Source organism: Antarctobacter sp. (assembly GCF_965277915.1).
Classification (GTDB): Bacteria; Pseudomonadota; Alphaproteobacteria; order Rhodobacterales; family Rhodobacteraceae; genus Antarctobacter.
In genome coordinates this window covers 902,700-960,245 of the sequence record NZ_OZ255849.1, presented here as the reverse complement: position 1 = coordinate 960,245, position 57,546 = coordinate 902,700, and the positions used below count along the sequence as shown (strand labels likewise).

Here is a 57,546-nt window from a genome sequence, read left to right as displayed (position 1 = left end):
TTTCGCCCATAACGATAGTCGTTCTGGACATCATACAGCTTTCAATTGCATCTGCGGCACGTCTACGGCAAGCGCCATTTGAGGCAGCCGACACGGAATAGAAACGGAAAAGGGAAACCGCAAGCAAGGCGAAGCATCTTCTTGATGTCGTGAACTTGGACTTCAACTCGGCCTGACCATCCATGCGGGACACGCTCACGCCCTGCAGCGTTAGGCAAGTGTTAATGTCGGCTTAGTAAACAAACATCACGAATTCCGGCGATCTCTGACCAGATCACCGGATCAGTGACGTTGCGTATCACAAGTTTTCGCCCCCCCCCCGCGGAAAGAGGCAAACACCGATGGAAACCACTCAGACGACCCACATGATGGAACACATGCAGCAGGCGAACGCCTTGCTCGATCCCAGCGACGCCACTCACGTCGCAGTCAAGAACGGAGCCTGGAGCGATCCTGCGACCTGGGCCGACGGAAACATTCCCGATCAGGACGCCAATGTACACATCCCTGACGGAATTTCAATACTTTATGACGTCCGGACCTCCCCAAATCTCGGGACCATCCGCGTCGATGGCGCGCTGACCTTCAGCCGCGCGCACAGCACCGAGCTGCGGGTCGAGACCATCGTCACAACGATGGGGTCGCATTTCGACGCGGGGTCCATGGCCGACCCGATCCCCGCCGATGTCGAAATCGACATCATCTTTCGCGACACGCCGATCGATCGCAACGTCGATCCCGACATGCTTGGCCACGGGCTGGTTGCCTTCGGCGAAGTCGACATCCAGGGCGCCGCGAAGGAAAGCCATCTCGTCATCAAGGACGACGTCCCCGCCGGCGCGACCTCCATGGCCGTCGAGGGCGATCTGACCAACTGGCAGCCCGGAGACACGATCCTCGTCGTCGGCACCAAGTACCTCGGCGAGGACGAGTACGGCGTCCTGATGACCCAGGACGAGACCCGGACCATCGTCCGGGTCGAGGGCGACACGATCCATTTCGACGAACCGCTGGATTACGCGCATGAAAGGCCGACCAGCATGGAGGCCGACATCTATGTCGGCAACCTGTCGCGGAACGTGACCTTCCGCTCGGAAAACCCCGAGGGCACGCGCGGCCACGTGATGCTGCACAACGGCACGCCCAACCCCGAGGACGGGTCGGTCAACGACGTGCGCTACGCCGCCTTCGAGGACCTCGGGCGCACCGACAAGACCATCGACATCAGCACCACAAACCCCGAAGGCCGCTATCCGCTCCACCTGCACATGATCGGCAGCGGCGTCGACGCGCCGACGAACATGCTGGTCGGCAACGCGGTGACCGGCAGCCCGGGCTGGGGCATCGTCCAGCACCAGAGCCGCGCGATGATCAACGACAACATCGTCTACGACATCACCGGCGGCGGGATCGTCTCGGAATGGGGTGACGAGACCGGCGCCTGGATGCGCAACCTCGTCAGCAGCGTGACCAGCTACGACGCCGAGAACAAGAACGGCGACGGCGACCAGGGCGCGGCCTACGAGAACCAGTCGCGGGTCATCGTGCAGCAGTACAACATCGCCGCGAACTCGAAGATCGGCTGGAACTTCTCCGGCCAGGAGCATTTCCCCGAGGACGATCCGGACAAGGCGCCGAACGACGGCTACCACCGCAAGATGTTCGAGCGGGAACAGCTGAAGTTCGACCCCGATCCCTTCGATGTGGCCATCGACCACGAAGAGCCGGCAATCGTCGACTTCGTCGGCAACACGGTCATGACCTCCTCCGAGGCCTTCCGGGTGTACCACCGTCAGTTCGCCGCGCACAGCGACACGCTCAGCGTCATCCGGGAATTCGACATCTGGGGGGGCAGCGACGGCATCAACCTGATGAACTACTCCTACAACTACGAGTTCATCGATTCCGACTGGAGCGGCAGCGGCGTGGCCTTCCGGCTGGCGGGCAAGAACTCGTCGTTCGTCCTGAACGACATCCGTGCCCATGATTTCGGACTGTTCTGGAAACAGCTCGGCGTCGGCCACGAGTCGGTTCTCTACGATGTCGAGACCACGAACGTCGACCGGATGTTCGAAATCAACTACAACAGCGACAACGGCGACACGGCCTACTGGGTCGACTACTTTGCGCAGTTCGGGATCGACTATCTGAACCCGACCCCGAAAGTCCTCTCCGCCGAGGACGCCGACCCGACGGCCGGCCTGACCTTCAAGATGGCCGGCGACGCCGACGTGACGCTCACGCCCGGCGACTGGGAGGCTCATGTCACGGGAACCGTCACCGACGGCCTGGGGGATCGCGTCTTCTACGAGAAGGTCGCGGGCAGCACCAAGGCGCAGTTCTCCACCTTCTGGGGGGCGAGCCTGAACCTCGTGAAGAATGCCAGCGGCTGGCACAGGAACTTCACGCGGGACGAGTTCCTGACCGAGCACGGCACATGGCAACACGCCAACGGCGCATGGGTCGTCCCCGTCGTGTTCTGGGTCACCGAGCGCCTCAGCGGGGAACAGCACCCGGTCATCGTCGAGCTCAAGCTGGAGGGCTTCGACGACAGCTACCTGGCGCAGTTCGAACTTGACGCCTATCCCACGCCGAAGCCCGGAAACCCGGATTTCGACTACGGCTTCGACATCGGGACCGGCGAACCCACCGACCCCGTCGAACCCACAGATCCCGTCGAGCCGGATCCCGAACCGGTCGATCCGGTTGATCCGGATCCCGAGCCGGTCGACCCGGATCCCGAACCGGTCGAACCCACCGATCCGGTCGATCCGACTGATCCTGTCGAACCGGATCCCGTCGAGCCTACTGATCCGATCGATCCGGTCAACGGCAACTTCTGGGAGGGGGCCGAGAACGTGGTCCTGGGAACCGAAGGGACCGACACGCTCAAGGGCTCCGAGGGCGCGGACATCCTCGTCGGCGCTGGCGGCGGCGACAAGATGTTCGGTTACGGCGGCGCGGATGTCTTCGTTCTGACCGCAACCGATGCCACCGCAGGCGCGGACAGCGACATCAAGGATTTTGACCTCTCGCAAGGGGACTCTCTGGCAATCATCGACGTGCCGGAGGCTCTGGTCGGGACCGACCCGAATACCTGGATACGTTTCGTCGATTCGGGGACGTTGGGTGAACTGCAGGTGAACCTCGATGGGACCGGCTTCAAACCGCTTGCCATTTTCCGCGGCGGGCGCGGACTGACAATCGATGACCTGATCAGCGCAGGCAGCCTGGATATCTACTCAGATACAGGCGAAACAGATGGGGGTGGCGGGATTGTCACCGACCCGGAGCCCATTCTCGATACAAGTGCGGACGAGGACGGGGACTTCGCCCTGACGATGCCGGACCTGGAAATCACGAACGACGAGGCCGATGCCGTACAGGTGCAGGTCTCAGGTCTCGATGCGGATGCCGCGGCCGTGGTCACAATCAGCAGCGGCACGTTCACCCTGAGCCAGGAAATCAACTCTGACGGCACGATCGAATTCGACCTCACCGCTTTCGAGCCGGGTTCGCTCAGCATCAAAGCGTTGATATCGGATGACGCGGGCAACTCCGAAGTTCACATCGGAGAGAGCTTGACCCTGGTCGCGCCACCCACAGAAGATCCGACGGATCCTGATGACCCCGATCCGCTCGCTTCGTTTGATCCGACCCATGCCGGAAGCGAAGGCAGTGACAACCTCAAGGGCGGTGACGGGGACGATCGTCTTGCGGGCGGAGGTGGCCTCGATCGGCTCTACGGCAAAGGTGGCGATGACATCCTCGTGGGCGGTGCCGGGTCCGACAAGCTCTATGGCGGTGCCGGGGCGGACACGTTCCTGTTCGGTCCGTCGTCGCTCGGGGCCGGTGTCGATGACATCAAGGACTTCGTCCTGTCAGAAGGAGACGTCATCGCGCTGAGCGGCATCGTACCGGAGGATGCCACCGACCCGTCGCTTTGGGTGCGCTTCGTGGATTCCGGCACGGTCAGCTACCTGCAGGTCGATCCGACCGGGACCGGCGCCAATTTCGAGGATCTCGCGCTCATCCGGGACGGACGCGGCCTCGAACTCGACCAACTCATCGCGACCGACGCGATCGAGTTCTACTGACCCGCAGTTCCCGCCCGCGCGGGAACGTGCCATGACTCCAGGAACGCCGCGGCAGGAATGTCGCGGCGTTCGCGTATTGCCGGGCCTTCGGCCCTTGCCGGGAGGCCGGTCGAGATCAGGCCGGCCCCCAGACGCAGAATGCCACCTGCCTCGCCAAAGCGGCGTTCTCTGACCGCAGCCCGGGCACGCCAGACAAGACCGCGTGCCAGCGCCCGGGCGACCGAGGCCCTTGCCACGCCGCCAGGGTACAACGGCTGCATTGATTGATAGCGGCACCTATACGAGCACATTTGGGCATGCATCGCAGGATACCCGCACCGGGTCAGCGTTAGGCCTTTACGCAGATTTGGTGCAGTCCAATTCGCTGAGTCCAGATCGATTGGACGACCTGTTCAAGCCGCTATCCAGTTCGACCTTACCAACCCGCATGCATTTGATGCGGCTTGAGAAACGGGCATTTTTCTCGCTGTGGACTGCAAGGTTTCGTCGACTAGCATTCGAAACTTTGCACTTTGGGTTCCAACCATGAAGCGCTGCGGTCTCGCCCCAGAACAGGATGACCTTCTCCGACCGCGCCAGGTCCAGATGATCGACATGCGGCATGAAGTGGTGAAGTTAGCGGGCCTGATGTATCTCCAGCATGTCCGCCATCAGCGCTCTTGGGACATCTGAGTTGACTTCGTAACGGAGGCTTTCAGGCTTCATCGAAGCCACCAAGGAGTGGAGATGAGACAGAAACCCAGAAATCGAAGCCTACAGCTGAGGCGATGCTAAAGGACATTCGCCGGCGCACACGGAAGCACCATTCGTCCGAGGAGAAGATCGCATCGTGCTTGAAGGGTTGCGTGGCGAAGACAGCATCGCCGAGCGCTGTCGGCGCGAAGGGATCGGGACGAACTGAATCGCCCCGCGAACTTGCGGTCAGGTTCACCGATACCCGGCGCTACTTCGTGTCGGAGGCCCGCGTTTACAGGGTTCTGAAGACACAAGACCTGATCACCAGCCCCGCCTTCGTCGTGATCAAGGCGGCAAACGAATTCCATGAGAAGACGACCCGCCCGAACCAGCTCTGGCAGACCGACTTCACCCATTTGAAGGTTATCGGCTGGCGCTGGTTCTGCCTCTCGACGATCCTCGACGACTACAGCCGTTACGTCGTCGCGTGGCGGCTCTGCCCGACGATGAAGGCATCAGACGTGACAGCTACGCTGGAAGATGCCCTAGTCGCCTCGGGCTGCGACCGAGCCACCGTCGTCCAACAGCCCAGGCCGCTCTGCGACAACGGCAGCAGCTACATTTCCGGCGAATTGGCCAATTGGCTTGCCGACTAGGGCATGGATCACGTCCGCGGCGCGCCCCGGCACCCACAGACCCAAGGCAAAATCGCGCGCTGGCATCAGACCCTGAAGAACCGAATTCTCCTTGAGAACGACTACTAGCCCGGGGCTCTCGAAGAGGCTGTCGCGGCCTTCATCGACCACTACAATCATGACCGCGACCACGAGAGCCTCGGCAACCTCACGCCTGCCGATGTCTATCTCGGCCGTGAAGCACGCAATCCTGAATCGGCGAAAGGAGGTCAAAGCCAAGACCGTCGAGAAGCGCCGATTGCTGCATCGCCAGACCGCAGCATAAACCAAAACCCGACCGAGCCAGACCCTCCGTTCCCAGTCAGGCCTTCGTGCTCCAAATCATCTGACGACGAGCACAATGATTTATTAGCGTTTCAGCACTATCAAGTGCTATCCAGATCAGCATCAGAGAAAACTATGTCGAACATAAAAGGTTCCTCTGGCGATGACCAAATCGATGGGACGTTGGAGGCGGACTCCATCCAAGGGTACTCTGGCAGCGACACAATTAATGGAGGTCAGGGCAATGACACGCTTGACGGTGGAGAAGGGGACGATTTTTTTAAAGTTTACGGGTCCTACGCCGGCACTGACCAGATCGACGGCGGCGCGGGGTACGATGTCGTCCAGGGCACGAGCGCAAGCGATGTGTTCCGCGTGGAGAGCCACCTCGGCAACCTGACCGACATCGAGGAGATCGACGGCGGCCCGGGCGGGCATGATGTCGTGCTGGGCACCGGCGCCGCCGACCTGATGGACATGTCGTCGGGCCCGAAGCTGACCGGTATCGACGAAATCGACGGCGGCGATGGCGACGACACGATCATCGGCACCGCCGCGGATGACTTTATCGAGGGCAACCACGGCGACGACAGCCTGGCGGGCGGCGACGGCAACGACACCTTCTCGATCTACGGGTCCTACGCCGGCACCGACCAGATCGACGGCGGCGCGGGGTACGATGTCGTCCAGGGCACGAGCGCAAGCGATGTGTTCCGCGTGGAGAGCCACCTCGGCAACCTGACCGACATCGAGGAGATCGACGGCGGCCCGGGCGGGCATGATGTCGTGCTGGGCACCGGCGCCGCCGACCTGATGGACATGTCGTCGGGCCCGAAGCTGACCGGTATCGACGAAATCGACGGCGGCGATGGCGACGACACGATCATCGGCACCGCCGCGGATGACTTTATCGAGGGCAACCACGGCGACGACAGCCTGGCGGGCGGCGACGGCAACGACACCTTCTCGATCTACGGGTCCTACGCCGGCACCGACCAGATCGACGGCGGCGCGGGGTACGATGTCGTCCAGGGCACGAGCGCAAGCGACGTGTTCCGCGTGGAGAGTCACCTTGCCAACCTGACCGACATCGAGGAGATCGACGGCGGCACGGGCGGGCATGATGTCGTGCTGGGCACCGGTGCCGCCGACCTGATGGACATGTCGTCGGGCCCGAAGCTGACCGGTATCGACGAAATCGACGGCGGCGATGGCGACGACACGATCATCGGCACCGGCGCGGATGATTTTATCGAGGGCAACCACGGCGACGACAGCCTGGCGGGCGGCGACGGCAACGACACCTTCTCGATCTACGGGTCCTACGCCGGCACCGACCAGATCGACGGCGGCGCGGGGTACGATGTCGTCCAGGGCACGAGCGCAAGCGATGTGTTCCGCGTGGAGAGCCACCTCGGCAACCTGACCGACATCGAGGAGATCGACGGCGGCCCGGGCGGGCATGATGTCGTGCTGGGCACCGGCGCCGCCGACCTGATGGACATGTCGTCGGGCCCGAAGCTGACCGGTATCGACGAAATCGACGGCGGCGATGGCGACGACACGATCATCGGCACCGCCGCGGATGACTTTATCGAGGGCAACCACGGCGACGACAGCCTGGCGGGCGGCGACGGCAACGACACCTTCTCGATCTACGGGTCCTACGCCGGCACCGACCAGATCGACGGCGGCGCGGGGTACGATGTCGTCCAGGGCACGAGCGCAAGCGACGTGTTCCGCGTGGAGAGTCACCTTGCCAACCTGACCGACATCGAGGAGATCGACGGCGGCACGGGCGGGCATGATGTCGTGCTGGGCACCGGCGCCGCCGACCTGATGGACATGTCGTCGGGCCCGAAGCTGACCGGTATCGACGAAATCGACGGCGGCGATGGCGACGACACGATCATCGGCACCGGCGCGGATGACTTTATCGAGGGCAACCACGGCGACGACAGCCTGGCGGGCGGCGACGGCAACGACACCTTCTCGATCTACGGGTCCTACGCCGGCACTGACCAGATCGACGGCGGCGCGGGGTACGATGTCGTCCAGGGCACAAGCGCAAGCGACGTGTTCCGCGTGGAGAGCCACCTCGGCAACCTGACCGACATCGAGGAGATCGACGGCGGCCCGGGCGGGCATGACGTCGTGCTGGGCACCGGCGCCGCCGACCTGATGGACATGTCGTCGGGCCCGAAGCTGACCGGTATCGACGAAATCGACGGCGGCGATGGCGACGACACGATCATCGGCACCGGCGCGGATGACTTTATCGAGGGCAACCACGGCGACGACAGCCTGGCGGGCGGCGACGGCAACGACACCTTCTCGATCTACGGGTCCTACGCCGGCACCGACCAGATCGACGGCGGCGCGGGGTACGATGTCGTCCAGGGCACGAGCGCAAGCGACGTGTTCCGCGTGGAGAGTCACCTTGCCAACCTGACCGACATCGAGGAGATCGACGGCGGCCCGGGCGGGCATGATGTCGTGCTGGGCACCGGTGCCGCCGACCTGATGGACATGTCGTCGGGCCCGAAGCTGACCGGTATCGACGAAATCGACGGCGGCGATGGCGACGACACGATCATCGGCACCGGCGCGGATGATTTTATCGAGGGCAACCACGGCGACGACAGCCTGGCGGGCGGCGACGGCAACGACACCTTCTCGATCTACGGATCCTACGCCGGCACCGACCAGATCGACGGCGGCGCGGGGTACGATGTCGTCCAGGGCACAAGCGCAAGCGACGTGTTCCGCGTGGAGAGCCACCTCGGCAACCTGACCGACATCGAGGAGATCGACGGCGGCCCGGGCGGGCATGATGTCGTGCTGGGCACCGGTGCCGCCGACCTGATGGACATGTCGTCGGGCCCGAAGCTGACCGGTATCGACGAAATCGACGGCGGCGATGGCGACGACACGATCATCGGCACCGCCGCGGATGACTTTATCGAGGGCAACCACGGCGACGACAGCCTGGCGGGCGGCGACGGCAACGACACCTTCTCGATCTACGGATCCTACGCCGGCACCGACCAGATCGACGGCGGCGCGGGGTACGATGTCGTCCAGGGCACAAGCGCAAGCGACGTGTTCCGCGTGGAGAGCCACCTCGGCAACCTGACCGACATCGAGGAGATCGACGGCGGCCCGGGCGGGCATGATGTCGTGCTGGGCACCGGCGCCGCCGACCTGATGGACATGTCGTCGGGCCCGAAGCTGACCGGTATCGACGAAATCGACGGCGGCGATGGCGACGACACGATCATCGGCACCGGCGCGGATGACTTTATCGAGGGCAACCACGGCGACGACAGCCTGGCGGGCGGCGACGGCAACGACACCTTGGCTGGTGGACAAGGAAACGATGTCTTCGTCATAACCGTAAGTGCCGGAAACGATACCGTAACGGACTTCGATATTGGGGATTCCGATGGGGACGGTGCGTCGAACGACCGTTTCGATGTATCGGAGCTCACCACGGCTGAGGGGGCACCGGTAACGGCAAACGATGTGAGCGTATCGGACGATGGATATGGAAACGCGGTACTCACTTTTCCTTTGGGCGAAACTGTCACACTGCAGGGTGTCAGCCCTTACGAGATGACACCCGGTCAGTTGTATGCGTCGGGCATTCCCTGCTTCACATCCGGTACCATGATCATGACACCAGATGGCGAAAAACTGGTGGAACAACTTGGCGTTGGCGATCTGGTGGAGACCGTTCACGATGGGCCGCAACCCGTCTTGTGGCATACGACGCGAAATCTTGATCAGGACGATCTATTGGAAAATCCTGATCTCAAACCTGTCTGGCTCGATGGCGATTGGACTGGAGACCCCAGAGGTTTGCTGGTGTCCGCTCAGCACGGAATTGCCGTCACACCAAAATCCGGAGGGGCCCTTCGTCTCGTACGGGCAAGTCAACTTGCCAAGATAGCTGGCGGAAAAGCAAGGGTCGCTAGAGGCAAATCCAAAGTCAAATACGTTCACTTGCTTTTTCGCAAGCATCAGATCGTGTTTGCAAATGGGATCCAGGCGGAAAGCTTTTATCCCGGGGCACAGGCCATTTCGTCTTTGGGATTGGCCGAGAGACTGCTGTTCTTGGCGAAATTTCCACAGTTCCAAGCAAGCTGCGTTTCAGATGTCTATGGGCCACCTCGCGCGCCGTATTGCAAAACGAAAGACCTCCCTGAAAGGCTTGATGGCCTCCGTCCTGTAAGAGCGATAAAACGCGGCAAGGTTCCGCTCCAGGCGATGTTGACAAAAGAGACTCACAGTCTCTGTTAAGCGTGATTCAAGCTGGTATTGAACCGCACCGGGTTTGCCGGAGGCTGATTTCAGTTAGTTACGCGGCAATGTCCTCAGTTTCCAGTGCGGCGTAGGCTCTGGACTCATTGAGTTTCACAGCCATTAGATGACGAGTGCGGCGAGAGCGATGGCCGAGAAGAATGCCTTGGGGCATCTGTCGTATCTGGTTGCCACACGCCTCCAGTCCTTGAGCCTGCCGAACATGATATCGCATCGCTGCCCGGCAGTGCATTGCGTAGCAATGTCACGATAGGGGCGGTTACGGCGTTTGTAGCGGCGCTTGTCGTATTTGACGGGGGCCTTGCGTTGCTTTCGTCCGGGGATGCAAGCGCGTATCCCTTTGTCTTGCAGGGCTTCTCGGAACCAGTCAGCATCGTAGCCCTGAGCCACCCCCCGAAATTCGGACACTGACATAAGCTACGATTTGCAGTCTGCTGATCTTCGACGAGAAGGAGATCATAGATGTCGAAACGGAAGCAGCACGCGCCTGAGTTCAAGGCTAAGGTCGCGCTGGAAGCCCTGAAAGGCGAGGGTTGGAGGGACCGTCGCGCCAGTGGCGCGGCGTAAGCCCGAACAACGCGGCCGAGCTGGCCAGCCGGTTCGGGGTGCATCTAGGACCGGCAGGTGTTTGCATGCAAACACAGAGAGGCGACGATGATCCATCAATGGAAGCGGGCCCTGCTCGAAGGCGCGTCCGGCGTGTTCGAGCGCGGAGGCCGCAAGAGGCCCGAGATTGACGAGGAGCAGGTGAAGGAGCTGCACGCCAAGATCGGGTGAATTGGCGGGTGAACGCCACCGGTCCGAGAGAACCCGACAATGCGGTGGCCAACTCTTTTTTGGAACGAAAGCTGAAGCCTTGGGGCGGGAAGTGAGGCGCGGCATGATCGAGCCGGACCACCCGGATCTGTCGATCGGTCAGCAGTGCAAGCTACTGTCGATCGCCGGCTCATCCCATTACTACGAGCCGAAGGGTGAGACCGAGCAGAACCTCGGCCTGATGCGGCAGATCGACGAGCGTCCTTCGGACCTGGAGCCCCCGTTCTTCGGCGTTCGGCAGCCTCTCGGGACATTCCTGCGGAATGCCCTGCCGGCCAGTGGATGACCTGGCATCTGCGTAACGACGGACACCTTGTGAACGAGAAGCGAATACGGCGGCTGATGCGCCTTATGGGTTTGATGCCGATTTACCAGAAGCCCAACACGAGCAGGCCAACGAAGGGGCACAAGACCTATCCCTACCTGCTGAGAAGCCTGCGAGTAGAACGCCCAAACCAGGTCTGGTGCTCGGACATCACCTATCTGCCCATGCGGCGAGGGTTCCTCTACCTCGTGGCGATCATGGACTGGCACACCCGCAAGGTTCTGTCCTGGCGGATATCGAACACCCTGGAGGCCGACTTCTGCGTCGAAGCGCTGAACGAGGCCATCCACAAGTTCGGCCCGCCTGAGATAATGAATACGGATCAGGGATCCCAGTTCACTTCTTTCGCTTGGACGGACCGGGTCCGCCGCTCGGGCGTGCGGATCTCGATGGATGGGAAAGGCCGTTTCCTCGACAATATCTTCATTGAGAGGTTGTGGCGCACCCTGAAATACGAGTGCGTCTACCTTCATGCCTGGGAGACGGGATCGGAGACGAAGGCGGCGATCCGGAAATGGATGACCTTCTACAATCACCAGCGCCCTCACTCAGCCCTCGGCGGCAAGCCACCGGCGCTGGTCTATTGCCAGAGAAATGATATCAACCAACCCGATCAGCAGGTGCAACGAGTAGCTTAAATTACGCCAGTTCCTGTCCAAAAGATGGGGAGTAGCTCAGTCCAAGGGTTAGAGGAAAATTCGAGTCTCAGATAAATATTCTTGACACATTCAGTTTTTGTTTCTGTCAATGACATGGGGCAAAGACACCAAAAAACGCATCTGTTCTCTTGTTGGTCGGTGGGTCTGCCAATTGGGGGGGGGGGGGGGAGGGGTATTCAGATCCCAAGATCTCTAGCGTGACCGACCGGCGTGGGCCAATCGTTTGCGCCTCAAAGGCTTGGAAACTACTGGATTCAACGGATTAGTGAAAAAGGCCGGCGCTGAATCAATAGCCGCTTTACAGTTCCTTTTTGTCCTCTCGCCGGGGTAAAGAAAAATACTTGGGCCGGGGTCCGAATTTCTCAGCGGGAACATCCGCTCAAAGCTTTTCTCAAAAGTCTGCTGAGAGACAAGCAAATCGTTTGGTGCAATATCGGCGCGTAAATGTGTCCGCGCGCGCTTCTCCCAATGATGTTTCCGAATGTCATGCCGGTGCCGGTATGCGCTTGTCGATCGAATCTAACCAATGAGGAGGAAATCCGATGCCACTCAATTCATCAAACAGTCCAGCCACTGAGGTCGAGGTGCTCGGCACTCCTGGGGAAGATTTCCGGCGGGGATTGCCGGGGCTCGACACGCTGATCAGAGGTTTGGGCAACAATGACACACTCGTCGGTCGGGACGGTGACGACGTGCTGATCGGCGGCGCTGGGAACGACGTGGTCCGTGGCGCCGAGGGGGCTGACACATTCGTCCTTACCCAAGTCGACGGCAGTCTTGACGACCTGAAGGATTTCAACTTTGCCGAGGGCGACAAACTAGAATTTCGCGGTGTCTTCCAAGGCTATAACGGCGGAGATCTGAGCGGTTACCTGCGTTTCGTCAAGGCAGGTACGACGTCAAGGATCGAAGTCGACCCGACGGGCGGTGGCACGGATTTTCAAGAAATCGCCATCGTCCGCAATGGGCGGTCTCTGACGCTCGAAGATCTGGTGAACGGCGGCGCAATCCTCGTAACCGACGTGGCGCCACTGGCCACGTCCCAAACAGAGATCTTGGGCACCCCGGGAGACGACATTCTGGGCGGACTGCCGGGTATCGACACGCTGATCCGGGGCCTGGGCAGCGAAGACAAGCTCCTCGGTCAAGACGGCGACGACGTGCTGATTCCTGGCCCAGGCGGTGGCCCGGTTCGCGGCGGCGAAGGCGCGGATACCTATGTGTTCACGGAAGCCCGCCCAACGTCGATGCTCGACCTGAAGGACTTCAACCTAGCCGAGGGAGACAAGCTGGAGTTCCGCGGGATCTTTCAAGGGTTTGAATATGAGGGCGAAAAAAATCTGGCCGGACACGTGAGCGACTATTTTGGCTACCTTCGCCTTGTAAAGGACGGAACCTTGTCGCGGATCGAGATCGATCCTACCGGCAGCGGCACCGATTTCCAGGCAATCGCCATAATCCGGAACGGGCGCTCTCTGACGCTCGAAGACCTGTTCGACGCCGGCGCGATCAGAGTGACGCAAACCTTCCCGAATGTGATCGGCGAAGGCAACGACGTCCCGATCTTTTACCCGAATTCGAGAAGCGGTGCCGATCCGGAGGCGCTGACCGTGGATGGGACCGGCGATCTCTTCATCAACTTCGTGTCGAGCGAAACCAGCCTCGACAATGTGCTTGGGGTCTACCGCATTGAGGATGGCGAAATCGGCGAGACCCGAATCTTCGAGGATTTCGAACACAGCGGCCCGCAAAGTTTGGACGCGCTTTTTGGCGGAGTTGATCCGGGTGATCAGTTCGGCCTATTTCTTGTCAGTGACGGACAGTCGGATGACGCCCTCAACAGCTTTGCCATCGGCGCGCCTTGGGATATCTATTTCGGGTTTGACCCCGGAACAGGGTACCAGCACGACACATTGACCTGGGCGCCTCCATGTGGCCCGTTGGGCGGTCCAGAAGGACCAGTCTGCCCCCCCGGTGGAACCGTGATGTCTGAGATTCACCACGCGTTCGACGCCCCGCTGAACACTGATGTGTGGGAAGTAACGGTCGCTGCCATCGGCGGCTATCGCGGCGAGCAGTACCTGATTGGCTTCGAGGACTATGTTGGGCCCGAAAGCGACTTTGACTTCAACGATTACGTGATCTCGGTGGAGCGCTCTTCGTCGGTGCCGGTCGATTTGTCAGGCGAAACCGCTGGGGTCATCATCGACCTTGAGGAACAGGGGTACAATTATGCGGCAAAAGTTCTGCCGATCGGCGACTCGTTGACGGTTGGCGTCGGGGGGAGTGCTTCCGGTTTCCGCAAACCGCTGTTTGATGCGCTTCTGGAGAAGGGCGTTTTTATCGATTTTGTGGGTGAGAAACCACAGACTGTCAAAGGGGTAGACCTAGAGCATACCGGATACACCGGACGTCGGCTCGGTCTAAATCCAGATAATCCAGATCGTTCATTCATCCTCCAGACGGGACTCGAATCTGGCCTGGATGAGCAACTTAAAAAATTCGCTCCTGACGTCACGCTCTTATACGCTGGAATCAACGATATCCGTTTCAACATGCAGCATGACGCGGAGGCGCTGGAAAACATTCGTTTCACCGATATCAGCGGCAACATGGCGCTCTCTACCAATATCGAAAATGCAATCAACCAGTTCTCGGCAGTAACTGGTGAGAGCCAGCATCTTGTTGTTTCAACTCTGGCCCCGATCGTTGCAAATACTACAGATTCTACCGTTATTCCGGAAGAATGGATCAAGTACTACAACGAAGGTGCCTACGCCTTGACGCCTGGGGAGATTGCCGCCCAAAGCTATGCCGCGGGACAGGCTGATCCCCAAGCCAACGCGCGTCTACAGACCGAAGGCATCGTGACAGTTGTCAACCGCATACGGGGCGAGGACGGCGCAGATAAGGGCAACTTGCATCTTTTCAACAATCCGGTGACCACTGACGATCTGTTGATAAACGTGACCAGCAATGACGAGGTCCCCAGCAAAGACGGACTCCATTGGGGCGACAGCGGATATCAATCTTATGGCATGGAGATGGCTCAGTTCCTTATCGACACACTGGGCTACAATGGCGGCACGCTGGGCGAAACGGACTGGAAGCCCTATGCTGGCAATGACGCCACCGGCGGTTCCGGCGGTGACCGGCTGATTGGCAACGCCGAGGCCAACGTGCTGGACGGTGGGGCGGGCAATGACCTGCTCGAAGGAAAGGACGGTGCTGACACCTTTGTCTTCCAAGATGATTTTGGCATGGACATCATCGCCGATTTCTCGCTGGCCGAAGGAGATGTGCTGCGCTTTGACGATCTGCTCTGGACCGATACCCATGGCACGCTTAGCGCAGCGGAGGTGATTGACCAATTCAGCTTTGTCAATGCTGACGGCAACGTCGTGCTAGCCTTTGAGGACGCCGCGATGGTCACGTTGGTAGGGGTCTCGACAACTATCGGGCTTGCTCCCGCCTTGGAGCTGTTCTGAAGCATTCCAAAGGCCGGCAGTGCAGTATCACTGCGCTGCCATTTAACCTCAAACAAGCATCGAACCAGAGCCTACATAACGAAAAATGCCCGCACTCATCCCATGGGCTTCTGACGTCCAGCGAAGCATATTTTAGCCGGACCCAGAACCTGAAAACTGCCGCCTGAAATGAACCCCATGCTATAGCTTAGCCTGGCGGCAAACTGGTCGAAAATTCAGGACCACCTCTGGTTAGACATTCCTGCGCCGCAAAAAAACGACTGTTCCGCTTTCGTGGGCTTCTAGTAGGGCTCTTGGAATGTCTGGGCTATTGGGGATGTACGGCATCTAATACTCAGGGGGCGCGATGGTGTCGTGACAGGGAAAGTTTGGCCATGGTTCAATGGTAAGCTAAGGATTGATCGCTTTACGTTTCGGAAGAAGCCAAAGTGTACAACGGTTTGTGGGTCGCTCAACGGCAGTAATGGGCAGTGTCTTGCGCCGGACGCATTGACGCGTCGCCAAAGCGCTGCCGATTGCCGGCCCCGGTACCTAATCATCCGCGCATGGGCTTCAGCCGCCATCGTATGTCCACCGGAAAGCAGGCGGTGTCGGGCCCTTGTTCCGGCCACCTTGCTGGCGTTGTTCCCAAGCATGGGCGAGGATGCCCACGGACCGGGACAGGCCGAAGAAACCGCGCGCCAAGGGCGGGGGGCAGCCCAGTTCGGCATAGATGACGGCGGTGGCGCCGTCGATGTTCATCGGCACGGGCTTGCCGCGTTCGCGCGCCAAGTGGCCCTCGATCGCCCGCCCGATTTCGGCATAGGCACCGGCCACCACGCCGGCGTCGGCGGCCTCGTCCACCAGCGCCAGAAGGCGCGGGGCGCGCGGGTCGACGGGTTTGTGAAAGCGATGGCCGAACCCGGGCAGATAGCGCCCGTGCGCGGCGCGCCAGTCGTCCAATGCCACCGCCAGCCCGTCCGGTCCCGACTGCTCGACCGCGCGGTACAGCTCGACCGCCTGCTCTCCGGCCCCGCCGTGCACGTCGCCCAGCATGTTCAGCCCCGTGGCCATGGCCGATTGCAGGCCGACACCGCAGGTCGCGGCCATGCGGGCCGCCGCGATCGACGGCGCCTGCGGCCCGTGATCGACCGCGGCCACCAATGCCGCTTCGAACAAGGCGGCGCGGTGGCCCTGGATCTCCTCACCGGTGACCATCAGCCAGATCATCTGCGCGAAGCCGGTGGTCCCGATCAGGTCCTGCACGGGGCGCCCACGCAGATGGATCCGGCCTGGCTCCATGTCTATGATGGCCGTGCGCCACCAGTCGGAAACATCCTTGGCGTCGGTCAAGTCACGCCCTCCTTACGCATCTCGGCAATCTCGGCGTCGCTGTAGCCCAGGTCGGCCAGGATGGCGCCAGTATCCTGCCCGAGCGCAGGGGGCGGGGCGGCGACGGCGGGGCGGACGCCGTCCAGCATCGCGCCGATCCGCACAAGGTCAATCGGCCGACCGACGCCGGGCGCATCGTCGAACCGCGCCAGGAAATCGCGGTCGGCGACTTGGGGGTGTGCCAGGATCTCTGGGACCGACATGACCGCGCCCGCGGGCACGCCGATGCCATTCAGCTCGCACGCCCAATCGCGCGCGGCGCGCGTGGTCAGCACCGTTTCCAGTTCCGCCCGCAGGCGCAGCCGGTTCGTCTTGCGGTTTTCGCGCGTGGCGAAGTCGCGCACGTCCAGAAGATCCTCGCGCCCCAGGTGGCGGGTCAGAGCGACCCATTGTTCGTCCTTGTTGGCGGCGATGTTGATCAACCCGTCGGCGCACTGGAACGTGCCCGATGGTGCCGATGTCGGGTTCTCGTTGCCCTGTGGCTGCGGATCGACACCGCCGATCAGGTGGTTCGACACCACCCAGCCCATCGTGGCCAGGACCGATTCCAGCATCGAGATGTCGATGAAGGTGCCGCGCGGGTCTGCGTTCAGCGCGGCACAGATGGCCATCGCCGCCGTCAGCCCGCCCACCGTGTCGGCCAGCGGATAGCCCACGCGCAACGGGGAGCTGTCGGCATCTCCGGTGATCGACATGACTCCCGAGACGCCCTGTACGATCTGGTCGTAGGCCGGGCGGTCGGCCCATGGCCCGGACTGACCAAAGCCCGAGATCGCGCAGTAGACGAGCCGGGGGTTCTCGGCTCTCAACGTCGCATGGCCCAGCCCCAGGCGATCCATCACGCCGGGGCGGAAGTTTTCCACCACCACGTCGGCGCGTCCGGCCAGCCGTTTCAGCGCGTCCTTCCCGCGCGGGTCCTTGAGATTCAGCGTCAGGGATTTCTTGCCCGCGTTCTGGGCGAGAAAGCTGATCCCCATGCCGCGCGCTGACAGGTCGGGATCGGCGCCCAGGTTGCGGGCCAGGTCACCGCGCCCCACGGCCTCGACCTTGATGACCTCGGCGCCCAGGTGGGCCAGTTGGTGACAGGCGAAGGGTCCGGCCAGGACGTTGGTCAGGTCGAGGACCCGCACCCCGGCAAGGGGTGCGGAGGGCGGACCCTCAGTCGCCATCGGCCACGCCCTTGGCCCGGGCCCGCGCCCTGCGCGCGCGATAGCTGGGCAAGAGCACCAGCAGCAATGCCAGCACCAGCAGCGCCAAGGTCATCGGGCGTTCCCAAATGAAATCGATCCCGCGGTAGAGCTGCATGGACCGGGCGAAATTGTCCTCCAGCATCGTGCCCAGGATGAACCCGATCAGAAGCGGCGCCAGCGGGTAATCGGCGAAACGAAAGATCGTGGCCATGACCCCGAGACCCACCAGCATCAGAAGCTCGGTCGCGTTGTTCTGCCCGATATAGGCCCCCATAAGCGTGAAGAAGAGGATGAAGGGGATTAGGAAGTTCCGCGGGATCGCGAGGATCTTCGCGATATAGGGGATTAGCGGCAGGTTCAGGATCAGAAGCACTAGGTTGCCGATGAACATCGAGATGATCACGGCCCAGAAGATCTCGGGGGTGTCGGTCATCAGGCGCGGCCCGGGCGTCACATTCAGTGCGATCAGCGCGCCCAGAAGGATCGCCGTGGTGCCCGACCCGGGGATGCCCAGCGTCAGCAGCGGCACGAAGGATCCCGTGCAGGCCGCGTTGTTGGCGGTTTCCGGCGCGGCGAGGCCCTTGACCGATCCCTTGCCGAATTCCTTCTGCTCCTCCGAGGAAGCCAGGTTGCGCTCCACCGCGTAGCCCAGGAATGACGCGATGGTCGCCCCGGCGCCGGGCAGGACCCCGATGAAGAAACCCTGAACGGATTGTCGGCCGATGACCGGGATCATCGCCTTGCCTTCGTCCTTCGAGAATCGCAGACCCGTGATCTTGCCCGATCCGTCGCTTTCGCCGTCACCCCCGCGCGCCGGGTTCAGGACAAGGAACATCGCCTCGGGCAGCGCGAACATGGCCATGGCCAGCGTGATGAACGAGATGCCGGACTGCAGGTCCATCAGCCCCAGTGTGAAGCGCGGCATGTTGAACAGCGCGCCTTCGCCAACGGTGGCCAGGATCAGTCCGAGGATGGTCATCATCAGCGCCTTGGCCACCTGGCCAGTCCCGGCGAAGGCGGCGATGGCCGACAGGCCCACAACCATCAGCGCGAAGTATTCGGCCGAGTGGAACAGCAACGCCACCGACGACAGCGCCGGCGCGAAGATCATCAGAAGGATCGCGCCGATCATGCCGCCGGCAAAGCTGGACACGGCGGCAATCGTCAGCGCCTTGCCGGCCTGACCCTTGCGGGCCATCGGGTAGCCGTCGAAGGACGTCGCGACCGTGCCCGCGACCCCTGGCGCATTCAGAAGGATCGACGACGTCGATCCGCCGAAGATCGCGCCGTAATAGACCCCCGCCAGCAGGATCAAAGCGGCCGCAGGGTCGCCGAGCGAGATCGCGACCGGGATCATGATGGCGATGATCGACATGGGCCCCAGTCCCGGCAACATTCCAATGAAGGTGCCGATGAGACAGCCGGCGATGACCATCAGCAGATTCTGGATCGAAAAGGCCGCCTCGAGGCCGATCAGGATACCTTCAAGCATTGTTCAGATCCCCATGAAGAACGGAAACGGCCGCAAGAAGATGCCCAGCACCTCTTGGACCAGCCACCAGACGAAGCCGGTGGCGAGCAAGGCGGTTGGCACCATGACGTGCCACTTGCGCTCGCCCAGGATGACGCTGCCGCCGACAAGGAACACCGTCGTGGCAAGCAGGAATCCCGCGGGCCGCAGCATCAGCGCATACAGCACCATGAGCGCCAAGAGCATGAGCGCCTGGCCCAGCTTATATTCGTGAAGGCGGCGGTAGTTGATGTCGCTGGCCGAAGGCTCTGCGCCTGGGGCCGGCTTTTCGAGGCCCAGAAGAACGATCAATCCGACGATGACGCCCAGCACCGACAGAACCTTTGGAAAGGTAGAGGGCCAGACCGGGTTGCGCTGCATGAATGGCGGCAGAAGCTGGTCCATCGTGAAAAAGGCCAGGTAGCCGTAAGCGCAGCAGAACACGACGAAAATGAGTGCGATCCAGCGATCGAGCGCCATACCGTCCCCTCCCATATTTCAGGCTGATATTCGTGGCGCCGCCCGGGATCGGGGCGGCGCCTTCGCTATCGCGATGGACGGCATGGTCCGCCGTCCGCGCAAGCGGCCTTAGAGGAAGCCGAGCGTCCGCATCAGGTTGCCGATTTGCTCTTCTTGACCTTCGAGATAGGTGCGGAACTCGTCGCCCGGGTTCCAGATGTTGACCCAGCCGTTGCGCGAGCGGACGTCTTCCCATGCGTCGGTCTCGTACATCGCCTCGAGCGCCGAGATGTACTGCTGACGCTTTTCTTCCGAGATGCCGGGCGCGGCGAAGAACCCGCGCCAGTTAACGAAGGAGACGTCGATGCCCTGCTCCATGAAGGTCGGCGCGCTGTCATAGGCCGGCACACGCTCTTCGGCGGTGACGCCAAGGATACGAACCTCGCCCTGATCGGCCAGAGCGATGGCTTCGGAGAAGCCGGTCGAAAGCGCGTCGATCTCGCCCGACAGGAGCCCGGCCATGGCCTCGCCGCCGGCGTCGTAGGGAATGTAGTTCAGCGCGATGGGGTCCTCGCCCGCCGCTTCCATCACCATCGCGGCAACGATGTGGTCCATGCCGCCGGGAACCGAGCCACCGCCCACGGCGAAATCGTCACCCTGTTCCTGGTAGGCGGCCAGAAGGCCTTCCATATCCTTGATCTCGCTATCGGCGGGAACGACCAACGCGGCGTAGTCGCCGATCGTGCCGGCCACCAGCGTCAGGTCGCGGAAGCTTTGCGGGAACACACCGGTCAGCGAACGAATCACGATGGGGGTGGAGTTCACCATCAGCGTGTCGTCCAGACTCTCGGCGTTCTCGATCATGTAGCCGATGGCCACGCCACCGCCGCCGCCGGACATGTTCTCATAGCTGGCCGAGCCGACGATGCCGGATTTGGTCAGCGCCTCGCCGGTGCCGCGCGCGGTGCCGTCCCAGCCGCCGCCGGCGCCGCCGGGAATAATGAAGTGCAGGCTTTCAAGTTGTTGGTGCGCTTCGGCGCTGGCCGTGCCGGAAAAAGCGAGCGTAGCCGCAGCCGCGGCCATCACGACCCGGCGGGTCATGCGGAATGTCATTTGGTAGTCCTCCCATTTGACAGGCGGTCCTCCGCCGCCCATACGTCGGTTTGAACACACAAAGCTGACAGGGGCCTGACACGGGCACCCGAGCCAGTGACTGCGCGCGACGCGCGCCGCTGTGAGGGAAGAGCCCGGTGCGCTACCTGCTGGTCGAGGACAACCAGGAACTGGCCGAGGCCGTGGTAAAGCGGCTCGTTCTGGACGGTCATGCCGTCGACCATGCTGCCAGCCTGGACGAGGCCGAGGCTTGCCTTTCCGCCGCGGACTACGACCTGATCCTGCTGGATGTGATGCTGCCGGACGGCGACGGGCGCGATTTCCTGGCCCGTAGCCGTGCGCATCTTGAAACCCCGGTCATCGTTCTGACAGCGCGCAGCCAGGTGTCCGACCGCGTCGGCGCGCTGGACCAGGGGGCCGACGATTACATCACCAAGCCGTTCGACTTCTCCGAGCTGGAGGCGCGGTGCCGCGCCGTTCTGCGCCGGCGCGGTGGATCGGCCCGCAACGAAATCGCGCTTGGGCGGGCGGTGTTCGATCCGTTCGCGGGCACGCTTCGCCTGGGAAAAAGCCTGATCGAGCTGCGCAACCGCGAGATTCGCCTGTTGGAGGTCTTCGCCCGCCACCCGGGGCAGATCCTGTCGAAAGGTCAATTGCTGGACCGGCTGTTTTCCTATGACAGCGCGGTGACCGAGAACGCGATCGAGGTCTATGTCGGGCGCTTGCGGCGCCGGATCGACGGCACCGGCGTCCGGATCGAAACGGTGCGCGGCCTCGGCTACAGGATGGAGACTGAAGACCCGTGACCCGCACCAGGTCCATCGGCCGCCGTCTGACGCTTCTGCTTGCCGGGGTGGCGGCTCTGCTCTCGATCCTGAGCTGGGGTATGGTAAGTGGCCTGGCGCGGCAGGCCGCCGAGCGCACACAGGACAACGTTCTGGCCGCCTCGGCCACCGCCATCGCCGAAACGCTGCGCAGCGAACAGGGCGAGGTACGGCTCGAGCTGCCCTATTCGGCCTTTTCCATGCTCGGTGCCATCGGCGAGGACCGCGTGTTCTACCACGTCGCCGCGGGCGAAGAGTTCCTGACCGGCTACGCCAATCTGCCAGTTCTGGACAGGCCCCGGGCGCCCGGCACCGTCCTGTTCGACACCGGCACCTTCGACGGCGAGGAGATCCGCATCGCGTCGGTCACGCGCCCGGTGCTGGTCGGCGCGGAACCTTTGACCGTATCGGTCAGCGTCGCGCAGACACGAAGCGGCGTCGGCGCCATCTCACGCGAGCTGTCGCGACTGGCGGCCTTGTTGTCGGTCGCCTTCTTCATTGTCGCCGTGACCCTGTCGGCCATTGCCGCGCGCACGTCGCTGCGCCCCCTCAACGAGATCGCGGATGCAGTCGCCCGGCGCGGCCCCTCGGACCTGCGCCCGGTGAAACGCGAAGCACCCGAGGAACTGGCACCGCTCCTATCGTCGCTTAACCGCCTGATGGAACGGCTGGCTCAGTCCATTCGCCGGTCCGAGGATTTCATCGCCGAGGCCGCGCACCGGGTCCGCACGCCCCTCGCCACGGTCCGGACGCAGGCCGAAATCGCCCTGCGGTCGGTCGAAGCCAGCGACGAACGGCAGCGCCTTCGGCACATCATCCGGGCCGTCGACGAAAGCTCCCGCTCGGCCGGTCAGCTTCTGGACCATGCGACCGTGGCCTATCGGGTCGAGGATCTGGCCCGCGACTCCGTGGATCTTGCGGACATTTCGGCCCGGTGCGTCGCCGCGCTTGAGCCGACGGCGGCAATGAAAGAAATCCGGCTGATCCTGCGGACCGAACCAGCCAAGGTCGCGGGCGACGCCGTCCTGCTGGACAACGCTCTGCGCAACGTGCTCGACAACGCGATCAAATATTCGCCCGAGGACACGCTCATCACCTTGGCCGTCACCGCCGACGCCGCCGAGGCCCGTGTCTCGGTCTGCGACGAAGGCCCTGGCCTTGGTGATTGCCCGGCCGAGCACTTGAAAGAGCGCTTCCGACGCGGCACTCACACCGAAGGCATCGTGGGTTCCGGCTTGGGCCTTACCATCGCCAGTGACGTGTTGCGTGCACATGGCGGGCGGCTTGACCTTGGACCTGCAGAAGGGGGAACCGGCACATGCGCCGAGCTTGTCTTGCCATTGCTCTGACGCTGATCGCGGCTACGGCCGCGGCCCTCGAACTGGAGGACCACCGGTACTATCAAGGCACCGGCGACACCGTGTTGCGGATCGTCTCGACCGCCGACCTGGAGGTGTTCGAGGACTACCTGATCGCGTTCCAGGCCGAACGGCCCAATATCTCTATCGACTATTCGGTCGTCTCCTCGGCCGATCTGCACGGCGCCATTCGCGATGGTGCCGCGTTCGATCTCGCACTTTCCTCCGCGATGGACCTTCAGTTCAGATTGGCCAACGACGGTTTCGCGCAGTCCTATCGCTCGCAGGCGACCGAGGCGCTGCCCGATTGGGCGCGCTGGCGCGACCTGATCTTCGCATTTACGACAGAACCCGCCGTCGTCGTGATCTCGACCAGGCATTTCGAGGGCCTGCCCCTGCCTGTCACCCGGCAGGAGTTGACGGCAGTCCTGCGCGACAATCCCGACCGTTTCAACGGGGCCGTCGGGACATATGACGTGCGGGTCAGCGGTCTTGGCTATCTTTTCGCCACGCAAGAGGCCCGCTCGACGGATGCCTACTGGCGGCTGAGCGAGGTCATGGGGCGCCTCGATCCGCAGTTTTACTGCTGCTCCGGGCAGATGATCGACGACGTGACCGACGGACGCCTTGCGCTCGCCTACAACGTGCTGGGAAGCTATGCCGCCGACCGGCTGGCGCAGGAATCCGGCGGCGAGGTTCAGATCCTCAGGATGCAGGACTTCGACAACGTCATGCTGCGTACGGCGCTGATCCCCGAGGCCGCCGAAGAACCGGCCGTCGCAGGGGCCTTTATCGATCTTCTGACCAAGCTCGGCATGCGGGAGACGAACGGAGACTGGCCGCTTCCGCCGCTGAGCCAGAACACGGATCTGCGCTCGACGGGATTCGGGCCGATCCGCCTTGGCCCGGCCCTGATGGTCTATCTCGACCCGTTGAACCGGCGGAGTTTCCTGAGCGAATGGGAAGACGCCTGGGAACAGCCCTGATGATCCGGTGAACGGCGCTTCGGTAGCCGAGTATCCCCGCTGATCGTCAAGCGGAGGGGCGTTCCAGTGCGGCTCGGGATGATCGAGGAGCTTTCCTTGGTTAAGCCGGTGGCACAAGGCCACGTCGCCGATCAGGCTGACCCGATACCGCACTTCGGAAAGACAAAAGGGCACGCAAGCCCCTGCCTCGCCTGCTTGGCAGGCATGACGCCGAACAATGTCGCAGTCTTGAAGCGGCTGTGCAGGAGCACCTCCGCATCGAGGAGGCGCGGGACGTGCTTGGCAACATGAGAACTGAATTGCCCAAGGAGGCTGTTCAAGAACGGGCAGTCGTCGTGACCTGCCCCCGCGAAATCCCTCACCGTAATGTAGAGTCTGCGCCAACTTGCGCTGCTCCCCATGTTTGGACCACCGGAAGCTGGATTTTTCCGGCTGTTTCACGATGACGGGCTGGTGACGTCATCGGGATAATGCATGGCAATCGGGACGTTGTATCCGATCGCGCTGTGGGGACGATCCTCGTTGTAGTGTCTACGCCAATCTTCCAGCTTTTCCTGAGCATCGGCAAGGCTCATGAACCAGTGTGCGTTCAGGCACTCCGACCGAAGCTTGCTGTTGAAGGCCTCGATGAAGCCATTGTCTGTCGGCTTACCTGGCCGTGAGAAGTCCAGCGTAACGTCGTTGGCGTAGGCCCACAGGTCCAGGTCGCTAGAGATAAATTCGCTGCCATTATCGACTCGAATGGTGTTTGGATAGCCGATCCCGCCGCAGACCCCTTCCTGCGTTTGAACCACGTCCTCGCCGCGGTAGCTGAACCGCGAATGCGTGTCGACCACGGTCAGGATCCTCAATTTCTTTCCCATGGCGAGTCGGTCGTGAACGAAGTCCATAGCCCAGACGTCGTTCGGCCCAATAGCTTCTTCGCGATCCTCGCGCAGCTTGGCTTTCACGCGACGCTTCGGACTCTTGTTCCGCAACTGCAGACCCAACTCATTGTAAATCCTGCGTGTCTTCTTGATGTTGATGGTCCAGCCCTCCCGCCGCAGCAGAACGTGGACGCGCCGGTAGCCATACCGAACGCGTGTCTCGCAAATCTCCTTGATCCGCATCTCGACAGCAGCCTGATCCGTGCGCCGGGACTTGTAGTGGTAGCTGGACGTGTCGAAGCAGATGGCCCCACAGGCCTTCCGGATCGACACGCCCCAGTCGACGCACATCCCGGTGACGAGTTCGCGCAAACGGCCAGGCTTCAGAGCTTTCGCCGGATCACGTCCTGCAACATCTCGCGGTCAAGCGTTAGGTCCGCGACGATCTTCTCCAGCCGCGTGTTCTCATCTTCCAGAGCCTTCAGCCGGCGCATCTCGTCCGGCAGCAGGCCGCCGTACCTTTTCTTCCAGTTGAAATATGTCGCCTGGCTGATCCCGTTCGGCGCTAAAATCGATCCACTGGATCGATTTCTATACGCTTGAACTGCGGCAGATCTCCGCAACGGGTGTTCCTTGCTCGCCCTGCTTCAGGATGAACGCCTTCTGCGACTCCGTGAACTTCGATGCTTTCATGCGTTTCCGCTCCTCTCCCAGCCAGGAAAGCTTAGCCGAAAACTCCAGCTTCAAGCGGTCCAGTTACCAAGAGGCAGAGCAAACTTTGAAGGAGCAGACAAATGCGAAAGAGCCGTTTCACCGAGGCGCAAATCATCGGGATGATCAAGGAAAAGGGTTCAAGCGTGAAGCGATTGATCCAGTGGATCAATCGTAGCGCCGAACGGAATGCCGACTGCGGAGGTGTGCCGTAGGCATGGCCTGAGCACGGCGACGTTCTACAAGCTGAAGTCCAAGTATGGCGGCCTGGACGTATCCGAGGCCGCCAGGCTGAAGGCACTGGAGGACGAGAACGTCAAGCTCAAGCGCCTGTTGGCCGATACCATGTTGGACAACGTCGTCTTGAAGGACCTACTGGGAAAGAGCTAACGGTGAGCCATTGATGCGCCATTGATGGTGTGGATGGCTCCACCAGCGGCTTCGCGTTGTGCCAAGGTGGGTCTGTGAAAGCCCGCACCTGAGAGGAGCCATCCATGGACCAACCTAACACCATCGGCCTCGATCTGGCCAAGAACGTTTTCCAAGTTCACGGAGTGGACACGGAAGGCACGGTCATCTGCCGCCGTCAGTTGCGGCGGTCGCAGGTCCTGGTGTTCTTTGCCCGGCTGGGCCCTTGCCTCGTTGGCATGGAAGCCTGCGCGGGGGCCCATCATTGGGCGCGAGAACTGGCAACCCTTGGCCATGAAGTCCGTCTCATGCCGCCCGCCTATGTGAAGCCCTACGTGAAGAGGGGCAAAACTGATGCCGCTGATGCCGAGGCCATTTGCGAGGCGGTGACCCGCCCGACGATGCGCTTCGTGCCGGTGAAGTCGGCGCAGCGGCAGGCGGCCCTGCTCGATCACAAGGCACGGGACTTCCTCGTCCGGCAGAGAACGCAAATCGTAAACGCGATCCGTGCGCACCTCGGCGAGTTCGGGATCGTCGTGCCGAAGGGAATCCATCACGTCGATCGCCTGCTCGACGCAGCCCGCGACGTGCATTCTACGGCGCGTCCGGCGCTGGACATGCTGGCCGGTCAACTGCGCGACACACAGGCCCGGATCGAAGAGGTCACTGCGCGGATCGGGGAGATGCAGGGCGAAGACGCGCTGGCGCGTCGACTTGCGACGGTACCCGGGGTGGGTACGATTTCGTCCAGCGCGTTTGCGGCCACCACCCCCGATGTGGCCGCCTTCCGCAGCGCGCGCGACTACGCGGCGTGGCTCGGCCTGACGCCGCGAGCTCATTCCAGTGGCGGGAAAGAGAGGCTCGGGCGGATTTCCAAGGCTGGCAATCGGTACCTGCGCAGGCTGCTTTACCTCGGCGCCATGGCCCAGATCAGTGCGCGGCGCGGACGTAGAGAGGGTGCATCAGGCCGGGTGCCGGACTGGATCGACCGGATGCTCGCCCGCAAGCCCGTAAAGGTGGTCGCTATCGCACTGGCTAACCGCATGGCCCGGACGATCTGGGCGCTGATAAGGCGGGGCGACAGCTACCGGAACACCATGGCTTGAGACGATAAAGAACGGCCAGGCAAAGAACGGCCAAGCCGGTCGCGAACCGGCAGGCCCAGAGATGGTGAGGCGCAGCGTGAGGTGATGGCACAGGGACGGTAAGAAGCGGAACGGGATACCCAGTTCGGACCGGAGCACCTCGAAGTGCGTGCCATTGATGGCACAGGGACGGTAAGAAGCGGAACGGGATACCCAGTTCGGACCGGAGCACCTCGAAGTGCGTGCCATTGATCGGGACCCGCCCGCCGGCTGACTTCATCAGGGCGCGCAGCCGTAAAACCGCTGCACACAGACGCCGAATACATGGCCGCGACCGACCAGATTGCCGGACCCGAACAAAGCTCTTGCCAAGGGGCCATCCATACATGGTCCGAGGACAATGGCGAACGACCAAGCGGCGAGATGCGGCGCTCCGGGTGATGCGGGATCATGACATCTCGCAGCGCCGGGCGTGTCGGCTTGTCCACTGCCCGGCAGGGCATTGCGCAGCAATGTCCCGAGAGGGGGGGGCGATCCCAAGACAGTCCGGCGAGAACGCCCGCCCGACTGTGCCAATATCCGCAAGGAAATGCAGGAGATCGCTGGCAAACCGCAGCAAAACGCCTTCATCGAAAGCTTCAACGGCAGCCTGCGGGACGAGCTGCTCAACGAGGAGATCTTCGACACCCTGGACGACGCACGGCGCAAGCTGGCCCTCTGGCGCTACGACTACAACGCGGTCAGGCCACACTCGTCCCTGAACAACAAAACGCCACAGCAAGCGCGCCGAGCGCTTGAGCAATTTGAGGGCTCCGCGCCCGGCGCGCTTGCGCCAGACGGAGAAGCCGAATACCCAGATCCAACCTGCAGACTCTCGTTATGAATGAGGGGGACAGGCAAGGGGCAGGTCAGTCGTTTTGAAGGAGACGGCGCACTTTAGCACAGCGGTCCGCTTCGTCCGCAGACTGTGGGATCGGCCGACCTCTGTTTTCGCAATTGCAGCGAATGGCAGGTTCGACGGGCCACGACTGCAGCTTCCCGACCATGTGTCCAAGGTCGGAAATGGGCCGCCACTCACCCCCTTTGGCCCAAACAGGGCGACGGAACGTGCCGGCCTGTGGCGTCTTCTCCTCTTCCCCCTCACGGACATGGGACCAGAACGCTGATTTCCGGTGGTGCGCCTTTTTGAGCCCAGCAAGATAGGTGGCGTGGCTGGGGAATTCGCCGGAGCGTGCGGCATCGGCGTCTTCTGCCAGCAGGGCCAGTTTCCCGAGGTATGTCGCACCGTGTCCATAGGCCTTGGACCGCGCGCGGGCCAGGATGTCGTCCAACAAGGCGCGGTAGAGGATTGTCGCGGCCAACGGATGATCGTGCTCCAGAAGCGCTGCCACTTTGGGCAGGATGTGCCAATCGCCACCGTCCCAGCGGTCCGGGTGCATCACGATCAGCTTGGCTGCCAGATCCTGCCGGGGCCAGTCCAGGAAGAACTGCAAGGCGGCCTCGGGCGTAGCCTTTTCCAGGGCATAGGCATGAGCGCGGTCTTCGGCCTCGATATCCTCGAAATCCGGCAATTCGCCGAGGTAGTCCCGCAGGATCTCGGCGGACAGGGTCGCCTCGAAACACTGCCAGCGCAGGGCCTGCGCGGCAGGTGCGTCGCCTAGGGCCCCCAGAATGCGCGCCTCCAGGCTGACCCGTGGCGGGGACATATCCTCCTCGTCCTCAACAAGAGCGCGCCGCCCCGGCTTGCGCACCCAATCCAGCGCCTCGGCACTGCGCCCGGCTTCAAGAAACTGTGCCGCGATTCTCAGGGTGTCCTGCATGTGCGGGCGCTTTGCTGTTTCCAGCGCGACGAGCAGATCGAGATCCCCCCGCGCCCTGGCGATGGCCTGGCGCATCTCAACCCATTGCGAGGTCATGGAATAAAACCAGCCTTCCGGCGCGCGCGACGCTTCCTCGGCCTGCCGCTCGGTGATGACCTCTTTCAGATCAGCATCCCAGCGCGCCAGGCTGTCTTGTGGTAGATGCGGCGCCATGGCGGTGGTGACTTCGGCCAGGTACCCATGCGTGCTTTCGCCCAGGGCAGCCATGATCTTCTCGGGCAACTGATCGGCCTCAGCAGGTGTCAGCCGCGGTGCCAGGTCGCCGGCCGCAGCGATCGCCTGATAATAGACGTCCTGAACACGGCCCGAGGGATCATCGACGCGTTCGAACACCTGTTCATGCGTGGCGATGAACCGCAGCAGCCGGTCCACGGCCAACGCAGGCGCGGCGGGGCCCAGCTCGGAGGCAAGGGTATCAGTTAGGCTGCGCAGGTCCTCGGCAAAGGCGCGGGCCTTGTCCCATTCGATGAAACTCTTCGCCCGCGCCAAGCCGGAAAGCCGCCGGTCAGCCAGCTTGGCGATGGCCTGCGGCCCGGACTTGCCGGCCAGCGCTGCCTTGACCTGCCGCCGGAACCCGGCGTTGCGCTCTGCCTCGTCCAGCACCAACTGCGCGAGCTTCTCGGCGCCAAGGTCTCTCAGCTTGTCGGTGGTGAGGGCGGGTTTGCGGGCCATGGGTGGGTCTTGGGCTGTATGTCAAAGTATCTGCCTTGGGCAGATCCGTGGGGCAAGTCTTGAGGTTCGACTGACGAGAGGCGGCGGGAAGATGGCGGGGCTGCGAACCGCAATCGAAGCTCAGGACGGATCTGGCCGCAAGTGACACGCCGATCTGGCAGCATTTGCTTCGGCAGATGTGTGATGGCAGCGACCCAACTTGGTCCGCAACTCTTTATCGTCGCTCCGTCAGGTCCTGAACATGTCGCATGGCGTTGCATTCAAGCGCAAATAATATTGCGGGCATTTTGGCGGGTTTGGCCTCTGGATGCTGTTTTTATCGCTTAAAATCAAAGATGTATGGCGGAGACGAAGGCTTCCGCACAACCGACCGTAACGCATTGTATTCGCATAACTTCACCGCAGGGCGAATCGGGCCGATACCACAAATTATACCACACCCTTCCGAGACGCCCCCAAAAAGCGCGTTTCTGTAACGCTCCTGCACGGCTTGCCCCACGGCGTCCCGGTCTTAATCCTTACGCAATGTGAGCAGGGCTAGGATATCATTCGTTGCCGGGTACCAAGTATTGTTCTACAAAGGTCCTACCGCGAACACAGGAGAACCACCATGACAGCAGCCGACGACTTGCGCTCTTTCCTATCCGGCGACAAGTTCGCGACTGTTATGGCGGATCCGCCGTGGCGCTTCCAGAACCGCACGGGCAAGATCGCGCCCGAACACAAGCGCCTTGCTCGATACCCTACGATGACGCTGGATGAGATCTGCGGCCTTCCTGTGGCCGAGCACCTGCAAGACCGCGCCCACTGCTACCTTTGGGTTCCCAACGCCCTTCTGCCCGAAGGGCTGCAAGTGCTGAACGCTTGGGGCTTTGAATACAAATCCAACATCGTTTGGGAGAAGATCCGCAAAGATGGCGGCCCCGATGGTCGCGGCGTTGGCTTCTATTTCCGAAATGTCACCGAGATTCTTCTTTTCGGAACTCGTGGGAAAAATGCGCGGACCCTCGACCCCGGCCGCAGCCAGGTCAATTTCATTGAAGCCGAAGAGCCGGAAAGCGATTTGCTGAAAACCCGCAAACGCGAACACAGCCGCAAACCCGATGAACAATACAAAATCATCGAATCCTGTTCTTGGGGGCCGTATCTGGAACTCTTTGGACGCGGCAAACGCGACGGCTGGACCGTTTGGGGCAATCAGGCCGATGATGATTACAAGCCGACTTGGAAAACCTACGCTTACAATTCCAGTGTGACAGCGGCTGAATAACTCATAATAGACCCCTCATTTTTGCACGACATTTTGGCAACCCGAAATGCGACCTAGTTTCAACTGGGAGCAATAAAAGGGTTTGCAAAAATGAGTATATTTAAGAAAATGTCCAAGGCGCGACGCCTGAAACGCGCCGCATTCAACTGGGCGCATTTGAAAGAGCGAGATTACCCATCTTGGTGTCAAGGAGTGGAACACAAAGACACTGTAGAATTCGCCACAGACGTTGCCTACGAGGTTATTAAGCAAAAAAGAAAAGAGAACAGCGAAAAAGTCGAGAGATTTTTTCAAGATTCCGATGAAATGTCATTGCGTGTCTTAGCCCTTCAAGCCGCTGGATGCTTGGAGCGTCAAGGCGGAGACTACGACGAACAAGTTCAATTAGCAGCCATATTCATAATCAGCGCGGCAGAAACAACATATTAAATTAATCTATTCCAATATTGCAGAAACCGGCAGCCCAACCAATAGGAGGGGGCAAGGATTTCCCACCCCTCTATCAATTCGGTCCTTCAATTTACTCCAATGCGTGGTCGCCTGACCAAACTTGTCGCTGACAAATTGCTTCGAGAACGCTTCGGAAAATGGTATTTGACGGTCCAAAAGTTTTTGGACCGCATCCCGCTGGCGTTTTGTTCTGTCCTTCATTCCAAAAGCGTCAACCATTTCGGTTTCGTCAATGAAGCCGTGTTTCTCAATGCACCTTTGAACAATCCCCAACATGCTGTCTTGAAGACTTGCGCCCCGTGTAATGAGCACGCCAACGGAAATGGCTGACTGAGCATGAAGGCGCTGGAAGTTTTCTAGGTCTCGGTCGAAAAACGGATCCTTATTGTTCCACTCGATTTCAAGCGCAATGTTGCCCGTCTCGGACCATCTCACATGGTCAATCTCGTGGCTGTTCGAAACCGTCTCTTTGCCGTCCACAATCAGTTTGAAATCGAAATTGTGTTTGGGCCAGCCGGCATCATACAGACGCCGCCGAAGTCGCTGGGTCGATGGGGCTTCGCCACCACCTGACCCAATCAGTTCCTCCGCCGGAATCTCAACATCCAACAATGCGTCTTCCAGCTCCCCAGATATCAACGGGAAGTCCACGGACAGAATCGCCCCCGCGTGGTTGCGGATGGCAATATCAAATCCCTTGTCTGCGAGTCGTTCGAACATCATGGCGCCAATCTGGAGGAAGCCTGTACACGGCGCAACACAGATCCGACCGTTTCGTGGAACGCGTTTCATGAAACGCAGATCCTGACCTATTTCGAGAGCGTCACAGAAATGGGGGAAACCATGAACAACACAGACCAGAGCAAGGCCACATCAACCGAGCGCGTGAGGCGGTATCGCAATCGCATCCGAAAGGAAGGGTGGACCGTGGTTGAGGTGCGAGTGCCTGCCGACCAAGTGGAGGCCCTGCGGGCATTTGCGAAGACCCTCGGGAAGCCCAAACGAAAGTCAAAGCCGAGCACTGACCAATTGGCGTTGTTCCCAGACTTTAAGTAATTCACGCCTTCCCTATTTTGAGCAGAGCCACATATTAAAACCGTCCGGCAATTGCCTGTTGAAAACACGTTACCTGAAAGGGTAAATGAATGTTTCGTGAAACGGTCATTGCGAGAATGAGCGAAGTCATCTGGAAAGCCCTATTTTGAGGGTAATTAAGGATGAGGTTTAATTAACCTTACTCACTACGGGTTATTTCCGCCCCTTCGGGTCGCCGCCACCAGAGGTGGCTGAAATTAACCCCCGTTCGCCCTGCCGGGGGCCGCTTCCGCGGGACCCTGCCGGGGGCTGGAGTCTCGCTATGCTCGACCGGGCAACCACATCGGACTTTGTTGTCCTACGCTTCGCCAAAATCCGCAACCTGGCTGCGCTAGGTGCGGCTTCGGCTCATAACGCTCGGACTGCCAAATCCGGCCTGTCTCACACGAACACACCCCCCGACGGTGGGGGCGTGCTTGTGCTCGACGGCCAGACCGATGCCGTTGCCGCGTGGCACGACCGCGCCTCTGCCGTGGGGCTTTCCAAGCCCCGCAGAGACTCGATCCGTGCCATCGAGGCCGTCATGTCCGCAAGCCCTTCTTGGTTCGACGCAGCGACCCCAGAAGAGCGCGACCAATGGACGGAGCGCAGCCTTGCCTATGCCCGTGACATTTTCGGCGCGGAGAATGTTCTCCAAGCGACACTGCACTTGGACGAACAAACCCCGCACCTCCACGTCTTGGCCATCCCGCTCGAACAGAAGGAGCGGGCAAAGCGCGGACGACCCCGAAAAGGGCGTAAGACCGCCAAGCGGCCCACGACCCTTTCTTGGGGCCTCAACGCTGACGGCATCATCGGCTCGCCTAACAAACTGCGCGACCACCAGACGAACTACGCCGCCGCTTTGGCTGACCTCGGCTTGCGCCGTGGCCGCCCCAAGCGGGCGACAGCTGCGCGCCACAAGAGCGCCGCACAGTATCGCGTGGAGGCCGCCGAAGACCGCGAGCAGGCCGCCCAGAACCTCGCTCAATCGACCGAGGCACTGGACGAGGCCAGCGAGACCCTTGCCAACGCCACAGCCGTTTCACGAAACACAATCGAACGCGCCAAGACCAAAGAGCGGAGAGCGGAACGCGCCCAAGAGCAGGCCGACACACGGGCCGAGGCTTTCACGCTGGGGCTTGACGCTGTGGATCACGGCGAACTCGTTCCCCGGCCCAACAGCGAAGCCCTGAAACGCGTGCAGGTCGAAGACCCCGTTTTGCCGCCCCAAGAAACCTCAGCCTTTGGGGCGTGGGTCTCTGCGGCTCGTCCCTACATGAAGGCCCTCTTTGGTTACGCAAAACGCCTCGCAGGCTTGGCGGAGCGAGAAAGCGAATTGAAGCGCCGTGAGGCTGAAATGAACCGCAAGGCCCAGCAGGACCAACAACGCGTCATACAGGCCGCCAAGGCCCTCGAAAAGCGTCACGAGGCCCTGAATACTCGCGAGCGCACCATAGAGGCCAAGGAGGAGCAAATTCGCCACAAGGAGTTTGCCACAGAGCGTGACGCCGCCATTGTGCAGGCAGCCAAGAAGGACCTTACCCCGAAAGAGGTTGGGATGATTGCAGAGCGTGGGAAGCGGCGCAGGCAGATTTTTCGTGGCGGTTAAAAAAAAGGGGTCACTATTTGACCAATAGCCAAAAGAAGCGCTTCACCAAATGTAAAAATTAAGAAAAGAAAAAGATACCACACTATGCAGACAATCGCCACCGCAACCAAAGCTTGGGTCAAGAAGCCGAGAGGATAACCAGCCCACTCCGGCAATCTCATCCTATTCACGAAATACGCACCCCGCTTTTCGGCTTCTTCTGTAAACTTGGTGAACTGTTTTACTATATTCATAACGACCCCTCAAACTCTAAATCGAAGATAGAGTCTTTGGGAAAATGGACCAAAAAATATGTGGATATGCGAAATAATTTTGGCTTTGCCGCTCCCGAATCTATTACAAAAGAGTAATCTTTGAAAGGTTTTCCAATGTCCCTGAAAGTCAAAGGCGCTTTCTGCAATCACTGCAACGAACAAGTCATGGCACAAGGCACCAAGCCGAACCACATACTTCACTTGGTTCTTACCCTACTTTCAGCCGGGTTTTGGCTGCCCATCTGGGTTCTGGTCTCCATCGGTAAAATTGGTGGGTACCGCTGCACAAAATGCGGGAACCGCGTTTAAATTACTTTGAAAACTCGAATTTGGAATCATCTCCAATATGTACATTGGAGATAAATTATGGTTCGTTCCCTCATTCTCGCCGCCGCATTTGCAGCACTTCCAACATTTGCTTCCGCATTCTGCGTTGATATCTGGGCCAATAACTTGTCCCCGCGAGAGGTTGCGATTGCCGAAGGCGTCGTTGGTAGAGTTATCAACAATCCCCTTCCTGAAAATGGACACATTCGGAAATGCTCAGGGCAAGATAACTCTTTCCGCGCTCAACAAGCAGAGAAAGAAGTACAGCGCCGGAACGACGCATGGGCGGAGTTCGCACGGACAACCGGAACCGATATTATCCGGCAACGCATTGTGGAGACGGCGGGACCTTGCCCCACAATTCTTGAAGATCTATCGCGCCAGCGACCGCGCGCAGGCCAGGCCGTCGAAGTATCTTGCACCAATGGCAATGTTTACAGCTTGTCAAACTGGGAGGATGAGCGCAACCGGCAGGAACCTCTCCTGAAATATGTAGTTATACGTCAAATTCGCTGATTTGAACGTCGCCATCAACGACACATCATCACAACAAATGGTTCGTTGTTTTCTACGAATGCGGATAGAATCGCGCCCCTGAACTCAACACTTTGTCCAACGGATAGTCTTGGAAATTTCCCAAACTCATCGGCCTCAAAAAAACATAGTGCCGTGCTTTGACCAACTTTAATCCAAGCCGACTTAAAGCCGTAGACTTGACCTCTGGGGATCTTGTTCCCAACATATGTTTCAGTTTGAGCGAGGGGGAAATTTCTATCAAACCTATCGCCTATTTCGCCTGATGGATCCAGAAGGCGCGACCGCATAAATGCACCCACAACAAGAGAGTATTCGGAGCCGCCTTCGATGTACCTTTCCACAACACCCTTACTTCGGACGCTCAAACCGTAATAGCGCAGCATTCCTTCTCTTTCATTCAGGTCGAAGGCTCTGGCAATGGCCTCAATGCCCCCAGGGTTCGCGCTTGATGCAACGGGGACACTCATCAAAATAAGAATGGACAGAAGGAGCACGCGCATTACTCAGTCACCGTGCAGTTGACCAATTGAATGTTGTCTTCCATAAATCCGCCGATGCCATAAATCTCACCGAAGAAAGGAACATCATCACCGATATCTTTGTCCAGCAGTTTGGTTGAATCATATAGGTTGAATGTGCATTCAATTGGATAAACATATCCATCGAACATAACCACCCATCCATCTCCCCAAACCTCTTCACGCATTGATTTGAGAACGCCAACACCACCTATCCCCCGACCTTTGTATTCAGACTCAAACCGCATGGGGTTTTGCTTTTGGGTCTTCACCACTTGCGTAAGGTCAATTGATTGTGCTTGCGCTTGGGTTGCAGCCAATAGCGAAAGTGCCATTATCGAAAATTTAATCACGTCGTTCCTCCAAAATGTAGCTTTCAGTCAATTAGGGACGCCTTTTCTCAAAACCAGAACTTTCTCGAGGTTCAAATGCCAACCCGGAATATTGCCGCCGGAGGACCCAAAAATGGGTCCTATTAGGAGATGAGATAAGGGGGTTGTAATAAGTGATTAAATTCAAGTATTTAAAAATTTGATAGGGGACACCGTACGTGTCCCCTATTAGGGACACCCTGGGTGTCCCCTATTGGGAAGGAAGTGGACATTTTTGTCCGCATTTTTGCTTCTCGTTGAGTCCATACCTATCTTGGATTTGTCCTCTTTAAGGACAAAGATGACAGGTATAGGAGACAAAAATGCCAAAAATCATTGTTGATGAAAATGAAGCGCAGGCAGAAATGGAGAAGATTCGAGAGTTGCGGAAAGTTGGCGGCGATGCGGCTGTTGCTGAATACTTTCAGCAAAAGGCGAAAACAGCAGATTCGGAAAAGAAGCAGAGAGGACGGCGGGAGAATGCCGGATTCACGCAGGTTTATGAGGCTGGTTGGAAGCGGCTTCAAGCATTGTTGAGAGCAGAACCCGCGTTGGCCCGGCTATACGCTTTTCTGGCGGAGAATATGGGGCCTGATGGGACCATCTGCGCAAGCCGGGCAACACTCGCAGAGGCGCTTGAAATCAGCGAAAAGACTGTTTCAAGGCATGCAAAGTCTTTGGCGGACAAAGGTGCTATCGTGATTTTAAAGGTCGGAACAGCCAATGTGTATTGCCTGGACCCAAAGGAAGTTTGGAAGAGTTTTGACAACGCAAAACCCTACGCAGCGTTCAACACAAAAACTCTCGTCTCAAAAGCGGAGAACCCATTTATTAAAAAACGCCTCGCAGTTTTGCTGAACGGGCAAACAGAGGAACAAGGTAATCGCACAGTGGTCACGGACGATGATGATGTTGCCGAATTTCTTGGCGCACCTTGAACGCCAGTTTAATCCTTACCCTCGCCTAACTCTTGGTCGAAATCATAGATCTCGGCAAATCTCTCAATCGCTTCCTTTGTCCACTGTGATTTCTCGGCCTCTAATTCGTGAAGCGTAACGGTATAGTGGTTCCCGTGTTCCAAGTAACGGCCCCAAGCCTCCATCACGGGATAACGCTTCTCAAAATACTGGGTTCGACGATAGGCCGCATCCGTCTTTTCCCGACCGTGTGCAAGCGCGGCGCTTGTAAGGTATGGTGGGAAATCTGTTGTTTCTGCAACCCAATCGGTGAACGTGGAGCGCCAGCCATGAACCGTCATTCCTGGCACCAGTTGCTGTAACACCTTTCGCATTGTCGCATCAGATATTGGCTTGTTGGGATTGTATGGCGACGGGAAAATCAATTCCGACTTTGGCGCAATCTCTCGCCACCTCGCCAAGACATCCTGCGCAGGTTTCGAAAGCGGGATGATAAATCCTTTCCCCGCTTTCATCGTGTCCGCAGGAATAAGCCAGTGTGGAAACACTGCATATTCCTCCTGACTCGCTTGCATTTGCGACCATGTCGCAAATCGAACCGGCTTGGATCTCGTGGCGTTCAAAATTGCGAATTGAAGCGCAGTAATCCCCACAAGGTCTTTGCGCTTTGCGTTCTCTGCCTTTTGACAAAGCGCACACCAAACATCCCTTGCCTTCTGGTGCTTCACTGCCGCAAAGTGCTTTGGCTCTGCTTTCACGCGCGTTAGCCCTTTCAACACTGAACTGGTCGGATTGTCCTTGGACCGATAGTTGTTCACTATCGCCCAATCAATCACAGAGCCAATGCGCTGCTTCACTCGCGTGGCCGTGACGTGCTTCTCCGACCATATCGGACGCAGCACCCGCACAATGTCACCTGACTGGATCTCGGCAATATCCATGTTGCCGATGGCAGGGAAGGCATAGGTTTCGAGTGTCCTGATCCATTGATTCTTGTGCTTGCCGTTGCGCCCGTGGCTCAACACCAGTTCTTCGTGGGCCTTCTCCGCCGCTTCCTTGAAGGAAATTGAGCCAGCAGGCCGTATCCGGTCCAATCGTGGGTCCACCCCTACGAAAGCAGCCCTTCGATACTCTGCGGCCTTTTCTCGGGCCTCTGCGAGGCTCACAGTGTGGACAGGTCCCAAGCCGAAGTCCCGCCGTTCACCGTTGAGCGTGACACGCGCTACCCATCGCCGCGCCCCAGAGGCCGACACGACCAGATACAGGCCCCCGCCGTCCGTGTGCCGTCCCGGCGGTGCCTTCTTCACCAATGCCGGTGTGAGTCGCTTCTCAACGTGAGGTCCCTTCGCCTTCGCCATCCGCCCGCCTGTCTCAAAAACTGATACCACAATCTATACCACAAAAAATTTTGTGGAAAGCGGAAAGGGCGGGTACCACATATGGACAAAACCCCTGTGTTTCTTGGGTTTTGACCTATTCACGGCGCTATCAAAGTGTGAAATGGCGGAGACGAAGGGATTCGAACCCTCGAGACGGTTTCCCGCCTACTCCCTTAGCAGGGGAGCGCCTTCGACCACTCGGCCACGTCTCCGCCGCCGTGTCTATGCGCGCGAAAGGATGGAAACAAGTCGAAATTGACAGTAAGACGACAAAACCCGCCGGTCTTCATTCCGGGCGGCAGATCTCTCCGCGTGTATGCCCAGAAACGTGCCCGCAATAATCCCAGTCACGATCACCAGCAGAGGCGCCTGAAGCCCTCTTACCGCCGTGCAGGCCTGAGCCGGAACGTTTCGCGTTACGCCAACGGAAGATCGACAGGGCCGCAAAGGGAAAGCTCATCGCCCATCGGGACAGGAAAAGGGCGGGCGCGTCGTCTGGGCAAGAGGAATTGTCGCTAGGACGCCGTTGGGCAGCGCGCGGGCCAAACCGTCCAGGCTGCCGCCATTGAGCCGGAGCCAGGACAGCCCTCCGGGGCACAGCTGCCACCCGCACCACCACGACGCCAATCGCCCGCATGTCCCAGGCCACAACCCCGCGACCCCATCCAGACCGCGATCACCGCAAAGACCCGTCCAGCCCGCAAGGCCGTGGCCGCAATCACCAGGAAAACGGAATGGCGGGAAAGACGTTCAGCTTGGCCGGGCGCGTACAATCCTCTTGGATCGCCTCGGGGCGGCGCCGCGCCTTGAGAGCAGCGCAATCGCGGCGCGTGTCAGCCCTTGCCCCTGCCCCAGTCGAAGCACTCGGTCGCCTGCGAGCAGCACACCGACAGAACAAATCCCCCTGCCCAATGGGCAGAGGGCCTTGGCAGCACGCACTGCGGACCGGAACAGGTCAGGTGTTGAAGAGGAAGTGCAGGACGTCGCCGTCCTTGACCTCGTAGGCCTTGCCCTCGGCGCGCATCTTGCCCGCGTCCTTGGCCCCGGATTCCCCGTTGCAGGAGACGTAGTCGTCAAAGGCAATGGTTTCGGCGCGAATGAACCCCTTTTCGAAATCGCCGTGGATCACGCCCGCCGCCTGCGGCGCCAGCGTGCCGCGCTTGATCGTCCAGGCGCGGGCTTCCTTCGGGCCGACGGTGAAATAGGTCTGCAGCCCCAGCAGCTCGTAGCCCGCCTTGATCAGGCGATCGAGCCCCGCCTCCTCCAGCCCCAGCTCCTCCAGGAACTCGGCGGCTTCCTCGGCGTCCAGCTGGCTGATCTCTTCTTCGATCTTGGCGGAAATCACCACGTGGGAATTGCCCTGGGCGGCGGCCATCTCGCCCACCTTGGCCGACAGCGCGTTGCCCTCGGCCGCGTCGCCCTCGTCAACGTTGCAGACATAAAGCACCGGCTTGGAAGTCAGCAGCTGCAGCATCTTCCAGGCCTTTGCATCCTCGTCGTCCACCTCGACCACGCGGGCGGGCTTGCCCTCTTCCAGCGCGGCCAGCGCCAGTTTCATCAGGCGTTCCTGCTGGACCGCCTCCTTGTCGCCACCGCGGACCTTGCGCACGATGTTCTGAAGGCGTTTCTCGATGCTTTCCATGTCGGCGATGATCAGCTCGGTCTCGATGGTCTCGGCATCGGCCACCGGATCGACGCGCCCGTCGACGTGGGTGACGTCGTCATCCTCGAAACAACGCAGCACATGGGCGATGGCATCCACCTCGCGGATGTTGGCCAGGAACTGGTTGCCCAGCCCTTCGCCCTTGGACGCACCTTTGACCAGGCCGGCGATGTCGACGAAGGTCATGCGCGTCGGGATGACCTGAGCCGACTTGGCGATCCCCGCCAACTGCGGCAGCCGAGGGTCGGGCACCGCCACGTCGCCCACGTTGGGCTCGATGGTGCAAAAGGGGAAGTTCGCCGCCTGCGCCGCCGCCGTCTTGGTCAGCGCGTTGAACAGCGTCGACTTGCCCACGTTGGGCAGCCCCACGATTCCCATCCGAAAGCCCATCAGGCACACTCCATCTTGAATGACGGGCCGCTTCTAGTCGGGCAGCCCCGGGCGTGCAAGCAACGAGGCGTCCCGTGGCATGCAAAACCCCTCTTCCCGGGGGAAAGAGGGGTTCGTGTGCCTTGAGCTGACGAGGGGATCAGCCGAAGCGGTTCGGGCCCGGGGTCGGCTTCTGGATGAAGAAGTAGATCAGCACGAGAACACCGATCAGCGGGACAAAGATGATGAGATACCACCAGCCCGACTTGTCGATGTCATGCAGGCGGCGCACGCCGATGGCGATCCCCGGGATCAGGGTGGCCAGCGAAAAGACGGTGCCCAGGACGGCGATGCCAAGAAGACCGTCGATGATGCCCAGCACGATCCCAACCAGGAACAGACCGAGCACGGCCCACCAGTATTCGCCACGGTTCGAGCGGCCTTCGAACTTGATGTAATTGGTGAAGAAAAGCTTGATCGCTTCACCCATGCCGACCTGGCGGTCATAGCCGCCAGCACCCGCGTCCATAGTATGGGCCATAATCTGTGTCTCCTGAAAACTGTCCGTGGTCCCTGAGTGGCCCGGATGGTGTCCCCGATCCGGTAGGAGCAATTAACCACCGGACATGTGCACTCTCAATGGTGGAATACCACCAGTCGCCCGAAATGCGCGGCAGATCAGGCGGCTGCCGTCTGCCGCGCCAGAATGGCAGGGCTGTGCATCCAGAATCGCCACATCAGCAGTCCAGCCGCCGCCGCAAGCCCCACGACCAGGCCGAACCAGATGCCCTCGCCGCCCCAGTTCAGGGCAAAGCCGAAGATCCAGGCACAGGGCATCCCGATGCCCCAGTAGGCCACGCCGGCCATGATCATCGGCACGCGGGTGTCCTGCAACCCGCGCAACAGCCCGATGTGGATCACCTGGGTCGCGTCGACCACCTGGAACAGCGCGGCCATCAGCAACAGCCCCCGGCCGGTGGCGATAATGGCCTCACGCTGGGGATCATCCGGGTCGACAAAGAGGCTCATCAGCGTTTCGGGCAGCGTGACAAAGACCGCCACGGTCAGCGCCGCCGCCACGGCGCCCAGAACCGCAACCACCCGCGCCCCGCGCAGCATGTGATCGAGGTCGCCCCGGCCCAGCGCGTTGCCCGCGCGCACCGTCGCCGCATTGGACAGGCCCAGTTGCACCATGAAGGCCGCCGTCGAGATCTGCAGCGCCACGCCATGCGCCGCCAGCGGGATCGTCCCCAGCCAGCCCATCAGCACGGCAGTGGCGGCAAACAGCGCAACCTCGGCCAAGGTCGTCAGCCCGATGGGCCACCCGAGGTGAAAGACCTGGGCGAACATTTCCCAGTCCGGGCGCCAGAAGCGCACCATCAGTTCATGTTCCGGCAGCTTGATCAGCGCATAGGCCGCCACCAGCACCAGCGAAATCACATGTACCGTGACAGAGGCGATGGCCGCCCCGGTAATTCCCAGTTCCGGCGCGCCCCAGTTGCCGAAGATCAGCGCGTAGTTGGCCAGCACATTGGCCCCCGCCGCGGCCAGCGTGATCCAGAGCACGACGCGCGTATGTTCCAGCCCGGCCAGGTAGTTCTTGAACACCATGACCCCAAGCGCCGGCAAAAGCCCTGTGGCCGCGATGCGCAGGTAGGTCTGCGCCAGCGCCGCCACATCGGGCGTCTGCCCCATGCCCCGCAGGATCGGCCCCGAGAACCAGAACAACGGCAGGGTCACGAAGAAATAGAGGATCGACAGCCACAGCGCCATGCGCGTCGCGCGCCGCACCAGCACCTCGTCCTCCTGCGCTGCGTAGCGGGCAACCATCGGCATGATCGCCCAGGCAAAGCCCGATCCGAACAGGAAGACCGTGAAGAAGAACGACCCCGCCAGGGTCAGCGCCGCCAGTTCCGGCACGCCGTACCAGCCGATCATGATCGTGTCGGTCAGGCCGATGGCGAATTGCGCCAGGTGCCCGCCGATCAGAGGCAGGCCCAGGCGCAGGACGGCGCGCCTGTGGTCGGTATAGGACATGGGCTCGGTCATGCTCTGCCCTTAGTGCCGCCCTTCGCCGGAGGCAAGGGCGCGGGGTGCTTTGCCAGCCGTCCTGTGCTAGTCTTTGAACAGGCGCCTTGACGGAGCTTTCCAATGGCCGACCCCGTTGATCTTGACCGGCTTTTGCCGGACGCCCGCGCATTCCTTGCGGAACTTGCGGACAACAACGAGCGTGACTGGTTTCGGGACAACAAGGCGCGTTATGACAGCCAGCTCAAGCGTCCTTCGGAAAAACTGCTGGCGCGGATTGCCACCTGGCTGAGAGAGACCCGGGGCACGCCGCCCCGGACCAAGCTGTTCCGCCCGCACCGCGACGTGCGCTTTTCCGAGGACAAGACCCCCTATCACACCCATCTGCACATGATGTGGTCGCTGCCGGACGGGCGCGTCTGGATGCTGGGGATCTCGCTCGAATATGCCACGCTGGGCGCCGGGGTGATGCAGTTCGAGCCGGCCCAGCTTGACCGCTGGCGCGAGGCGGTGGCCTCGGATCGGGGGGCGGATCTGGTCGCACTGGTGGCAGAGGCCGGATGGCGGGTCGATCCCCCTTCGCTGGAGCAGGTGCCGGACCCCTACCCCGCCGATCACCCGCGCGAGGACATGCTGCGGTGCAAGGGCTACGTCGCCTGGCGCGACAACCTGGACGAGGCCCTGTCCACCGATCCCGCCGCCAGCATCAAAGAGGTGATCACCGAATTCACCCCCCTGATGGACTGGCTGGGCGAGATCGCCTGAGGTTCAGGTCCGGCGCGTGCCCGGGTGCAGCATCTTGCCCAGGATGTGATCCGACCGATGGATGACATGACCTGCCCCGCCCACGATCAGCGGATCGGGCGCACGGACGATCCTGTGATCCTTGTCCGGGTAATCCAGTGTCGACAGGAAATGCCGCATGCAGTTCAGCCGCGCGCGCTTCTTGTCGTCCGACTTGATCACCGTCCAGGGCGCGTCGGCGGTGTCGGTGTAAAAGAACATCGCCTCCTTGGCCTCGGTGTAATCGTCCCACTTGCCCAGGCTGGCCTTGTCGATGGGCGACAGCTTCCACTGTTTCAGAGGGTCGGTCTCGCGGCTCTGGAACCGGGCCAGCTGTTCGTCCTTCGTGACCGAGAACCAGTACTTGTACATACGGATTCCCGACCGGACCAGCATCCGTTCCAGCTCCGGGGTCTGGCGCATGAATTCCAGGTATTCGTTCGGCTCGCAGAATTCCATCACCCGCTCGACGCCCGCGCGGTTGTACCAGGACCGGTCATACAGGACGATCTCGCCCGAGGTGGGCAGGTGTTCGATGTAGCGCTGGAAATACCACTGGCCGCGCTCCTGCTCCGTCGGCTTGTTCAGCGCCACGACACGCGCGCTGCGCGGGTTCAGGTGTTCGGTGAACCGCTTGATCGTGCCCCCCTTGCCGGCGGCATCGCGGCCTTCGAACAGCAGAACGAATTTCTGCCCCGTTTCCTGGGCCCAGAGCTGCACTTTCAGCAATTCCGCCTGCAGGCGCGCCTTGTCCCGTTCGTAAGCGCGGCGCGACACCTTCTTGTCGTAGGGATATTCCCCGGTCTCGAAGGCGCGACGGATCTCGTCCGGGGTCGGGTGATGGCGCTCTGCGCGGGCGGGCAGCGGCACGGCGACGGGTTCCGCGACGGCTGTTTCGGCTTCGGCGGCTGGCTCTGGCGCGGCAACGGAATCGACGGCATTGGCAATCGTCTGGTCTTCTGCGGGGGCGGTCTGGACTGGCGGCATGAGGTCTCCTTCAATTCATGGCCCCATGATCGCATGAACCCGGCACTCCCGCTTTGCGGCACGTCAAGAAACCGTCACGAAAGCTTCACCTTTTTCCATTTTCCGGGCGCCATTGATTTTCCCCCGCACATCCGGCAAGAGGCAAAAGCCTTGCAGGGAGTGAGCCATGACACGCATCGATTCCACCTTCGCCCGGTTGCAAGCCGAGGGACGGAAAGCCTTTGTCGCCTACATCATGGCGGGCGATCCCGACATCGAGACCTCGCTGTCGGTGATGAAAGGCCTGCCCGAGGCAGGCGTCGACGTGATCGAACTGGGCCTTCCCTTTACCGATCCGATGGCCGACGGCTCGACGATCCAGCTGGCCGGCCAGCGCGCGCTCGAAGGCGGGATGACGCTGGACAAGACCCTGCAGATGGTGCGCGACTTCCGCGCCGGGGACAATGACACCCCGATCGTGCTCATGGGCTATTACAACCCGATCTATTCCCGCGGGGTCGACACCTTCCTCGACCAGGCCAAGGAGGCCGGGATCGACGGGCTGATCATCGTCGACCTGCCGCCCGAAGAGGATGACGAACTGTGCATTCCCGCGCAAAAGGCGGGCCTGAACTTCATCCGCCTCGCCACGCCCACCACCGACGACAAGCGCCTGCCCAAGGTGCTGCAGAACACCAGCGGTTTCGTCTACTACGTCTCGATCACCGGGATCACCGGCGCGGCGGCGGCAGAGGCGGCGGATGTCGGCCCCGAGGTCGCACGCATCAAGGCCAGGACGGATCTGCCGGTGATCGTCGGCTTCGGCATCCGCACGCCCGAGACCAGCCGGGCCATCGCCTCCGTCGCGGACGGCTGTGTCGTGGGCTCGGCCATCGTGGGTGAACTGGCCTCCGGCAAGCCGGTGGACGAGGTCCTGTCCTTCGTGTCGGGCCTCGCCAGCGGCGCTCACTCGGCCTGAGCCAGCAGCAGCCGGGCCATCACCGCGATCAGCTCCTCGCGGCGGACCGGCTTGGCCACATGGGCATCGACGCCCTGCCGCAAGTAGCTGGAGACCTGGTGCGTCATGGCATTTGCCGTCAGGGCGATGATTGGCACGCTGCGCAACTCGCGCGCTGCCTCGACCTCGCGGATCATGGCCGCCGCCTCCAGCCCGTTCATGACCGGCATGTTCACATCCATCAGGATCAGGTCATAGGCGTCGGCGAAATGCGCCTCGACCGCCCCTGCCCCGTCGTGGACCATGTCGATCCGCAAAGGGTAGCGCCGCAAGAGCAGGCGCAGCACGCGCTGGTTGGTCTCGCTGTCCTCGGCCACCAGGATGCGCCAGTCCCGCGCCATCAGCACCGCGTTCGCCGCATCCGCCGAACTGTCGACAGAGCGCGGCCGGGGCCGCGCGTCGCACACATTGACCCGCGCGATAAAGCGCGCCCCGCCCCCCGGTGCAGGTTCATGCACCAGGTCGCCCCCCAGCAGCCGGCAGATCCGCCGTGAAATCGTCAGGCCCAGTCCCGTGCCGCCGAACTTGCGCGTGATCGAGGCGTCGGTCTGCGTAAAGGCCTCGAACAGGCGGTCACGCCGTTCTGGCGGCACGCCGGGGCCGGTATCGCGCACCTCGATTTCCAGCACATCGCCCCCGCGCCGCAGGTCGACGTAGACACCGCCGGTGGCGGTGAACTTCAGCGCGTTTGACACCAGGTTGTTGATGACCTGCCGCAGGCGCGTCGGGTCGCAACTGATCCAGCCGCGCGCCCGTGCGTCCTGACGCATCCGAAAGTCCAGGCCCTTGGACTCGGCGCGAGGCTCATGGATCTGGCGGACCTCCTGACAAAGCGCATCGAGGTCGAAATCGCGCGTCTCCATCTCCATCTTGTGGGCTTCGATCTTGGACAGGTCCAGAAGATCGTTCAGCAACTCCAGCAGCGACAGCCCGCAGGACTGGATGATTTCCGCCATTTCGCGCTGTTCGCCCTGCAGGTCCTCGCTTTCGACCAGGGCGGTGGCCATGCCCAGGACACCGTTCAGCGGGGTTCGGATCTCATGACTGATCATGGCCAGGAACCCGCTCTTGGCGGCGCTGGCGCTTTCCGCCGCGGTCTTGGCCTGTTCCAGTTCCCGGGTCCGTTCCCGCACCGCCTCTTCCAAGGCGGCGGCCTGTGCCTGCAGGGCGGCGTTGGCCTCGAAGAGGGCGCGGCTCTTGCCTTCCAGCAGGCGCTCTGCCTCCTTGCGCGCGGCGCGTTCGCGATCATAGCGGCGGCGCAGGACCCTGCCGTCATCCGGCGCGCTGATTGCAGCAGGCCCCATGCCTCATGTCTCCAGCCGCACGTCAAAGACCGCCTCGCGCGGCGAGACGCGGTTCAGCCCGATCTGCGCGCCCTGCCCGAAATGATCCACGCAGGCCTCGATCAGGCCGTGGCAAAAGGCGACGAGCGGGCGTTCGGACCGGTAGGTCATCCGCAGGTGATCCGGCCCGACCCAGGTCGTGTCGAAACGCGGCAGTTCCGCGTCCGAATACAGCTTGCGCACCTCGACGTGCACCTCGCTCTCGATCGCGGCAAGCATATCCAGCACGGTCGTCTTGTCCGCGAAGAACTGCGGATAGGTCTGCACGAAACGGCCATGCATCCAGGCCCCGAACTTGCGCTGCAGGTCGTCGGTGGGGATGCCGGTCAGGTCGCTGACAGCGCCGACGATGCGCATCAGCTCCCCGCAGGGGTAATTCCCGACCGATGTATAGGCCGCGCCGGACTCGAGGTCGAGCTGGTCCAGGATGTCATCCACCGCCTCCTCGCCGATGGCCTGTTCCGCCATCTCCAGCAGTTCCGTGAACACGATGCCCTTCATCGGCCTCTCTCCTTGACCTGTTTGATCTTGCGTAGCGCAGGTCGATGAAGAGGGCCTTAAGAGTCGCATTGCATGAATGTCCCGGTATTGGTAATCGCTTCTTACCAATTCCCACGAAAGCGCCATGCCATGCCCGTCATTACCGAAATCGAGGACCTCAAGCGCATCTATCGGCGACGCGTCCCGAAAATGTTCTACGATTACTGCGAGTCCGGCAGCTGGACCGAGCAGACCTTTCGCGAGAATTCTTCGGACTTCGACGACATCTACCTGCGGCAGCGGGTGGCCGTGGACATGTCGGGCCGGTCGACAAAGTCGCAGATGATCGGCCAGGACGTCTCGATGCCGGTGGCCCTGGCCCCGGTGGGCCTGACGGGGATGCAGCACGCCGACGGCGAGATCCTCGCCGCCAAGGCGGCCGAGAAATTCGGCGTGCCCTTCTGCCTGTCCACGATGTCGATCTGCTCGATCGAGGACGTGGCCTCGAACACCTCGGCGCCTTTCTGGATGCAGGTCTACACGCTGCGCGACGACGAGTTCATGCAGAACCTATTCGACCGCGCGAAAGAGGCGAAATGCTCTGCCGCCGTGATCACGGTGGACCTTCAACTGCTGGGGCAACGCCACAAGGACCTGAAGAACGGCCTGTCGGCCCCGCCCAAGCTGACGCCGAAATCCGTGGCCAACATGATGACCAAGGTCGGCTGGGGCCTGAACATGTTGCAGACGAAGCGGCGGTTCTTCGGCAATATCGTGGGCCACGCCAAAGGCGTGACCGACCCTTCGTCGCTGGTCAACTGGACCGCGGAAAGCTTTGACCAGTCGCTGAACTGGGACCGCATCCGCGAGTTCCGCAAGATGTGGGACGGCCCGCTGATCATCAAGGGCATCATCGACCCGCGCGACGCACTCGAGGCCTGCAATGTCGGTGCGGATGCCATTGTCGTCTCCAACCACGGCGGACGGCAGCTGGACGGGGCCTTGTCTTCGATCCGCGCGCTGGAGCCGATCGTCGATGCCGTGGGCGACAAGATCGAGGTCCACATGGACAGCGGTGTGCGCTCTGGCCAGGACGTGCTCAAGGCGCGCGCACTGGGGGCCAAGGGCGCCTGGATCGGCCGCGCCTTCGTCTACGGACTGGGCGCGATGGGCGAGGCCGGCGTGACCCGCGCGCTGGAGGTCATCCACAAGGAGCTGGACCATTCGATGGCCCTCTGTGGTCACACCGACATCGAAACGGTGAATCGTGACATCCTGATGGTGCCCCGGGGCTTTTCCGGCGACTGGGAGTGACGGGTTAACCCACTGTTAATGAATGAAAATGTTTCGCGCGCGAAACACGGCCCCGGCGGATCACTCTGCCGGGGTCATTTCGGTTGACGTCGCCCGGCGGACCAGCGGGACCAGCACCAGCGGGATCATCAGCATCAAGGCCCCGACCACCGCGAAGGAAGCGCCAAGGCCAAAGCCCTCTGCCAGACCGCCCATCAGCGGCGGGCCGACAAAGAAGCCCGCATAGCCCAGCACCGCCACCCGGCTGATCGCCAGCGCCTTGAACTCGTTCGAGACCAGCCGCCCGCACCATGAAAAGGCCATCGGCGCCACCACCGAGACACCCAGCCCCAGCACCGCGAAACCGGCGTAGGCCACGGCCAGCCCCGGCGCAAAGGCCGCCGTCACCGCGCCCAGGCAGGTCAGCATGGCCGCAAGCCGGATCACGATTGCCTCGCTCACACGCTGCGCGACCAACTGGCCAGAGAAACGCCCCACGGCCATGGTCACGCCCAGGATCGCCGGCCCGAGGGCGCCCTGCGCGGCCCCGGCGCCCAGCGTGCGTTCCAGGTGCAGCGCCGACCAGCCCTCGGTCCCCTGTTCGGCCAGGAACCCCAGCAGGACGATGGCCCCCAGCGGCGCCAACACCCACCAGGACAGCGGCGCGGCGGGCGGTTCGCCCTCTTCGGGCGGGGCCTCGCGCACGGGGGCCAGCGCCATCTGCAGGCACAGCGCCACCACCGGCAGGGCCAGCGCCGCGAAAACCGCGAAAGGCGACCAGCCCGCCTCACGCGCCAGCCCCGTCATCAGCGCCGACACCGCGTAAGAGGCGGAATAGATCCCGTGGTTGAGGTTCATCAGCGACCGCCGGCTCTGCCCCTCCAGCATCGACAGGCGGGCGTTCATCGACACGTCCAGCGTGCCGGAGGCCATCGCCGCCGCCATCATCGCCAGCGCAAAGCTGACACCGCCCCCGGCCAGCCCCGGCAACAGGAAGGCCAGCGCCATCAGCAGGCCGGAAACCGGCAGATCGCCGCTGCCCAGCCGCCGCTGCGCCAGCGGCGCCAGCCACATGGCCAGCACCGCGCCAGCGGCAGAGACCAGCATCGCAAGGCCGAACCCGCCATCGGACAGGCCCACCTGCGGCTTGAGATCGGGCACCAGGGCCGCGAAGGCGCCCCAGTAAAGCCCCACGGCCACGAAACCCGCCGCTGGCCCCCGGCTGATGACAAGATCGCGCAACATGGGGATCGCCTGCCACGGGCCGCCGCCCTCGTCCAGCGCGAAAGCGACCGGGCCCGGGGACGAATCCGCTTGCCAATCGGGCCGATCCGGTTTACCGGCACGGCTTCACGCGGGGTGACAGCCTTGGAGGCACCCTGCCCTTTTAGATGGAGATACAATATGGCTGGTGAGATTCCTGATCTCAACGCCCAGGAACGGACGGGGACGGGCAAGGGCGCCGCTCGTCAGGCACGCCGCGACGGCATGGTTCCGGGCATCGTTTTTGGTGGCGACAAAGAACCGCTGCCGATCAATCTGCCCTTCAACGATCTGCTCAAGCGCCTGAAAGCCGGTCGCTTCAAGGCGACGCTCTTCAACCTCAAGGTCGATGGCCACGAGGACGTGCGCGTGATCTGCCGCGACGTGCAGCGTGACGTGGTCAAGGACCTGCCGACCCACGTCGATTTCCTGCGCCTGCGCCGCACCACCAAGATCAACCTCTACATCCCGGTTGAATTCGTGGGCGAAGACGTGGCCCCCGGCATCAAGAAGGGCGGCGTTCTCACCGTCGTTCGCCCGGAAGTCGAACTGATCGTGACCGCGGGCGACATCCCCGAGAAGATCACCGTCGACCTGTCGACCCTGAAAATCGGCGACATCGTCCACATCTCGGACGTGACCCTGCCGGAAGGCACCAAGCCGACGATCGACCGCGACTTCGTGATCGCCAACATCTCGGCACCGTCCGGCCTGGCCGCACAGGAAGCCGAGGAAGAGGCTGAAGCCGCCGCAGAGGCTGCAGCAGAGAGCGCGGCCTCCGAAGACGCCTGACAGGCCCTTCGCTGAGACGATTTCGAACCCCCGCCCCTTCGGCGGGGGTTTTGCTTTGCCGGATCGCGTCTCAGCCAGGTTTGCGCGCCATGTGACAGGCAAAGAGGATCGCGCCGTAAAAGCTCCCGGAAGCGACCCGTGCGGCGACTTCGTCGCGAAACCCCTGCGCCAATGCCTCCGTACAGTCCCCTGCCGCGGTGGCGGCCATGACACCGCGCGCCAACAGCGACTGGATATAGGCGGGCCGCTCGGTCTGGACGAAACCGTAGGCCCGGCTTGCGGGCGCCTCGAAGCCTGCCTCGCGCATCATCCTTGGCAGGTGCCGCATGATATAGGGGGCATGGATCAGGTTCCGCTGCGTCGAGACCATCGCCGCCTGCAGCGGATCACCATCGAAAAGCGCGACCGTATTGGTCGCGTAATCGCCGTCGAAGACCGCCAGCACGCCACCGGGCCGCAACAGCCGCCAGGCCTCGGCCAGGGCCGCCGCCGGATCGGCAAGGTGGGAATAGACCGTGTGGGCCACGACCACGTCGGCCGCCTCTTCCGGCAGCCCGGTCCGCACCGCGTCCCCCGTGGCAAAGCGCACCCCGTCACGCGCCGCGAACCTCGTGCGGGCGCGGGCCAACAGCCCCTCTGCCGGGTCGATCCCGACCAGCCGCCCGGGCCGCAGATGGCGCAGGATCATCTCGGTGCTGGACCCGCTGCCGCAGCCGATTTCGACCACCTCGGCCCCCGGCCCCGGCAGTCGCCCCAGGTAATCGGCGCAGATCTCCTGCATGGCCGGATCGGCGATCCGGTCTTCCATCGAGGCCGCGATGGCCTCGAGGACGCTGTCGGGCTGATCGGCAATTTGCAAGTAGAGATCGGGCATCGGGTGTCCTTTCCTTGCGCCATCCTACCTCAAACCCGCATTTTCTCCGACGGTCTTCAGGCCGTCAGCACCTGCACCGCCTCAAAGATTTCCAGCTCGGGCGGTTCCAGATACATGTGGGCCGAGCTCTTGGCCCCGCCATGGGCGGCGCGAAACGCCTCGGACCGGGTCCAGTTCGTGAAGCTCGCCTCGTCCTCCCACAGCGTGTGCGAGGCATAGAGGATGTGGTCGTCCCGCTCCGGCCCCTTCATCAGGGCAAAGCTGCGAAACCCGGGCACGCTTTTCAGGTGGCTGTCGCGGTTTTTCCAGAGGGTTTCAAAGGCCTCGAACTCGGATTTGATCACCTTGAACCGGTTCATGGTCAGGTACATTCCGCTCTCCCGTTGTGATCCATGCCGCCTCTGGCCTACATAGGGCGCAGGCGATCTCGGAGGGCACAGTGCAGATATTCGTTGGTCTCGGCAATCCCGGCACGAAATACGCCGGCAACCGGCACAACATCGGCTTCATGGCGCTGGACCGGATCGCCGAGGATCACGGCTTTGGCCCCTGGAAGGCCAAGTTCCAGGGACAGCTGGCCGAAGGGCGGCTGGGCAGCGAAAAGGTGCTGCTGCTCAAGCCCGAGACCTTCATGAACCTCTCGGGTCAGTCGGTGGGCGAGGCGATGCGCTTTTACAAGCTGGAACCGGGCGACGTGACCGTGTTCCACGACGAGCTGGACCTGGCCCCGGGCAAGTGCAAGGTCAAGACGGGCGGCGGCCACGCGGGCCACAACGGGCTGCGGTCGATCCATGCCCATATCGGCGAGGCCTACCGCCGCGTGCGTCTGGGCATCGGCCATCCGGGCCGCAAGGAGCTGGTCGCGGCCTATGTGCTGCATGATTTCCACAAGGCCGACCAGGACTGGCTGGACGATCTGTTGCGCGGGGTGTCAGACGGCGCGCCGCAGCTTGCGGCTGGCGATGCGGGCAAGTTCTCGAACGCCGTCGCACTGCGCACGGCCCCGCCCCGGTCCTCGAAGACACCGGAGAAGCCCAAACCCGCGCCAGCTGCGAAACCCGCCCCGCCCGAGGACACGGGCGGCGAGGAAGAGAGCCGCAACCCCTTGCAACGGCTGGTGGACAAGTTCCGATGAAAAGCACGCGCTTCGCGGCCATCGCTCTTGTTGCGCTGGTAGGTGTGGGTGCCGTCGGCGTTGGCTATCGCGATGAACTGGCGCGCCTGCGGGCCACGATGACGCTGTTTGACGAGGGCGAAATCGTGGCCAACTTCAGCCATATGGACCGGCTGTTCGAGACGGTCCCGATCCCCGTCACCACCAGCGCCGTCCCACTGCCCGAAGGCCCCGCAATGGAGATGCCGGCGGATTGGCAGGCCTGGCTGGACCGGCGGGCCGTCACGGGGGCGATTGTCCTGCGCGGCGGAGAGATCGTGCACGAGAGCTATCACCTGGGCACCGGGGCCGAGGATCTGCGCATCTCGTGGTCTGTGGCCAAATCCTATTTGTCCGCGCTTTTCGGGATCTTGCTGAAACAGGGTCATGTGGACAGCCTGGACGACCCGGTGGTGAAATACGCGCCTCAACTGGCGGGCAGCGCCTATGACGGCGCCACCATCCGCAACGTCTTGCAAATGTCCACGGGCGTGGTCTTTGACGAGGACTACCTGGATTTCTGGAGCGACATCAACAAGATGGGGCGCATCCTTGCGCTTGGCGGCTCGATGGACGGATTTGCCGCCGGCCTGGACGAAACGGATCAGGCTCCGGGCGAACGCTGGCGCTATGTTTCGATCGACACGCATGTCCTGTCGATGGTTGCCCGCGGGGCCACCGGGCGATCCCTGCCGCACCAGCTTGCGGGCAACCTGCTGGATCCGATGGGCGTGTACGGGGATCCCTACTACCTGTCAGACGGTTACGGTGTCGCCTTCGCGCTTGGGGGCCTGAACCTGACGCTGCGCGACTATGCCCGACTGGGAGAGATGTATCGCGCAGGCGGCCGCTTGCAGGGCAAGCAGATCGTTCCGGAAGCCTGGGTAAACGAAAGCACCAGGCCCTCGGCACGTACGGCCGAGGGACAGCTACAATACGGCTATCAATGGTGGATGCCGGCGGACGCCCGCGAGGGCGAGTTCATGGCGCGTGGAATCTATGGCCAATACGTCTACATCGACCGGCAGAGCGGCACCGTGGTGGCGATCACGGGCGCGGATCGCGGCTTTCGCGAGGCCGGGGCCTTTGACGATGCCCTGCAGATGTTCCGCCGCCTCGCCGACCAATAAGGGAGAGCGCAATGCTGGAAAAAGACCCTTCTTTCAATGTTCTCGGCGGCCCTCTTGAGTCCTGTTCTCAAGACCCCCTGACCGGGTTCTTTCGCGACGGACATTGCAACACCTGTGCCGAAGACCGGGGCAGTCACACGGTCTGCGCGGTCATGACCGCCGAGTTCCTCGCCTACTCCAAATACGTCGGGAACGACCTGTCGACGCCGCGACCCGAGTTCCATTTTCCGGGTCTGAAGCCCGGGGACCACTGGTGTCTCTGCGCCGGGCGCTTTCTGCAGGCCCATGACGAGGGCTGTGCGCCGCTGGTGAACCTCTCGGCGACACACCGGGGCGCGCTGGACATCGTGCCGCTGCGGATACTTGAGACCTATGACTGGACGGACCGGGGCTGAGACGCCCCCTGCGCGCCGGAGCGGCGGAATTCGTGCCCCACGAGGGCGCGCTTAACCCGCCTTTAACCATTCTCCGCCCATGATCGTCTCAAGGGCTGGTTGCCCGGATATCTCCTGTTTGCTTTCAGGACCGCGATCTGTCCCCATGCCCCTCCGACCTGGGGACAGATCGCGAACCTGCCGCCCTGGTCCGACCGGCGCGGCTTTTCCCTGGGCGTCGATCCTTTGCATGACACGCCTCGTGCCGTCGTGCCCCCTTGGCCATGCTCAGAAACGCCCGGATCGCGTTCCTTTCCCGCGCCGCGGGATCACCCTGGCCCCTTTCCCTGCGCATCTTTAGACAAGGTCGGATGACGCAGCGGCGTAGATCGTCGGTCAGTCAAAGCGTTCGGGATCTGAAAGGCTTCACGATGGTGTCGCGTTTGACGGAGGCTCTGGCGGGTCCGCCGCGATCAGGTCGTCGATGAACAGGCTCAGAAGCTGTGGCCGTCCCGTCACCTGGGCCTTGCGATAAATGGCGTTGGTCTGCGCCTTGACCGTGCCCTCGGAGGTCCTGCGCACCTCTGCGATCTCGGCGGTGGACAGCCCCTTGATCGCCATCAGCGCCACGTCCCGTTCGGCGGGGGTGAGGCTCCACTCTTTGAAATGTTCGTCCAGCACTTCCATGAAGGCACCCCGTGCCAGACGCAGGCTGTCTTCGGCCCGGGCCCGGGCGCGCAGGCTGCGTGCCAGCAGCGTCGCGGTAACGCCCAACCCCACGATGAGTCCGATGGCGGCGCTGATCTGGATCAGTTCGTAGATCGCCCAGGGAATGGGGACGCTGCGCAGGCCAAGGCGCGTCGACAGGATGTCGTTCAGGAAGAACCCGGCACAGCAAAGCTGGAAGGAAAACAGCATGCCGATTCCGATTCGGGTCTTCACGCCAGACGGCTCCATTGGCGAAACGGCATGACCACGAGGGCCACGCCGGATTGCAGGGTTTGGGATGGTTACATGTCCTGGGCGCAAGAATGCACCTGCCGCGACCGAACAGGCAAGCCCGAGGAGCGGCGGGAAACCGCCTATTTGAGACCGGAAGCCCGGTCGCGCCCCGGCGGCTCGGCCCCGGGCTTGTCATCGGACCGACCGGGGGGATCGCCCTTGTCCCGCTGCCCGGGCCGGCCGTCCTTGTCCTTCTGTCCCGGACGGCCGTCCTTGTCATTTTGTCCCGGAGGGCCGTCCTTGTCCTTCTGCCCCGGCGCTCCTTCGTTCGGTGGCGCGGTCCCGGGGTCCGCATCGGGCGGAGCCGTGGTGCCCGCATCCGCCGCCTCCGGCGGCGTGGTCCCGACAGGCGGCGTATCGCCATGCGCCAACGGCGCACTGCCCGCGCGTCGCTTGTCCGTCGTGTAGAGATAGTCGCGCAGGATCGCCCCGGTCGAGGGGTTCAGCACCACCTCGCGCCGACCCTCGGGCCCCAGCGCGATGATCTGGTCGTAACCCAACCACGTGCGGCGAACCCGGAAACTGGAAAAGCCCTGGTCCGTCAGGCTCTGGATCACGCGGTCGCGGTAGGACTGCGCCGCCGCCGGAGACGTGCAGAGCAGACCGGCAATCAACCCGAGACAAATGAGGGCAAACCGCATGGCGCGCTCACACGGCCACGAACCAAGCGCCCGTGCTTGTCTTGCGCGTCGTCGACATGTCATCGGGCTGGCGCGGGCGGTGGTGCTTGGTCATGAGCTTGAGCTTGGTCGAGGGGGTGACCAACGTGGTCATTGTCATCATCAAAGTGGTCGTCGGGGTCATGGCCATGACGGTCTGCGTTCGTGTGATCCGGGTCTTTAACATGACACTCATTCACCTGCGGGTCATCCCCTGCGGGAAGACAGTGGAAAATATGTCGGCCACCTGCCGAGGCCTTGCACCGATGACCGCGTTCCGTGAGCGTGACTTGGCCCGGTACGGGGAACCGGACGGGTGCGGTCGGGGACCGGTGTGGGACATCCGGCGCCGGCAGGTGGCCGACGAGTTTTACCGATCAATTCGGCAACCTCGGTCACTCTGCCCGCTGCGCATCGGGGTTGGAACTCAACAGGGGTTTATCAGCGGCGCCCTAAACCACATGCAGACGCCCATAAACCGAAGTTTATGGGCGTCAAACCATTGATTCAAAAGGATGCGCTCAGATCACCCCCGAAAGGGCCGGATCAGCCTGCGCTGCGGCCCTCGGTGCCTGACATGTCGACGCCCAGGTGCTTGGCGACGGTGAAGATGTCCTTGTCGCCCCGTCCGCACATGTTCATGCAGATGATGTGATCCTTGGGCAGGTCAGGCGCGATCTTGGCGACATGGGCCAGCGCGTGGCAGGGCTCCAGCGCGGGGATGATGCCCTCGGTTTCGCAGCAGAGCTTGAAGGCTTCGAGGGCCTCCTTGTCGGTGATCGAGACGTATTGCGCGCGGCCCACGTCATGCAGCCAGCTGTGCTCCGGACCGATGCCGGGATAGTCCAGCCCGGCGGAGATCGAGAAGCCTTCGAGGATCTGGCCATCGTCGTCCTGCAGCAGGTAGGTGCGATTGCCATGCAGCACGCCCGGACGTCCGCCGGTCAGCGAGGCGCAATGCTCCATCTTGTCGTTCACACCCTTACCGCCCGCCTCGACGCCGATGATGTTGACTTCCTTGTCGTCGAGGAAGGGAAAGAACAGGCCCATCGCGTTCGAGCCACCGCCGATGGCGGCGATGATCGTATCGGGGTTGCGGCCCTCTGCCTCGTGCATCTGTGCCTTGGCTTCCTTGCCGATGATCGACTGGAAGTCGCGGACCATCGCCGGATAGGGGTGCGGGCCCGCCACGGTGCCGATGCAGTAGAAGGTGTCGCGCACGTTGGTCACCCAGTCGCGCAGCGCGTCGTTCATCGCATCCTTGAGCGTGCCGCGACCGGAGGTGACAGGCACGACCTCGGCGCCCAGCAGCTTCATCCGGAAAACGTTGGGCTGCTGGCGTTCGACGTCATGCGCGCCCATGTAGACGACGCATTTCAAGCCGAACTTCGCGCAGACGGTCGCGGTGGCGACACCGTGCTGACCGGCGCCGGTCTCGGCGATGATGCGGGTCTTTCCCATGCGGCGGGCAAGGATGATCTGGCCCAGCACGTTGTTGATCTTGTGCGCGCCGGTGTGGTTCAGCTCGTCGCGCTTCATGTAGACCTTGGCCCCGCCCAGGCGTTCGGTCAGCCGTTCGGCGAAATACAGCGGCGAGGGGCGGCCGACGTAATGCTTCCACAGGAAGTCCATCTCGTCCCAGAAGCTCTGGTCCGTCTTGGCCTTTTCGTACTCGGCCTCGAGGTCGAGGATCAGCGGCATCAGCGTCTCGGAGACGAAGCGCCCGCCATGGATACCGAAACGGCCCTTTTCATCGGGTCCGGTCATGAAGCTGTTCACGAGATCGTCCATAACACCTCTCCTCTGTCTGGCTGTCTGAATAGGGCATTTGGGGCGCCGGTGACCAGAGGCAAACAGAACGAAAAACGCCCC

At 61.8% G+C, this 57,546-nt stretch carries 44 protein-coding genes, 1 tRNA gene and 6 pseudogenes; 24 read left to right on the top strand and 27 right to left on the bottom strand.

All coding sequences use genetic code 11. The annotated features are described in order from the left end of the window. Positions 1 to 341 precede the first annotated feature (341 nt). From ACQY5B_RS05540 to ACQY5B_RS05530, 3 genes and pseudogenes are all read left to right on the top strand, one after another. Positions 342 to 4,097: a G8 domain-containing protein gene (locus ACQY5B_RS05540; RefSeq protein ID WP_420326034.1), complete on the top strand. Its 3,756-nt coding sequence runs from the start codon at positions 342 to 344 to the stop codon at positions 4,095 to 4,097. Between the two features lie 902 nt (positions 4,098 to 4,999). Then, positions 5,000 to 5,732: pseudogene (locus ACQY5B_RS05535) on the top strand (transposase); the annotation flags it as partial. Positions 5,733 to 5,914: 182 nt separating this feature from the next. Then, complete coding sequence (locus ACQY5B_RS05530; protein WP_420326035.1) at positions 5,915 to 10,033, top strand: Hint domain-containing protein; 4,119 nt, start codon at positions 5,915 to 5,917, stop codon at positions 10,031 to 10,033. Between the two features lie 123 nt (positions 10,034 to 10,156). Here ACQY5B_RS05530 and ACQY5B_RS05525 read toward each other — a convergent pair. Then, positions 10,157 to 10,438 (bottom strand): annotated as a pseudogene (locus ACQY5B_RS05525) (transposase); the annotation flags it as partial. Positions 10,439 to 10,708: 270 nt separating this feature from the next. Here ACQY5B_RS05525 and ACQY5B_RS05520 point away from each other — a divergent pair. The 3 genes and pseudogenes from ACQY5B_RS05520 (at position 10,709) to ACQY5B_RS05510 (ending at position 15,342) form a co-directional block, all read left to right on the top strand. Continuing rightward, a complete protein-coding gene (locus ACQY5B_RS05520) occupies positions 10,709 to 10,831 on the top strand; it encodes a hypothetical protein (RefSeq protein ID WP_305972074.1) in 123 nt (40 codons plus the stop codon). A gap of 118 nt (positions 10,832 to 10,949) precedes the next feature. Beyond that, positions 10,950 to 11,833: pseudogene (locus ACQY5B_RS05515) on the top strand (IS3 family transposase); the annotation flags it as partial. Between the two features lie 563 nt (positions 11,834 to 12,396). Next, a complete protein-coding gene (locus ACQY5B_RS05510; RefSeq protein WP_420326036.1) occupies positions 12,397 to 15,342 on the top strand; it encodes a type I secretion C-terminal target domain-containing protein in 2,946 nt (981 codons plus the stop codon). 552 nt (positions 15,343 to 15,894) lie between these two features. Here ACQY5B_RS05510 and ACQY5B_RS05505 read toward each other — a convergent pair. The 5 genes from ACQY5B_RS05505 to ACQY5B_RS05485 form a co-directional block, all read right to left on the bottom strand. Beyond that, positions 15,895 to 16,623 (bottom strand): citryl-CoA lyase, encoded by a 729-nt coding sequence (locus ACQY5B_RS05505; RefSeq protein WP_420328702.1) that lies wholly within the window; start codon positions 16,621 to 16,623, stop codon positions 15,895 to 15,897. 47 nt (positions 16,624 to 16,670) lie between these two features. Beyond that, positions 16,671 to 17,882 (bottom strand): CaiB/BaiF CoA transferase family protein, encoded by a 1,212-nt coding sequence (locus ACQY5B_RS05500; protein WP_420326037.1) that lies wholly within the window; start codon positions 17,880 to 17,882, stop codon positions 16,671 to 16,673. Beyond that, the gene (locus tag ACQY5B_RS05495; RefSeq protein ID WP_305972551.1) at positions 17,872 to 19,395 is read right to left on the bottom strand and encodes a tripartite tricarboxylate transporter permease; all 1,524 of its coding nucleotides are present in this window, start codon (positions 19,393 to 19,395) and stop codon (positions 17,872 to 17,874) included. The genes ACQY5B_RS05500 and ACQY5B_RS05495 overlap by 11 nt, the downstream gene beginning before the upstream one ends. Before the next feature lie 3 nt (positions 19,396 to 19,398). Next, entirely contained in the window at positions 19,399 to 19,893 is a 495-nt protein-coding gene (locus ACQY5B_RS05490; RefSeq protein ID WP_420326038.1) for a tripartite tricarboxylate transporter TctB family protein, read from the bottom strand. 108 nt (positions 19,894 to 20,001) lie between these two features. After that, complete coding sequence (locus ACQY5B_RS05485) at positions 20,002 to 20,985, bottom strand: tripartite tricarboxylate transporter substrate binding protein (protein WP_305972549.1); 984 nt, start codon at positions 20,983 to 20,985, stop codon at positions 20,002 to 20,004. Positions 20,986 to 21,122: 137 nt separating this feature from the next. On the opposite strand from ACQY5B_RS05485, the gene ACQY5B_RS05480 reads away from it, so the two are divergent. The 3 genes from ACQY5B_RS05480 to ACQY5B_RS05470 are packed head-to-tail and all read left to right on the top strand — an operon-like array spanning position 21,123 to position 24,153. Next, positions 21,123 to 21,791, top strand: coding sequence for a response regulator transcription factor (locus ACQY5B_RS05480; RefSeq protein ID WP_305972548.1), 669 nt, complete (start codon positions 21,123 to 21,125; stop codon positions 21,789 to 21,791). Continuing rightward, positions 21,788 to 23,158, top strand: coding sequence for a sensor histidine kinase N-terminal domain-containing protein (locus ACQY5B_RS05475; RefSeq protein WP_420326039.1), 1,371 nt, complete (start codon positions 21,788 to 21,790; stop codon positions 23,156 to 23,158). Before ACQY5B_RS05480 ends, ACQY5B_RS05475 begins: the two co-directional genes overlap by 4 nt. Next, positions 23,128 to 24,153, top strand: a complete 1,026-nt coding sequence (locus tag ACQY5B_RS05470; protein ID WP_421917692.1) for an ABC transporter substrate-binding protein — start codon at positions 23,128 to 23,130, stop codon at positions 24,151 to 24,153. Before ACQY5B_RS05475 ends, ACQY5B_RS05470 begins: the two co-directional genes overlap by 31 nt. 437 nt (positions 24,154 to 24,590) lie before the next feature. Here ACQY5B_RS05470 and ACQY5B_RS05465 read toward each other — a convergent pair. Continuing rightward, positions 24,591 to 25,712: pseudogene (locus ACQY5B_RS05465) on the bottom strand (IS3 family transposase). Positions 25,713 to 25,813: 101 nt separating this feature from the next. Here ACQY5B_RS05465 and ACQY5B_RS05460 point away from each other — a divergent pair. The 3 genes and pseudogenes from ACQY5B_RS05460 to ACQY5B_RS05450 all read left to right on the top strand — a co-directional run. Then, positions 25,814 to 26,114 (top strand): annotated as a pseudogene (locus ACQY5B_RS05460) (transposase); the annotation flags it as partial. A gap of 110 nt (positions 26,115 to 26,224) precedes the next feature. Then, on the top strand, positions 26,225 to 27,244 hold the full coding sequence (locus tag ACQY5B_RS05455; RefSeq protein ID WP_420324722.1) for an IS110 family RNA-guided transposase: 1,020 nt from the start codon (positions 26,225 to 26,227) through the stop codon (positions 27,242 to 27,244). 583 nt (positions 27,245 to 27,827) lie between these two features. Beyond that, a pseudogene (locus ACQY5B_RS05450) lies at positions 27,828 to 28,106 on the top strand (integrase core domain-containing protein); the annotation flags it as partial. A 25-nt stretch (positions 28,107 to 28,131) separates the two neighbouring features. On the opposite strand, the gene ACQY5B_RS05445 reads toward ACQY5B_RS05450, so the two are convergent. Next, the gene (locus ACQY5B_RS05445) at positions 28,132 to 29,775 is read right to left on the bottom strand and encodes a DUF6880 family protein (RefSeq protein WP_420326042.1); all 1,644 of its coding nucleotides are present in this window, start codon (positions 29,773 to 29,775) and stop codon (positions 28,132 to 28,134) included. A 610-nt stretch (positions 29,776 to 30,385) separates the two neighbouring features. Between ACQY5B_RS05445 and ACQY5B_RS05440 the strand changes: the two genes are divergently transcribed. Beyond that, positions 30,386 to 31,045 carry an MT-A70 family methyltransferase gene (locus tag ACQY5B_RS05440; protein WP_420326043.1) on the top strand — a complete coding sequence of 220 codons (660 nt, stop codon included), beginning with the start codon at positions 30,386 to 30,388 and terminating at the stop codon, positions 31,043 to 31,045. A gap of 108 nt (positions 31,046 to 31,153) precedes the next feature. Next, positions 31,154 to 31,474, top strand: coding sequence for a hypothetical protein (locus ACQY5B_RS05435; RefSeq protein ID WP_421917693.1), 321 nt, complete (start codon positions 31,154 to 31,156; stop codon positions 31,472 to 31,474). A gap of 6 nt (positions 31,475 to 31,480) precedes the next feature. Here the strand turns inward: ACQY5B_RS05435 and ACQY5B_RS05430 are convergent, their stop codons facing one another. Continuing rightward, positions 31,481 to 32,287: a BglII/BstYI family type II restriction endonuclease gene (locus ACQY5B_RS05430; RefSeq protein WP_420326045.1), complete on the bottom strand. Its 807-nt coding sequence runs from the start codon at positions 32,285 to 32,287 to the stop codon at positions 31,481 to 31,483. Between the two features lie 565 nt (positions 32,288 to 32,852). On the opposite strand from ACQY5B_RS05430, the gene ACQY5B_RS05425 reads away from it, so the two are divergent. After that, entirely contained in the window at positions 32,853 to 34,181 is a 1,329-nt protein-coding gene (locus tag ACQY5B_RS05425) for a plasmid recombination protein (RefSeq protein WP_420326046.1), read from the top strand. Here ACQY5B_RS05425 and ACQY5B_RS05420 read toward each other — a convergent pair. Next, positions 34,178 to 34,414: a hypothetical protein gene (locus ACQY5B_RS05420; protein WP_424976720.1), complete on the bottom strand. Its 237-nt coding sequence runs from the start codon at positions 34,412 to 34,414 to the stop codon at positions 34,178 to 34,180. The two genes, ACQY5B_RS05425 and ACQY5B_RS05420, sit on opposite strands and share 4 nt — an antisense overlap. Before the next feature lie 387 nt (positions 34,415 to 34,801). Between ACQY5B_RS05420 and ACQY5B_RS05415 the strand changes: the two genes are divergently transcribed. Continuing rightward, a complete protein-coding gene (locus ACQY5B_RS05415) occupies positions 34,802 to 35,278 on the top strand; it encodes a hypothetical protein (RefSeq protein WP_420326047.1) in 477 nt (158 codons plus the stop codon). Positions 35,279 to 35,292: 14 nt separating this feature from the next. Here the strand turns inward: ACQY5B_RS05415 and ACQY5B_RS05410 are convergent, their stop codons facing one another. Both ACQY5B_RS05410 and ACQY5B_RS05405 read right to left on the bottom strand, forming a co-directional pair. Continuing rightward, positions 35,293 to 35,799: a hypothetical protein gene (locus ACQY5B_RS05410; protein WP_420326049.1), complete on the bottom strand. Its 507-nt coding sequence runs from the start codon at positions 35,797 to 35,799 to the stop codon at positions 35,293 to 35,295. After that, on the bottom strand, positions 35,799 to 36,152 hold the full coding sequence (locus ACQY5B_RS05405; RefSeq protein ID WP_428400325.1) for a hypothetical protein: 354 nt from the start codon (positions 36,150 to 36,152) through the stop codon (positions 35,799 to 35,801). Before ACQY5B_RS05405 ends, ACQY5B_RS05410 begins: the two co-directional genes overlap by 1 nt. Positions 36,153 to 36,511: 359 nt before the next feature. On the opposite strand from ACQY5B_RS05405, the gene ACQY5B_RS05400 reads away from it, so the two are divergent. Then, positions 36,512 to 37,126: a replication/maintenance protein RepL gene (locus tag ACQY5B_RS05400; RefSeq protein WP_420326051.1), complete on the top strand. Its 615-nt coding sequence runs from the start codon at positions 36,512 to 36,514 to the stop codon at positions 37,124 to 37,126. A gap of 8 nt (positions 37,127 to 37,134) precedes the next feature. Here ACQY5B_RS05400 and ACQY5B_RS05395 read toward each other — a convergent pair whose 3' ends face one another. From ACQY5B_RS05395 to ACQY5B_RS05375, 5 genes are all read right to left on the bottom strand, one after another. Continuing rightward, entirely contained in the window at positions 37,135 to 38,463 is a 1,329-nt protein-coding gene (locus tag ACQY5B_RS05395; protein ID WP_420326052.1) for a tyrosine-type recombinase/integrase, read from the bottom strand. A 143-nt stretch (positions 38,464 to 38,606) separates the two neighbouring features. Beyond that, a tRNA-Ser gene (locus ACQY5B_RS05390) sits at positions 38,607 to 38,696 on the bottom strand. 743 nt (positions 38,697 to 39,439) lie between these two features. Next, entirely contained in the window at positions 39,440 to 40,537 is a 1,098-nt protein-coding gene (ychF, locus tag ACQY5B_RS05385) for a redox-regulated ATPase YchF (protein ID WP_420326054.1), read from the bottom strand. 139 nt (positions 40,538 to 40,676) lie between these two features. After that, positions 40,677 to 41,057: a DUF805 domain-containing protein gene (locus tag ACQY5B_RS05380; RefSeq protein WP_305972155.1), complete on the bottom strand. Its 381-nt coding sequence runs from the start codon at positions 41,055 to 41,057 to the stop codon at positions 40,677 to 40,679. 137 nt (positions 41,058 to 41,194) lie between these two features. Continuing rightward, on the bottom strand, positions 41,195 to 42,565 hold the full coding sequence (locus tag ACQY5B_RS05375) for an MATE family efflux transporter (protein ID WP_420326055.1): 1,371 nt from the start codon (positions 42,563 to 42,565) through the stop codon (positions 41,195 to 41,197). 102 nt (positions 42,566 to 42,667) lie between these two features. On the opposite strand from ACQY5B_RS05375, the gene ACQY5B_RS05370 reads away from it, so the two are divergent. After that, on the top strand, positions 42,668 to 43,309 hold the full coding sequence (locus ACQY5B_RS05370; protein WP_420326056.1) for a TIGR02453 family protein: 642 nt from the start codon (positions 42,668 to 42,670) through the stop codon (positions 43,307 to 43,309). A gap of 3 nt (positions 43,310 to 43,312) precedes the next feature. On the opposite strand, the gene ppk2 is transcribed toward ACQY5B_RS05370, so the two are convergent. After that, the gene (ppk2, locus tag ACQY5B_RS05365) at positions 43,313 to 44,314 is read right to left on the bottom strand and encodes a polyphosphate kinase 2 (RefSeq protein ID WP_420326057.1); all 1,002 of its coding nucleotides are present in this window, start codon (positions 44,312 to 44,314) and stop codon (positions 43,313 to 43,315) included. A gap of 166 nt (positions 44,315 to 44,480) precedes the next feature. On the opposite strand from ppk2, the gene trpA reads away from it, so the two are divergent. Further along, on the top strand, positions 44,481 to 45,272 hold the full coding sequence (gene trpA, locus ACQY5B_RS05360; protein WP_420326058.1) for a tryptophan synthase subunit alpha: 792 nt from the start codon (positions 44,481 to 44,483) through the stop codon (positions 45,270 to 45,272). Here trpA and ACQY5B_RS05355 read toward each other — a convergent pair. Together ACQY5B_RS05355 and ACQY5B_RS05350 are read right to left on the bottom strand one after the other, a co-directional pair. After that, complete coding sequence (locus ACQY5B_RS05355) at positions 45,260 to 46,615, bottom strand: ATP-binding protein (protein WP_420326059.1); 1,356 nt, start codon at positions 46,613 to 46,615, stop codon at positions 45,260 to 45,262. The two genes, trpA and ACQY5B_RS05355, sit on opposite strands and share 13 nt — an antisense overlap. A gap of 3 nt (positions 46,616 to 46,618) precedes the next feature. Further along, entirely contained in the window at positions 46,619 to 47,155 is a 537-nt protein-coding gene (locus ACQY5B_RS05350) for a heme NO-binding domain-containing protein (protein ID WP_305972149.1), read from the bottom strand. Between the two features lie 129 nt (positions 47,156 to 47,284). Between ACQY5B_RS05350 and ACQY5B_RS05345 the strand changes: the two genes are divergently transcribed. Next, positions 47,285 to 48,448, top strand: coding sequence for an alpha-hydroxy acid oxidase (locus ACQY5B_RS05345; protein WP_420326061.1), 1,164 nt, complete (start codon positions 47,285 to 47,287; stop codon positions 48,446 to 48,448). A gap of 60 nt (positions 48,449 to 48,508) precedes the next feature. On the opposite strand, the gene ACQY5B_RS05340 is transcribed toward ACQY5B_RS05345, so the two are convergent. Then, complete coding sequence (locus tag ACQY5B_RS05340; protein ID WP_420326062.1) at positions 48,509 to 49,672, bottom strand: MFS transporter; 1,164 nt, start codon at positions 49,670 to 49,672, stop codon at positions 48,509 to 48,511. Positions 49,673 to 49,831: 159 nt separating this feature from the next. Between ACQY5B_RS05340 and ACQY5B_RS05335 the strand changes: the two genes are divergently transcribed. After that, a complete protein-coding gene (locus ACQY5B_RS05335; protein ID WP_305972146.1) occupies positions 49,832 to 50,482 on the top strand; it encodes a 50S ribosomal protein L25/general stress protein Ctc in 651 nt (216 codons plus the stop codon). A 70-nt stretch (positions 50,483 to 50,552) separates the two neighbouring features. On the opposite strand, the gene ACQY5B_RS05330 is transcribed toward ACQY5B_RS05335, so the two are convergent. After that, positions 50,553 to 51,356, bottom strand: a complete 804-nt coding sequence (locus ACQY5B_RS05330; RefSeq protein ID WP_420326063.1) for a methyltransferase domain-containing protein — start codon at positions 51,354 to 51,356, stop codon at positions 50,553 to 50,555. A gap of 56 nt (positions 51,357 to 51,412) precedes the next feature. Continuing rightward, positions 51,413 to 51,727, bottom strand: coding sequence for a heme-degrading protein HmuQ (hmuQ, locus tag ACQY5B_RS05325; protein WP_420326064.1), 315 nt, complete (start codon positions 51,725 to 51,727; stop codon positions 51,413 to 51,415). Between the two features lie 68 nt (positions 51,728 to 51,795). Here hmuQ and pth point away from each other — a divergent pair, with 68 nt between their 5' ends. Genes pth through ACQY5B_RS05310 form a run of 3 tightly spaced genes read left to right on the top strand, consistent with a single transcriptional unit; the run spans position 51,796 to position 54,034 of the window. Beyond that, positions 51,796 to 52,491 (top strand): aminoacyl-tRNA hydrolase, encoded by a 696-nt coding sequence (gene pth / locus ACQY5B_RS05320; RefSeq protein WP_420326065.1) that lies wholly within the window; start codon positions 51,796 to 51,798, stop codon positions 52,489 to 52,491. Next, positions 52,488 to 53,639 carry a serine hydrolase domain-containing protein gene (locus ACQY5B_RS05315; protein ID WP_420326066.1) on the top strand — a complete coding sequence of 384 codons (1,152 nt, stop codon included), beginning with the start codon at positions 52,488 to 52,490 and terminating at the stop codon, positions 53,637 to 53,639. Before pth ends, ACQY5B_RS05315 begins: the two co-directional genes overlap by 4 nt. Before the next feature lie 11 nt (positions 53,640 to 53,650). Next, positions 53,651 to 54,034 (top strand): DUF2237 family protein, encoded by a 384-nt coding sequence (locus ACQY5B_RS05310; protein WP_305972141.1) that lies wholly within the window; start codon positions 53,651 to 53,653, stop codon positions 54,032 to 54,034. A gap of 405 nt (positions 54,035 to 54,439) precedes the next feature. Here ACQY5B_RS05310 and ACQY5B_RS05305 read toward each other — a convergent pair whose 3' ends face one another. From ACQY5B_RS05305 to trpB, 4 genes are all read right to left on the bottom strand, one after another. Beyond that, the gene (locus ACQY5B_RS05305) at positions 54,440 to 54,955 is read right to left on the bottom strand and encodes a helix-turn-helix transcriptional regulator (RefSeq protein ID WP_305972140.1); all 516 of its coding nucleotides are present in this window, start codon (positions 54,953 to 54,955) and stop codon (positions 54,440 to 54,442) included. 140 nt (positions 54,956 to 55,095) lie between these two features. After that, positions 55,096 to 55,656 carry a hypothetical protein gene (locus ACQY5B_RS05300; protein ID WP_305972139.1) on the bottom strand — a complete coding sequence of 187 codons (561 nt, stop codon included), beginning with the start codon at positions 55,654 to 55,656 and terminating at the stop codon, positions 55,096 to 55,098. A gap of 7 nt (positions 55,657 to 55,663) precedes the next feature. After that, entirely contained in the window at positions 55,664 to 55,870 is a 207-nt protein-coding gene (locus ACQY5B_RS05295; RefSeq protein ID WP_305972138.1) for a hypothetical protein, read from the bottom strand. A 350-nt stretch (positions 55,871 to 56,220) separates the two neighbouring features. Then, entirely contained in the window at positions 56,221 to 57,465 is a 1,245-nt protein-coding gene (gene trpB, locus ACQY5B_RS05290; RefSeq protein WP_420326067.1) for a tryptophan synthase subunit beta, read from the bottom strand. Between the last annotated feature and the right edge of the window lie 81 nt (positions 57,466 to 57,546).

Excerpts from the sequence above, each read along its gene's own strand:
- ACQY5B_RS05540 (WP_420326034.1), top strand. The coding sequence starts at position 342 with ATGGAAACCACTCAGACGACCCACATGATGGAACACATGCAGCAGGCG.
- ACQY5B_RS05520 (WP_305972074.1), top strand. The coding sequence starts at position 10,709 with ATGATCCATCAATGGAAGCGGGCCCTGCTCGAAGGCGCGTCCGGCGTG.
- ACQY5B_RS05510 (WP_420326036.1), top strand. The coding sequence starts at position 12,397 with ATGCCACTCAATTCATCAAACAGTCCAGCCACTGAGGTCGAGGTGCTC.
- ACQY5B_RS05505 (WP_420328702.1), bottom strand. The coding sequence starts at position 16,623 with ATGGAGCCAGGCCGGATCCATCTGCGTGGGCGCCCCGTGCAGGACCTG.
- ACQY5B_RS05500 (WP_420326037.1), bottom strand. The coding sequence starts at position 17,882 with ATGGCGACTGAGGGTCCGCCCTCCGCACCCCTTGCCGGGGTGCGGGTC.
- ACQY5B_RS05495 (WP_305972551.1), bottom strand. The coding sequence starts at position 19,395 with ATGCTTGAAGGTATCCTGATCGGCCTCGAGGCGGCCTTTTCGATCCAG.
- ACQY5B_RS05490 (WP_420326038.1), bottom strand. The coding sequence starts at position 19,893 with ATGGCGCTCGATCGCTGGATCGCACTCATTTTCGTCGTGTTCTGCTGC.
- ACQY5B_RS05485 (WP_305972549.1), bottom strand. The coding sequence starts at position 20,985 with ATGACATTCCGCATGACCCGCCGGGTCGTGATGGCCGCGGCTGCGGCT.
- ACQY5B_RS05470 (WP_421917692.1), top strand. The coding sequence starts at position 23,128 with ATGCGCCGAGCTTGTCTTGCCATTGCTCTGACGCTGATCGCGGCTACG.
- ACQY5B_RS05455 (WP_420324722.1), top strand. The coding sequence starts at position 26,225 with ATGGACCAACCTAACACCATCGGCCTCGATCTGGCCAAGAACGTTTTC.
- ACQY5B_RS05445 (WP_420326042.1), bottom strand. The coding sequence starts at position 29,775 with ATGGCCCGCAAACCCGCCCTCACCACCGACAAGCTGAGAGACCTTGGC.
- ACQY5B_RS05440 (WP_420326043.1), top strand. The coding sequence starts at position 30,386 with ATGACAGCAGCCGACGACTTGCGCTCTTTCCTATCCGGCGACAAGTTC.
- ACQY5B_RS05435 (WP_421917693.1), top strand. The coding sequence starts at position 31,154 with ATGTCCAAGGCGCGACGCCTGAAACGCGCCGCATTCAACTGGGCGCAT.
- ACQY5B_RS05430 (WP_420326045.1), bottom strand. The coding sequence starts at position 32,287 with ATGAAACGCGTTCCACGAAACGGTCGGATCTGTGTTGCGCCGTGTACA.
- ACQY5B_RS05425 (WP_420326046.1), top strand. The coding sequence starts at position 32,853 with ATGCTCGACCGGGCAACCACATCGGACTTTGTTGTCCTACGCTTCGCC.
- ACQY5B_RS05420 (WP_424976720.1), bottom strand. The coding sequence starts at position 34,414 with ATGAATATAGTAAAACAGTTCACCAAGTTTACAGAAGAAGCCGAAAAG.
- ACQY5B_RS05415 (WP_420326047.1), top strand. The coding sequence starts at position 34,802 with ATGGTTCGTTCCCTCATTCTCGCCGCCGCATTTGCAGCACTTCCAACA.
- ACQY5B_RS05410 (WP_420326049.1), bottom strand. The coding sequence starts at position 35,799 with ATGCGCGTGCTCCTTCTGTCCATTCTTATTTTGATGAGTGTCCCCGTT.
- ACQY5B_RS05405 (WP_428400325.1), bottom strand. The coding sequence starts at position 36,152 with ATGGCACTTTCGCTATTGGCTGCAACCCAAGCGCAAGCACAATCAATT.
- ACQY5B_RS05400 (WP_420326051.1), top strand. The coding sequence starts at position 36,512 with ATGCCAAAAATCATTGTTGATGAAAATGAAGCGCAGGCAGAAATGGAG.
- ACQY5B_RS05395 (WP_420326052.1), bottom strand. The coding sequence starts at position 38,463 with ATGGCGAAGGCGAAGGGACCTCACGTTGAGAAGCGACTCACACCGGCA.
- ychF (WP_420326054.1), bottom strand. The coding sequence starts at position 40,537 with ATGGGCTTTCGGATGGGAATCGTGGGGCTGCCCAACGTGGGCAAGTCG.
- ACQY5B_RS05380 (WP_305972155.1), bottom strand. The coding sequence starts at position 41,057 with ATGGCCCATACTATGGACGCGGGTGCTGGCGGCTATGACCGCCAGGTC.
- ACQY5B_RS05375 (WP_420326055.1), bottom strand. The coding sequence starts at position 42,565 with ATGACCGAGCCCATGTCCTATACCGACCACAGGCGCGCCGTCCTGCGC.
- ACQY5B_RS05370 (WP_420326056.1), top strand. The coding sequence starts at position 42,668 with ATGGCCGACCCCGTTGATCTTGACCGGCTTTTGCCGGACGCCCGCGCA.
- ppk2 (WP_420326057.1), bottom strand. The coding sequence starts at position 44,314 with ATGCCGCCAGTCCAGACCGCCCCCGCAGAAGACCAGACGATTGCCAAT.
- trpA (WP_420326058.1), top strand. The coding sequence starts at position 44,481 with ATGACACGCATCGATTCCACCTTCGCCCGGTTGCAAGCCGAGGGACGG.
- ACQY5B_RS05355 (WP_420326059.1), bottom strand. The coding sequence starts at position 46,615 with ATGGGGCCTGCTGCAATCAGCGCGCCGGATGACGGCAGGGTCCTGCGC.
- ACQY5B_RS05350 (WP_305972149.1), bottom strand. The coding sequence starts at position 47,155 with ATGAAGGGCATCGTGTTCACGGAACTGCTGGAGATGGCGGAACAGGCC.
- ACQY5B_RS05345 (WP_420326061.1), top strand. The coding sequence starts at position 47,285 with ATGCCCGTCATTACCGAAATCGAGGACCTCAAGCGCATCTATCGGCGA.
- ACQY5B_RS05340 (WP_420326062.1), bottom strand. The coding sequence starts at position 49,672 with ATGTTGCGCGATCTTGTCATCAGCCGGGGGCCAGCGGCGGGTTTCGTG.
- ACQY5B_RS05335 (WP_305972146.1), top strand. The coding sequence starts at position 49,832 with ATGGCTGGTGAGATTCCTGATCTCAACGCCCAGGAACGGACGGGGACG.
- ACQY5B_RS05330 (WP_420326063.1), bottom strand. The coding sequence starts at position 51,356 with ATGCCCGATCTCTACTTGCAAATTGCCGATCAGCCCGACAGCGTCCTC.
- hmuQ (WP_420326064.1), bottom strand. The coding sequence starts at position 51,727 with ATGTACCTGACCATGAACCGGTTCAAGGTGATCAAATCCGAGTTCGAG.
- ACQY5B_RS05315 (WP_420326066.1), top strand. The coding sequence starts at position 52,488 with ATGAAAAGCACGCGCTTCGCGGCCATCGCTCTTGTTGCGCTGGTAGGT.
- ACQY5B_RS05310 (WP_305972141.1), top strand. The coding sequence starts at position 53,651 with ATGCTGGAAAAAGACCCTTCTTTCAATGTTCTCGGCGGCCCTCTTGAG.
- ACQY5B_RS05300 (WP_305972139.1), bottom strand. The coding sequence starts at position 55,656 with ATGCGGTTTGCCCTCATTTGTCTCGGGTTGATTGCCGGTCTGCTCTGC.
- ACQY5B_RS05295 (WP_305972138.1), bottom strand. The coding sequence starts at position 55,870 with ATGAGTGTCATGTTAAAGACCCGGATCACACGAACGCAGACCGTCATG.
- trpB (WP_420326067.1), bottom strand. The coding sequence starts at position 57,465 with ATGGACGATCTCGTGAACAGCTTCATGACCGGACCCGATGAAAAGGGC.